The sequence below is a fragment of the Streptococcus sp. SG1 genome (genome assembly GCF_030439935.1).
In the GTDB taxonomy this organism is placed as follows: domain Bacteria; phylum Bacillota; class Bacilli; order Lactobacillales; family Streptococcaceae; genus Streptococcus; species Streptococcus gordonii.
Genome location: NZ_JAQFJC010000006.1, coordinates 1 through 57,671 on the forward strand (window position 1 = coordinate 1; position 57,671 = coordinate 57,671).

The 57,671-nt window shown below is 39.7% G+C and carries 56 protein-coding genes, 1 tRNA gene and 2 pseudogenes (1 of these 59 running past the window's edge); 44 read left to right on the plus strand and 15 right to left on the minus strand.

Annotated elements, in window-relative coordinates; genetic code table 11:
• A partial coding sequence (locus tag PCY06_RS06005; RefSeq protein ID WP_301389591.1) for an SHIRT domain-containing protein occupies positions 1 to 1,808 on the plus strand: 1,808 nt, incomplete at its 5' end.
• A gap of 210 nt (positions 1,809 to 2,018) precedes the next feature.
• Here the strand turns inward: PCY06_RS06005 and ald are convergent.
• Positions 2,019 to 3,131, minus strand: a complete 1,113-nt coding sequence (gene ald, locus PCY06_RS06010; protein ID WP_061601712.1) for an alanine dehydrogenase — start codon at positions 3,129 to 3,131, stop codon at positions 2,019 to 2,021.
• A gap of 192 nt (positions 3,132 to 3,323) precedes the next feature.
• Between ald and PCY06_RS06015 the strand changes: the two genes are divergently transcribed.
• The 22 genes from PCY06_RS06015 to PCY06_RS06120 all read left to right on the plus strand — a co-directional run bounded on the left by PCY06_RS06015 (position 3,324) and on the right by PCY06_RS06120 (position 26,866).
• Complete coding sequence (locus tag PCY06_RS06015; protein WP_082307100.1) at positions 3,324 to 3,893, plus strand: GNAT family N-acetyltransferase; 570 nt, start codon at positions 3,324 to 3,326, stop codon at positions 3,891 to 3,893.
• Between the two features lie 50 nt (positions 3,894 to 3,943).
• A tRNA-Thr gene (locus tag PCY06_RS06020) sits at positions 3,944 to 4,016 on the plus strand.
• Positions 4,017 to 4,240: 224 nt separating this feature from the next.
• Complete coding sequence (gene ybeY / locus PCY06_RS06025) at positions 4,241 to 4,738, plus strand: rRNA maturation RNase YbeY (RefSeq protein WP_061601714.1); 498 nt, start codon at positions 4,241 to 4,243, stop codon at positions 4,736 to 4,738.
• On the plus strand, positions 4,719 to 5,117 hold the full coding sequence (dagK, locus tag PCY06_RS06030; RefSeq protein ID WP_008809070.1) for a diacylglycerol kinase: 399 nt from the start codon (positions 4,719 to 4,721) through the stop codon (positions 5,115 to 5,117). The genes ybeY and dagK overlap by 20 nt, the downstream gene beginning before the upstream one ends.
• Before the next feature lie 66 nt (positions 5,118 to 5,183).
• On the plus strand, positions 5,184 to 6,083 hold the full coding sequence (era, locus tag PCY06_RS06035; protein WP_008809069.1) for a GTPase Era: 900 nt from the start codon (positions 5,184 to 5,186) through the stop codon (positions 6,081 to 6,083).
• A 152-nt stretch (positions 6,084 to 6,235) separates the two neighbouring features.
• A complete protein-coding gene (locus PCY06_RS06040; RefSeq protein WP_082307099.1) occupies positions 6,236 to 8,344 on the plus strand; it encodes a class I SAM-dependent DNA methyltransferase in 2,109 nt (702 codons plus the stop codon).
• The gene (locus PCY06_RS06045; RefSeq protein ID WP_185774531.1) at positions 8,337 to 9,644 is read left to right on the plus strand and encodes a restriction endonuclease subunit S; all 1,308 of its coding nucleotides are present in this window, start codon (positions 8,337 to 8,339) and stop codon (positions 9,642 to 9,644) included. Before PCY06_RS06040 ends, PCY06_RS06045 begins: the two co-directional genes overlap by 8 nt.
• Complete coding sequence (locus PCY06_RS06050; RefSeq protein ID WP_082307097.1) at positions 9,645 to 10,490, plus strand: DUF6731 family protein; 846 nt, start codon at positions 9,645 to 9,647, stop codon at positions 10,488 to 10,490.
• 643 nt (positions 10,491 to 11,133) lie between these two features.
• The gene (locus PCY06_RS06055; protein WP_082307095.1) at positions 11,134 to 12,039 is read left to right on the plus strand and encodes a DNA-binding protein; all 906 of its coding nucleotides are present in this window, start codon (positions 11,134 to 11,136) and stop codon (positions 12,037 to 12,039) included.
• Positions 12,040 to 12,048: 9 nt separating this feature from the next.
• Complete coding sequence (locus PCY06_RS06060) at positions 12,049 to 15,006, plus strand: type I restriction endonuclease subunit R (RefSeq protein WP_082307094.1); 2,958 nt, start codon at positions 12,049 to 12,051, stop codon at positions 15,004 to 15,006.
• Positions 15,007 to 15,008: 2 nt separating this feature from the next.
• Positions 15,009 to 15,158 carry a helix-turn-helix transcriptional regulator gene (locus PCY06_RS06065; RefSeq protein WP_082307093.1) on the plus strand — a complete coding sequence of 50 codons (150 nt, stop codon included), beginning with the start codon at positions 15,009 to 15,011 and terminating at the stop codon, positions 15,156 to 15,158.
• 24 nt (positions 15,159 to 15,182) lie between these two features.
• Positions 15,183 to 16,007 (plus strand): DNA-formamidopyrimidine glycosylase, encoded by an 825-nt coding sequence (gene mutM, locus PCY06_RS06070; protein WP_082307092.1) that lies wholly within the window; start codon positions 15,183 to 15,185, stop codon positions 16,005 to 16,007.
• 5 nt (positions 16,008 to 16,012) lie between these two features.
• Positions 16,013 to 16,609, plus strand: a complete 597-nt coding sequence (gene coaE / locus PCY06_RS06075) for a dephospho-CoA kinase (protein WP_082307091.1) — start codon at positions 16,013 to 16,015, stop codon at positions 16,607 to 16,609.
• A 4-nt stretch (positions 16,610 to 16,613) separates the two neighbouring features.
• Positions 16,614 to 17,825, plus strand: coding sequence for a multidrug efflux MFS transporter (locus tag PCY06_RS06080; RefSeq protein WP_301389694.1), 1,212 nt, complete (start codon positions 16,614 to 16,616; stop codon positions 17,823 to 17,825).
• Entirely contained in the window at positions 17,815 to 17,964 is a 150-nt protein-coding gene (gene rpmG, locus PCY06_RS06085) for a 50S ribosomal protein L33 (protein ID WP_008809064.1), read from the plus strand. The genes PCY06_RS06080 and rpmG overlap by 11 nt, the downstream gene beginning before the upstream one ends.
• 42 nt (positions 17,965 to 18,006) lie before the next feature.
• Positions 18,007 to 18,240, plus strand: a complete 234-nt coding sequence (secG, locus tag PCY06_RS06090) for a preprotein translocase subunit SecG (RefSeq protein WP_008809063.1) — start codon at positions 18,007 to 18,009, stop codon at positions 18,238 to 18,240.
• Between the two features lie 85 nt (positions 18,241 to 18,325).
• Positions 18,326 to 20,674, plus strand: coding sequence for a ribonuclease R (gene rnr, locus PCY06_RS06095; RefSeq protein WP_082307089.1), 2,349 nt, complete (start codon positions 18,326 to 18,328; stop codon positions 20,672 to 20,674).
• Positions 20,637 to 21,104, plus strand: coding sequence for an SsrA-binding protein SmpB (gene smpB / locus PCY06_RS06100; RefSeq protein WP_046165864.1), 468 nt, complete (start codon positions 20,637 to 20,639; stop codon positions 21,102 to 21,104). The genes rnr and smpB overlap by 38 nt, the downstream gene beginning before the upstream one ends.
• 251 nt (positions 21,105 to 21,355) lie before the next feature.
• Positions 21,356 to 23,086 carry a C69 family dipeptidase gene (locus PCY06_RS06105; protein WP_301389596.1) on the plus strand — a complete coding sequence of 577 codons (1,731 nt, stop codon included), beginning with the start codon at positions 21,356 to 21,358 and terminating at the stop codon, positions 23,084 to 23,086.
• Positions 23,087 to 23,264: 178 nt separating this feature from the next.
• Positions 23,265 to 24,125, plus strand: coding sequence for an SAM-dependent methyltransferase TehB (gene tehB / locus PCY06_RS06110; RefSeq protein WP_125402407.1), 861 nt, complete (start codon positions 23,265 to 23,267; stop codon positions 24,123 to 24,125).
• 271 nt (positions 24,126 to 24,396) lie between these two features.
• Positions 24,397 to 26,061, plus strand: coding sequence for a C69 family dipeptidase (locus tag PCY06_RS06115; RefSeq protein WP_301389598.1), 1,665 nt, complete (start codon positions 24,397 to 24,399; stop codon positions 26,059 to 26,061).
• Positions 26,054 to 26,866: a PrsW family glutamic-type intramembrane protease gene (locus PCY06_RS06120; RefSeq protein ID WP_301389599.1), complete on the plus strand. Its 813-nt coding sequence runs from the start codon at positions 26,054 to 26,056 to the stop codon at positions 26,864 to 26,866. The genes PCY06_RS06115 and PCY06_RS06120 overlap by 8 nt, the downstream gene beginning before the upstream one ends.
• Positions 26,867 to 27,040: 174 nt before the next feature.
• Here PCY06_RS06120 and PCY06_RS06125 read toward each other — a convergent pair whose 3' ends face one another.
• Positions 27,041 to 27,595 carry a TetR/AcrR family transcriptional regulator gene (locus tag PCY06_RS06125; RefSeq protein WP_301389601.1) on the minus strand — a complete coding sequence of 185 codons (555 nt, stop codon included), beginning with the start codon at positions 27,593 to 27,595 and terminating at the stop codon, positions 27,041 to 27,043.
• Positions 27,596 to 27,736: 141 nt separating this feature from the next.
• Between PCY06_RS06125 and PCY06_RS06130 the strand changes: the two genes are divergently transcribed.
• The 3 genes and pseudogenes from PCY06_RS06130 to PCY06_RS06140 form a co-directional block, all read left to right on the plus strand.
• Complete coding sequence (locus PCY06_RS06130; RefSeq protein WP_301389602.1) at positions 27,737 to 28,438, plus strand: ABC transporter ATP-binding protein; 702 nt, start codon at positions 27,737 to 27,739, stop codon at positions 28,436 to 28,438.
• A 1-nt stretch (position 28,439) separates the two neighbouring features.
• On the plus strand, positions 28,440 to 31,163 hold the full coding sequence (locus tag PCY06_RS06135; RefSeq protein WP_061601724.1) for an ABC transporter permease: 2,724 nt from the start codon (positions 28,440 to 28,442) through the stop codon (positions 31,161 to 31,163).
• Positions 31,164 to 31,334: 171 nt separating this feature from the next.
• Positions 31,335 to 31,482 (plus strand): annotated as a pseudogene (locus PCY06_RS06140) (IS3 family transposase); the annotation flags it as partial.
• A gap of 258 nt (positions 31,483 to 31,740) precedes the next feature.
• Here the strand turns inward: PCY06_RS06140 and PCY06_RS06145 are convergent.
• The 3 genes from PCY06_RS06145 to PCY06_RS06155 all read right to left on the minus strand — a co-directional run bounded on the left by PCY06_RS06145 (position 31,741) and on the right by PCY06_RS06155 (position 33,792).
• Positions 31,741 to 31,908 carry a DUF2992 family protein gene (locus PCY06_RS06145; protein WP_008809054.1) on the minus strand — a complete coding sequence of 56 codons (168 nt, stop codon included), beginning with the start codon at positions 31,906 to 31,908 and terminating at the stop codon, positions 31,741 to 31,743.
• Positions 31,909 to 32,048: 140 nt separating this feature from the next.
• Positions 32,049 to 33,281 (minus strand): acyl-CoA thioester hydrolase/BAAT C-terminal domain-containing protein, encoded by a 1,233-nt coding sequence (locus PCY06_RS06150; protein WP_061601725.1) that lies wholly within the window; start codon positions 33,279 to 33,281, stop codon positions 32,049 to 32,051.
• Positions 33,282 to 33,336: 55 nt separating this feature from the next.
• Entirely contained in the window at positions 33,337 to 33,792 is a 456-nt protein-coding gene (locus PCY06_RS06155) for a MarR family winged helix-turn-helix transcriptional regulator (RefSeq protein WP_008809052.1), read from the minus strand.
• Between the two features lie 207 nt (positions 33,793 to 33,999).
• Between PCY06_RS06155 and PCY06_RS06160 the strand changes: the two genes are divergently transcribed.
• From PCY06_RS06160 to PCY06_RS06205, 10 genes and pseudogenes are all read left to right on the plus strand, one after another.
• Positions 34,000 to 34,848: a metallophosphoesterase gene (locus PCY06_RS06160; RefSeq protein ID WP_301389605.1), complete on the plus strand. Its 849-nt coding sequence runs from the start codon at positions 34,000 to 34,002 to the stop codon at positions 34,846 to 34,848.
• Positions 34,849 to 34,907: 59 nt separating this feature from the next.
• Complete coding sequence (locus PCY06_RS06165; RefSeq protein WP_045634669.1) at positions 34,908 to 35,357, plus strand: Rrf2 family transcriptional regulator; 450 nt, start codon at positions 34,908 to 34,910, stop codon at positions 35,355 to 35,357.
• A 233-nt stretch (positions 35,358 to 35,590) separates the two neighbouring features.
• Positions 35,591 to 36,469, plus strand: a complete 879-nt coding sequence (locus tag PCY06_RS06170) for a VOC family protein (RefSeq protein WP_301389606.1) — start codon at positions 35,591 to 35,593, stop codon at positions 36,467 to 36,469.
• Between the two features lie 111 nt (positions 36,470 to 36,580).
• Positions 36,581 to 36,853, plus strand: a complete 273-nt coding sequence (locus PCY06_RS06175) for a PspC domain-containing protein (protein WP_008809048.1) — start codon at positions 36,581 to 36,583, stop codon at positions 36,851 to 36,853.
• A 27-nt stretch (positions 36,854 to 36,880) separates the two neighbouring features.
• Positions 36,881 to 37,384 carry an NUDIX domain-containing protein gene (locus tag PCY06_RS06180; RefSeq protein ID WP_301389609.1) on the plus strand — a complete coding sequence of 168 codons (504 nt, stop codon included), beginning with the start codon at positions 36,881 to 36,883 and terminating at the stop codon, positions 37,382 to 37,384.
• Between the two features lie 113 nt (positions 37,385 to 37,497).
• The gene (hprK, locus tag PCY06_RS06185; protein ID WP_301389611.1) at positions 37,498 to 38,433 is read left to right on the plus strand and encodes an HPr(Ser) kinase/phosphatase; all 936 of its coding nucleotides are present in this window, start codon (positions 37,498 to 37,500) and stop codon (positions 38,431 to 38,433) included.
• Positions 38,426 to 39,235 carry a prolipoprotein diacylglyceryl transferase gene (lgt, locus tag PCY06_RS06190; RefSeq protein ID WP_046165854.1) on the plus strand — a complete coding sequence of 270 codons (810 nt, stop codon included), beginning with the start codon at positions 38,426 to 38,428 and terminating at the stop codon, positions 39,233 to 39,235. Before hprK ends, lgt begins: the two co-directional genes overlap by 8 nt.
• Positions 39,228 to 39,660 (plus strand): annotated as a pseudogene (locus PCY06_RS06195) (DUF948 domain-containing protein). The gene lgt and the pseudogene PCY06_RS06195 overlap by 8 nt, the downstream one beginning before the upstream one ends.
• Entirely contained in the window at positions 39,633 to 40,076 is a 444-nt protein-coding gene (locus PCY06_RS06200) for a YtxH domain-containing protein (protein ID WP_301389613.1), read from the plus strand. Before PCY06_RS06195 ends, PCY06_RS06200 begins: the two are co-directional and overlap by 28 nt.
• A gap of 89 nt (positions 40,077 to 40,165) precedes the next feature.
• A complete protein-coding gene (locus PCY06_RS06205; RefSeq protein ID WP_301389615.1) occupies positions 40,166 to 40,966 on the plus strand; it encodes a C39 family peptidase in 801 nt (266 codons plus the stop codon).
• Positions 40,967 to 41,008: 42 nt separating this feature from the next.
• On the opposite strand, the gene PCY06_RS06210 is transcribed toward PCY06_RS06205, so the two are convergent.
• Positions 41,009 to 41,296 carry a DUF3270 family protein gene (locus PCY06_RS06210; RefSeq protein ID WP_301389617.1) on the minus strand — a complete coding sequence of 96 codons (288 nt, stop codon included), beginning with the start codon at positions 41,294 to 41,296 and terminating at the stop codon, positions 41,009 to 41,011.
• A gap of 195 nt (positions 41,297 to 41,491) precedes the next feature.
• Here PCY06_RS06210 and PCY06_RS06215 point away from each other — a divergent pair, with 195 nt between their 5' ends.
• Positions 41,492 to 42,421: a peptidase U32 family protein gene (locus PCY06_RS06215; RefSeq protein ID WP_301389619.1), complete on the plus strand. Its 930-nt coding sequence runs from the start codon at positions 41,492 to 41,494 to the stop codon at positions 42,419 to 42,421.
• A gap of 197 nt (positions 42,422 to 42,618) precedes the next feature.
• A complete protein-coding gene (locus PCY06_RS06220; protein ID WP_045773811.1) occupies positions 42,619 to 43,905 on the plus strand; it encodes a U32 family peptidase in 1,287 nt (428 codons plus the stop codon).
• A gap of 35 nt (positions 43,906 to 43,940) precedes the next feature.
• On the opposite strand, the gene PCY06_RS06225 is transcribed toward PCY06_RS06220, so the two are convergent.
• Positions 43,941 to 44,279, minus strand: coding sequence for a hypothetical protein (locus tag PCY06_RS06225; RefSeq protein WP_172858973.1), 339 nt, complete (start codon positions 44,277 to 44,279; stop codon positions 43,941 to 43,943).
• 139 nt (positions 44,280 to 44,418) lie between these two features.
• Here PCY06_RS06225 and PCY06_RS06230 point away from each other — a divergent pair, with 139 nt between their 5' ends.
• Positions 44,419 to 44,631, plus strand: a complete 213-nt coding sequence (locus PCY06_RS06230; RefSeq protein ID WP_008809037.1) for a YdbC family protein — start codon at positions 44,419 to 44,421, stop codon at positions 44,629 to 44,631.
• 12 nt (positions 44,632 to 44,643) lie between these two features.
• On the opposite strand, the gene PCY06_RS06235 is transcribed toward PCY06_RS06230, so the two are convergent.
• A complete protein-coding gene (locus PCY06_RS06235) occupies positions 44,644 to 45,198 on the minus strand; it encodes a biotin transporter BioY (protein ID WP_082307086.1) in 555 nt (184 codons plus the stop codon).
• A gap of 433 nt (positions 45,199 to 45,631) precedes the next feature.
• Here PCY06_RS06235 and PCY06_RS06240 point away from each other — a divergent pair, with 433 nt between their 5' ends.
• Together PCY06_RS06240 and PCY06_RS06245 are read left to right on the plus strand one after the other, a co-directional pair.
• Positions 45,632 to 46,774: a 5-methyltetrahydropteroyltriglutamate--homocysteine S-methyltransferase gene (locus PCY06_RS06240; protein ID WP_046165849.1), complete on the plus strand. Its 1,143-nt coding sequence runs from the start codon at positions 45,632 to 45,634 to the stop codon at positions 46,772 to 46,774.
• A gap of 17 nt (positions 46,775 to 46,791) precedes the next feature.
• Positions 46,792 to 47,523, plus strand: coding sequence for a cyclase family protein (locus PCY06_RS06245; RefSeq protein WP_045773807.1), 732 nt, complete (start codon positions 46,792 to 46,794; stop codon positions 47,521 to 47,523).
• Positions 47,524 to 47,846: 323 nt separating this feature from the next.
• Here PCY06_RS06245 and gorA read toward each other — a convergent pair whose 3' ends face one another.
• A complete protein-coding gene (gene gorA / locus PCY06_RS06250) occupies positions 47,847 to 49,196 on the minus strand; it encodes a glutathione-disulfide reductase (RefSeq protein WP_045773806.1) in 1,350 nt (449 codons plus the stop codon).
• 202 nt (positions 49,197 to 49,398) lie between these two features.
• Here gorA and PCY06_RS06255 point away from each other — a divergent pair, with 202 nt between their 5' ends.
• Genes PCY06_RS06255 through PCY06_RS06265 form a run of 3 tightly spaced genes read left to right on the plus strand, consistent with a single transcriptional unit; the run spans position 49,399 to position 52,537 of the window.
• Positions 49,399 to 50,583, plus strand: coding sequence for an efflux RND transporter periplasmic adaptor subunit (locus PCY06_RS06255; RefSeq protein WP_045773805.1), 1,185 nt, complete (start codon positions 49,399 to 49,401; stop codon positions 50,581 to 50,583).
• Positions 50,567 to 51,262: an ABC transporter ATP-binding protein gene (locus PCY06_RS06260; RefSeq protein WP_061595847.1), complete on the plus strand. Its 696-nt coding sequence runs from the start codon at positions 50,567 to 50,569 to the stop codon at positions 51,260 to 51,262. The genes PCY06_RS06255 and PCY06_RS06260 overlap by 17 nt, the downstream gene beginning before the upstream one ends.
• Positions 51,263 to 52,537, plus strand: coding sequence for an ABC transporter permease (locus PCY06_RS06265; RefSeq protein ID WP_045773803.1), 1,275 nt, complete (start codon positions 51,263 to 51,265; stop codon positions 52,535 to 52,537).
• 88 nt (positions 52,538 to 52,625) lie between these two features.
• On the opposite strand, the gene lysS is transcribed toward PCY06_RS06265, so the two are convergent.
• The 6 genes from lysS to PCY06_RS06295 form a co-directional block, all read right to left on the minus strand.
• On the minus strand, positions 52,626 to 54,116 hold the full coding sequence (gene lysS / locus PCY06_RS06270) for a lysine--tRNA ligase (RefSeq protein WP_060554010.1): 1,491 nt from the start codon (positions 54,114 to 54,116) through the stop codon (positions 52,626 to 52,628).
• Between the two features lie 91 nt (positions 54,117 to 54,207).
• Entirely contained in the window at positions 54,208 to 54,849 is a 642-nt protein-coding gene (locus PCY06_RS06275; protein WP_045634650.1) for a histidine phosphatase family protein, read from the minus strand.
• 29 nt (positions 54,850 to 54,878) lie between these two features.
• Positions 54,879 to 55,355, minus strand: a complete 477-nt coding sequence (locus PCY06_RS06280) for an aminoacyl-tRNA deacylase (RefSeq protein WP_045773800.1) — start codon at positions 55,353 to 55,355, stop codon at positions 54,879 to 54,881.
• The gene (locus PCY06_RS06285; RefSeq protein ID WP_082307771.1) at positions 55,355 to 56,197 is read right to left on the minus strand and encodes a DUF368 domain-containing protein; all 843 of its coding nucleotides are present in this window, start codon (positions 56,195 to 56,197) and stop codon (positions 55,355 to 55,357) included. Before PCY06_RS06285 ends, PCY06_RS06280 begins: the two co-directional genes overlap by 1 nt.
• A 139-nt stretch (positions 56,198 to 56,336) precedes the next feature.
• The gene (locus PCY06_RS06290; protein ID WP_060970297.1) at positions 56,337 to 57,146 is read right to left on the minus strand and encodes a glycoside hydrolase family 25 protein; all 810 of its coding nucleotides are present in this window, start codon (positions 57,144 to 57,146) and stop codon (positions 56,337 to 56,339) included.
• Positions 57,147 to 57,250: 104 nt separating this feature from the next.
• Positions 57,251 to 57,671: the 3' portion of a glutathione peroxidase gene (locus PCY06_RS06295; protein WP_060970298.1), read on the minus strand. 56 nt of this gene lie beyond the right edge of the window; only the last 421 of its 477 coding nucleotides appear in the window; its start codon lies off the right edge, out of view; the stop codon is at positions 57,251 to 57,253.

Below are 57,671 nucleotides of genomic sequence, written 5' to 3' on the forward strand. Positions count from 1 at the left end.
ATAAAGCTACTCATGAGTTTGTCAGTGGAACTCCAGGTAAAGAACTTCCACAAGAAGTGAAAGACTTGCTTCCAGCAGACCAAACAGATCTGAAAGATGGTAGTCAAGCGACTCCAACGCAACCAAGTAAAACAGAAGTGAAGACATCAGAAGGTACTTGGAGCTTCAAGTCCTATGACAAGACTTCAGAGACTGTCAATGGTTCAGATGTTAAGTTTGTTGGAACATGGGAATTTACAGCGAGCCCAGCTCCAACAGTGACTCATAAAGCAGTTCATGAGTTTGTGAGTGGAACCCCAGGTAAAGAACTTCCACAAGAAGTAAAATCCCTGCTTCCGGCAGATCAAACAGACCTGAAAGACGGTAGTCAAGCGACTCCGAGTCAACCAAGTAAAACGGAAGTTAAGACAGCAGAAGGTACGTGGAACTTTAAGTCATACGACAAGACTTCTGAAACCATTAATGGAGCGGACGCACACTTCGTAGGCACTTGGGAATTCACCCCAGCGCCAACTTATAAGGCGACTCACGAGTTTGTGAGTGGAACCCCAGGTAAAGAACTTCCACAAGAAGTGAAAGCCCAGCTTCCAGCAGACCAAACAGACTTGAAAGACGGTAGTCAAGCGACTCCGAGTCAACCAAGTCAAACAGAGGTTAAGACAGCAGAAGGTACATGGAGCTTCAAGTCCTATGACAAGACTTCAGAGACTATCAACGGTTCAGATGTTAAGTTTGTAGGGACATGGGAATTTACAGCAAACCCAGCTCCAACAGTGACTCATAAAGCAGTTCACGAGTTTGTCAGTGGAACTCCAGGTAAAGAACTTCCACAAGAAGTAAAATCCCTGCTTCCAGCAGATCAAACAGATCTGAAAGATGGCACTCAAGTCACTCCAACTCAACCAAGTCAAACAGAGGTTAAGACAGCAGAAGGTACATGGAGCTTCAAGTCCTATGACAAGACTTCAGAGACTGTCAATGGTTCAGATGTTAAGTTTGTTGGAACATGGGAATTTACAGCGAGCCCAGCTCCAACAGTGACTCATAAAGCAGTTCATGAGTTTGTTAGTGGAACCCCAGGTAAAGAACTTCCACAAGAAGTAAAATCCCTGCTTCCGGCAGATCAAACAGATCTGAAAGATGGCACTCAAGTCACTCCAACTCAACCAAGTCAAACAGAGGTTAAGACAGCAGAAGGTACATGGAGCTTCAAGTCCTATGACAAGACATCAGAGACTGTCAACGGTTCAGATGTTAAGTTTGTTGGAACATGGGAATTTACAGCAAGCCCAGCTCCAACAGTGACTCATAAAGCGGTTCACGAGTTTGTTAGTGGAACTCCAGGAAAAGAACTTCCACAAGAAGTAAAATCCCTGCTTCCGGCAGATCAAACAGATCTGAAAGATGGCACTCAAGTCACTCCAACTCAACCAAGTCAAACAGAGGTTAAGACAGCAGAAGGCACTTGGAGCTTTAAATCATACGATAAGACATCTGAAACTATCAATGGAGCAGATGCACACTTCGTCGGCACATGGGAATTCACCCCAGCTTTAGCACCACATAAAGGTTCCGGAAATAATACTAAATCAGAAGAAGCTACGACTAAAAATAAGAATGTTTTACCAGGCGCTGGTGAATCTTCTATTAAAAACAAGAATGTTTTACCAAGTATTGGTGAATCATCTACTAAAAATAAGAATCTTTTGCCAAATACAGGTGAAACTTCTACCGTTCTTCTTTCAATGATTGGTTTTGCTTTCGCAGGCCTAGTTGGTTACGTAGTTCGTAAGAAAGGTAAAGCTTAGAATTTTCAGCTGAATAAGGAATCTAAATATTGATTCTTTATCATATCGAGAGAGAACGAACTTGTTCTCTCTCTTTTTTATGTGACTTTTAGTCTATTTCTTTTTGTAAGGAAAATAACAAAAGAACCACTCGCTAAACAAGTGGTTCTGATTTGGTATTTTGAATAATTCTGCTACTACTTAAGTGGGGATATGAATTAAGTAAATTAACTAAACGAGTTCATCAATCGAAGTGTAGTCCTTATTTAAGCCTTCTGCAACAGGCTGACTAGTAATGTGACCTTGGTAGGTTGTAACACCTTGGCGTAATCCCTCATCATCTGCAATAGCTTTTCTGAATCCTTTTTCTGCTAAGGCTTCGATGTAAGGAAGGGTAACATTGGTCAATGCAATAGTAGATGTGCGGGCTACAGCACCAGGGATATTTGCAACTGCATAGTGGAGGACTCCGTGTTTTTCATAGACAGGCTCGGTGTGAGTCGTTACACGGTCTGCTGTTTCAATGACACCGCCTTGGTCAACAGCTACGTCTACAATGACAGATCCTGGACGCATCTGCTTAACCATATCATCTGTCACCAATTTTGGAGCTTTAGCACCCGGAATGAGGACAGCGCCGATCACGACATCTGCCTCTCGAACACTAGCTTCGATATTGAAAGGATTAGACATGAGTGTCTGGATTTGATGGCCAAAGACGTCTTCTAGGACAGACAGACGCTTAGCGCTGATATCCAGAATAGTTACCTGAGCACCCAGTCCAAGAGCGATACGTGCGGCATGCGTTCCTACGACACCACCACCGATGATGGTTACTTTCCCCTTAGGAACACCTGGTACACCACCTAATAAGACACCAGATCCTCCTTCTTGTTTAGTTAAGAAGTGGGCTCCGATTTGGACAGCCATTCGTCCAGCGACCTCACTCATTGGTACCAAGAGTGGCAATTGTCCATCTTGATCGCGTACGGTTTCATAGGCTAGACCAGTCGTCTTGGCACTCGTCATAGCATCAGCTAGCTCAGGAGCGGCAGCCATGTGCAGGTAGGTAAAGAGCAAGAGGTCATCACGAAGATAGCCATATTCAGCTTCTAAAGGCTCTTTAACTTTTACTACAAGTTCAGTCGCCCAAGCTTCTGCAGCAGTAGGGACGATTTTTGCACCTTGTTTTTCGTAGTCTGCATCCGCAAAGCCAGAACCAAGTCCTGCATTCGTCTCAATCAGAACTTCATGGCCTTTACCAACTAAACTGTGAACACCAGCAGGTGTCAAAGCTACACGATTTTCATTATTTTTGATTTCTTTTGGAATACCGATTAACATTGTATTTCTCCTTATCTAAATACATGTGAACAAAGACTTTGATTTAAGAATATACCTTAAATCATCTTATTCTCATTATTCTAATTTAATGTAATCATTTTATATAAAAGAGGCACAAATTGCAAGGAGAAAATGACGTCTTGCTTTGATTGATCACTTATGATATGCTTAAAAACAAAAAGGAGGATGATAATGGAAAATATTTATGTTAAACTATCTAGACACACTAGGCTGGAGACAGATAGATTAGTTTTGCGTCCGGTAACTTTAGATGATGCATCAGCAATGTTTGAATATGCATCAGATGAGGAGAATACCCGTTATACTTTTGAGACAAACAAAAGCCTAGAAGAGACTCGTAATAATATTGCTCTATTTTACCTGGCTAACCCTTTGGGACGTTGGGGAATAGAAGTAAAATCTAGTGGTCAGTTTATTGGAACCATCGATCTCCACAAAATAAACCTAGATTTAAAGACAGCTGCTATTGGCTATGTTCTTAATAAAAGACACTGGAACCAAGGCTACACGACAGAGGCTAATTGTGCAGTGATAAAATTAGCTTTTGAAGAAATTGGAATGAATAAACTTGTAGCTTTACATGATAAGGCTAATCTAGCTTCAGGCCGTGTGATGCAAAAATCTGGAATGATTTTTTCTCATGAGGAACCTTATGCAAGCTTGGACAAACATGAAAAAGGCCGTCTAGTGACGCGAGTCTACTATGGCCTGACCAAAGAGCAATATTTTGCGGATAAATGAGTCGGCAAGTATTGACAAGCACCTATCTGCATGGTATAGTAGATAGGTACGCTGATTTAGCTCAGTTGGCAGAGCGCATCCATGGTAAGGATGAGGTCGCCGGTTCGATCCCGGCAATTAGCATCTTGTAGAACAAGGTTGGGTCTTCCCAGCCTTTTCTTTTTGTCAACGAAAGCAGCTAGTAAAAGGAAAAGTTTTTGGTAGGGGAAAAATAAAAATAGCTTCTTTTGTTTTTGCAATGAGAGTTTGACGAATCTGCTCTGCTATTTTGAAAAAAGAAAATTCCTAGCTATTATCTAGCCTCGATTATGATATAATAAAGGTGATACAAGTAAAGTAGGTGCGATATGTATATAGAAATAGTTGATGAAACGGGTCAGGTTTCAGAAGAAATCATCAAACAGACCCAAGACATTTTGGAATTTGCTGCTCAAAAGACGGGCAAGGAAAAGAAAGAAATGGCTGTGACTTTTGTAACTAATGAGCGTAGTCATGAACTCAACTTGGAATATCGAGATACGGACCGACCAACGGATGTGATTAGCTTGGAGTACAAGCCTGAGCTGGACATTGCTGTTGACGAGGAGGATTTGCTGGATCATCCTGAGCTAGCTGAGATGCTGGAAGATTTTGACGCCTATATCGGCGAGCTATTCATTTCGGTTGACAAGGCGCGTGAGCAGGCGGAAGAATATGGCCACAGCTTTGAGAGGGAAATGGGATTTTTAGCAGTGCATGGTTTTCTGCATATCAACGGCTATGATCACTACACGCCGGAAGAAGAAGCAGAAATGTTTGGTTTACAGGAAGAGATTTTGACGGCCTATGGACTCACAAGGGAATAATAAACGCAAATGGAAAAATCGAGATGTCGTCTCGAGTCTGGAATTTGCCTTAACAGGGATTTTTACTGCCATTAAAGAAGAACGAAATATGCAGAAGCATGCTTTTTCTGCTGTTCTTGTAGTGATTGCAGGCTTGATTTTTCGAGTTTCTGCCATAGAATGGCTATTTTTGCTATTGAGTATTTTTTTGGTTGTCTCATTTGAGATTGTCAATTCAGCCATTGAAAATGTAGTAGACTTGGCCAGTGACTATCACTTTTCTATGTTGGCTAAGAATGCTAAAGACATGGCGGCTGGAGCTGTTTTAGTGATTTCTGGTTTTGCAGTTATCACAGGTTTGATCATTTTTGTTCCTAAAATTTGGGACTGGATTTTTTAAAGATTTGAAAATCGGGGGAGACTGCCGATTTTCTGCTGTTTTAATGAAAATAATAGAGGTGAAATAATGACATTTAAATCAGGTTTTGTAGCTATTTTGGGACGCCCTAATGTTGGGAAATCAACCTTTTTGAATCATGTAATGGGGCAAAAAATTGCCATCATGAGTGATAAGGCTCAAACCACTCGAAATAAAATTATGGGAATTTACACGACGGATAAGGAGCAAATTGTCTTTATCGATACGCCGGGAATTCATAAACCTAAGACGGCTCTAGGGGACTTCATGGTAGAAGCAGCTTATAGCACCTTGCGTGAGGTGGATACTGTCCTCTTCATGGTGCCGGCTGATGAGCCACGTGGCAAGGGCGATGACATGATTATCGAACGTCTGAAAGCGGCTAAGGTGCCAGTTATTTTGGTGGTTAATAAGATTGATAAAGTCCATCCAGATCAGCTTTTAGCGCAAATTGATGATTTCCGTCAGCAGATGGACTTCAAAGAAATCGTACCGATTTCCGCCCTGCAGGGCAATAATGTATCTCATCTAGTTGACATTCTAAGTGAAAATTTGGAGGAAGGCTTCCAGTATTTTCCAGCAGACCAGATTACCGATCATCCAGAGCGCTTTCTGGTGTCAGAGATGATTCGAGAGAAGGTTTTGATGTTGACACGGGAGGAAATCCCGCACTCAGTCGCAGTAGTTATTGACAGCATGAAGCGAGATGATGAGACGGACAAGGTCCATATCCGAGCGACTATCATGGTGGAGCGTGACAGCCAAAAAGGCATTATCATCGGTAAAGGCGGATCCATGCTGAAGAAAATCGGATCCATGGCTCGGCGCGATATTGAGCTCATGCTGGGGGACAAGGTCTTCCTAGAAACCTGGGTCAAGGTCAAGAAAAACTGGAGGGATAAGAAGCTGGACTTGGCGGACTTTGGGTACAATAAGAAGGAGTATTAAGGTTTTCTAAGCAAGCTTGGAAAAATTATGTTTGAAATAGCAGTGAAAGAGAGCATAACATTTTGTTATCTCTTTTTACTACAAACGAGAGATGGTCTACATTTTTTCCACCAGAAAGATACTAAAATAAGAATTGGAAATAGAGTATATATATGTCAAAATTAAAATCGCAACTTCCTCTTTTTCAGAAAAATGATGTTAATATTTCTAGCGATGTCAACACAGTTTGGTCTATTGCGAATACACTTCGAGGAGCCTATCGCGCTGATAAATATCGTGATGTGATTATTCCCATGTTTGTATTAGCTAGATTGGAAGCAGCTCTACTGCCAAAAAAGGATCAAGTGATTGCAGCCTACAAGAAAGACAAAAAAACACCGGAACAGATTCTTGAAGATATATCAGGCTATAAATACTATAATACAAGCCCTTTTACTCTTGAAAATTTGCAAAATGATCCTGATGCAATCGAAGAAAACTTTCTCGCTTATTTAGATGGTTATTCCAAACGAGTAAAGGACATTATTGAAAACCTTAAGTTTAAGGAGCAGGTCCATACCTTGGCACAGACAGGACGCCTATTCACTGTCATTAAGAAATTCTCCAAAATTGATCTTTCCCCTAGTACAGTGGATTCTATGCGAATGGGCTATATGTTTGAAGATATCATTCGCCGTTTCTCTGAAAATGAGGAAGCAGGATCTCACTATACACCTCGGGAGGTCATTGCTTTGATGGTCAACTTACTGCTCGTTGAAGCAGATGAGGAGCTATTTGTAGATAAGAGAATAGTCAAAATTCTAGACATGGCTGCTGGTACGGGAGGCATGCTGGCTACAGCCAAAAGTTATATTCGCCGTTTGAATTCTGAAGTGAATGTTCTTCTCTTTGGTCAGGAATATCTCTCAGAAACTTATGGTATCGGAAGGGCAGATATGCTGATTCGGCAGGAAAACTCTGACTACTTTGTGAAGACAGATACTCTTAAAGATGGTGATCCCTTTGCGGACAAAAAGATGAATTTTGTCATTGCCAATCCTCCCTTTGGCCAGTCTTGGGGAGGAAAGGACGCTGATGATGGTGTAGAACAGGCTGTCAAAAAAGATCAAGAACTCTTTGAGGCAACCGATGGCAGACAAGGTCGGTTTGTCAATACTCCTGCAACAGGTGATGCTCAGCTGCTTTTCCACTTGCATGGCTTGGCTAAACTAGAAAAGAATGGACGTGCAGCTATTATTTCTAACGGGTCTCCGCTTTTTTCAGGTGGAACAACATCTGGAGAAAGTCAGATTAGGCGTTATATCTTAGAGAATGACTTGCTAGAAGCTATCATCGCACTCCCTGGTCAGTTTTTCTACAATACAGGAATTGGCATCTATATTTGGATCTATAATAAAAATAAAGCTCCTAAGCGTCGGAATAAGGTACAGTTTATCGATGCGACCGAAGAATTTGTACCATTGAGAAAGTCTCTGGGACAAAAGCGTCGTGAACTTTCTGAGGACAATATCCGGCAGATTATCCAGTGGTACCATAACTTTGAAGAAAACGACCATGTGAAAATATTTGATAACAAAGAATTTCTTTATAAAGAGTATATCGTTATGCAGCCTCTGCAACGTCGAGGCAGAATTACTGAAGATACCATCGCAAAGGTTAAAAGTGTCCCTTTTGTAGCAAAGCTTTATGATGAATACCAATATCAGGAACTGCTTGAAATGGAGCCTCGCACAGCCAAAGATGAGAAGAAATTACAAGACTTAGCAGCTGGGAAAGCCAAGCAGGAGCAGTTGTTAAATGCTCTCCGGCTTGGGATCACTGATAACAGCTACCCTAATTTTGAGGAATTTAGTCAGCTAATCAGAGAGCTATTATCTGAGGTGAAGGTGACACCAGCTAATGTCAATGCTATTGCGCTTGCTATGAGCGAGATGGATAAGACAGCAGAAATTATCACAACGACCAAGAAGGACAAGTTTGGCGAGATAGCAGATGGTATTGTCTATGATAAGACCACCAAGGATAGTGAAATCGTCAAACTGACAGAGGATGTTGAAGACTACTTTGCTCGTGAGGTCTATCCCCATGTACCAGACGCCCACTATTGGTTTGATGAGGAAAAGGGCTATGGAGCTGAGATTCCTTTTACTAGGTATTTCTACCAGTACCAAGCCCCAGAAAGTGCAGATAAGCTCTTAGCAGAGTTCTATGAGCTTGAAGAAGAACTACAAAACCTCTTGGAGGAGCTCAAACATGATTAGGATGAAAGAGAGTGGCATTGACTGGATTGGGCAGATACCAGAAGAGTGGAAAATTTCGAAAATTAAATTTACGACTCAGCTTAATGGTAGAATCGGTTGGCAAGGATTAACATCAGCTGAATATAAAGAAGAAGGCCCATATTTGATTACAGGGACTGATTTTCAAAATGGAACAATTAATTTTGAAACAGCTGTACACATTGATGAAAGACGTTGGTCAGAAGCTTCACAGATTCAGGTTAAAAATGGTGATTTGCTGATTACAAAAGATGGGACGGTAGGTAAAGTAGCTATTATCTCAGGGCTTGATGGTAAAGCTTCGTTAAATAGTGGTGTATTACGGATTCAAACAATAGAAGAGATTGATAGAAGATTTTTATATTATGTTTTACTATCAGATGAATTTTGGATGTGGTTTAACTATACAAATTCAGGGGCTAGCACTATTTTACATTTATATCAAAATGTATTTGACGAATTCACTTTTACCTTTCCCCAAAAAAATGAACAACAAAAGATTGCTGATTATCTAGACAAGAAAATAGCTCAGTTAGATAGGGTAAAAAGATTACTTGAAAAGCAAATTCAAAAACTCAAAGACTACCGAGCTAGCTTGATTTATGAGATCGTCACAAAAGGACTGGATCAAACAGTCCCTATGAAAGATTCAGGAATCGACTGGATTGGACAAGTGCCTGAAGGGTGGGGAGTAAAGCCACTTAAGTATTTAACTGAATTTAAAAATGGTTATGCATTTGATAGCAAAAATTTAACTATGGAGCAAACTGGTGTCAAGGTTATAAGAATTGGAGATTTTAAATCATCTGGTATAGATTTTAATGCAGCATTAAATGTTTTTACTAGTTTTAATAGTAAGTTAGACTTTTACAGAGTTAAAAAAAGTCAAATTTTAATAGCCATGAGTGGTGCAACTGTAGGTAAAATATCATTTGTTAATCAGGAACCTAATGTATATAGTGTTATAAATCAACGCGTAGGGATTATAGAATCTAAGATAAACAAATGGATATATTACTGTTTATCTACTGATTCCTTTATGAGCTACATTCAATTGAATTCAAATGGTTCAGCCCAACCTAATATATCTTCTAGTGAAATATCCGATTTTAAAGTTGTAATTCCTGATGATGTAGCAATTCAAAGATGTGTAAAATATCTAGATAACCAATTTGATAATATCAATAAACTAATTCAAATAAAAAACAAGCAAATTAAAAATATTAACAAACAACGACAAACTCTTATTTATGACTATGTGACAGGGAAAAGGAGAGTGTAGATGGTTATAGAACGCGAATTCAAGTGTCTGTTTTATAAAGTTGTTTCTAAAGAAAATGCCGTTTCAAAGATTAATGCTTTTTTTGCTGAGATTAATCCAACGAAACCACTTAGTACAGAATCTATTGGAAATCTATCTTATTATTTACGTAGCGATATTCGAAAAACGGATACTTATTTATTATTTACTATTGCAAAAGTTGATTTGAATCAAGATATTCAGATAGATGATATTCAGACTCAAAATAGAGATATAGTAGAAAAAGAAGATACCGAAGGAATAGCTAATGACGCTCAATTTTTATATGATTTCAACAATAGCATTTTAGTTCAGAAACGCGGTAAATCTCAAACTACAATAGAAGAATTAAGAAAATTCATAGCCTTAAAGGTTGGTATTGATTATAGAGAATTCGAATTTAATATTATAAAGGATAAAAATGCTATTGAAAATCTAAATAACATGCGACATATCCATGACGTTGTTTTTTCAATTGCTATTCCAGAAAATTTATCGTTATTCTCAGAGCAAGTAAAAGATATTAATAGTGGTGTTGAATTTGCTAAAGAGATGTCGGCACAAAGTATGGAAATGAGAATAAAGGGAGCTAGTTTAAATAAAAATAGAATTAAACGCGCTGTAGACGAATTGTGTTCGTATAAAAATAACCAGAATATGAAGATCCGAACTATGTCTGTTTATGGTGATTCAGAGATAATTGATTTAGTAACTCATAAGTTAAACTATTATGAAAAATATTATCTAGATGAAGTTGATAACAATGTCTTTTATGATAAACTTGAAAGAGCTTATAAAGTAAGGGAAGAGTATTTGAATGATTACTAAAATTAGAAAACATGAGAAAAAAATATTTTTTTTCCTTTCTTTGTTAGTAGCTTTGTATTTTTTGATATGTCCAATCAAATTGTCCGTTTTTCAGAATTATGCAGATTTTCTATCATCTATTCAAAATGTCCTTATTTTTATATCAGGTGTACTTATAGCTTCATTTAGTATTACTTCATTTTTATCGGACAATCCATTTATCAAAAAACTAAAAACTCTGAATTTAGACTTGCTAATAATGAAACAACTTTTTGATCTGTCGATTTTATCAGTACTATTATTAATTTTTCCTTCTATTTTTATATCTCTTGAACAAAATAACTCAGTAAATATTGTACATGTGGGTATGAGCATCTTTATCGGAAGTTTATTGTATTTCGTTTTATCGCTATGTAGTTTAGTATTAACTTTTAGAAAGATTCTATGTTTAAGTTTAGATAGTGAAAAGGAAAAAAGAAAGACTAATTAGATATTTGTAAGTAATGGGGACATAATTGGGAATAGTGAGTTTTATAAGACTAATGTGTATGGCCTACCTATTATTTCTGTTTATTATCCTTCCGTTAATCTGAAAACATCGTTCCGTTATTCCTCGTATTGTTCCGAACTATGGTATAATAGAGGGAGAAAGTGAGGAGTGCTCATGTATATGACAGTGAGGCAGGCAGCTAATCTCTGGGGTATTTCTGATCGTCGCGTTCGGTCTCTGTGCAGTCAGGGAAAGATTTCGGGTGCTGTCCAAGAAGGGCGTTTGTGGAGGATTCCCTCAGATGCCAGAAAGCCAGCAGATGGCCGTTATAAAAAAGTCGAGAGTCTCTTGCCCTTGATTGATGAAAAGATGATGCAGCTGTCAAAACTTCGCCCTTTGACGGATGGAGAGCTGGAGCGGCTGAATGAAGAGTTCACAGTCGAATATACTTATAACTCAAATGCCATTGAGGGCAATACTCTGACCTTGCGTGAGACAGATTTGGTCCTGCGTGGATTGACTATTGACCAAAAGCCTTTAAAAGATCATATGGAGGCAATCGGTCATCAGGAGGCTTTTCAGTATGTTCAAAGGCTTGTTGAGGAGAACCAGCCTTTGTCGGAACAGATGATAAAGGATATTCATTATCTAGTATTAGCGGATAAAAAAAATGACCGAGGTATTTATCGCAGAGTCCCAGTGCGCATCATGGGAGCAGCTAATGAACCGGCTCAGCCTTACATGATTGCTCCATTGATGGAGAAGCTCCTAGTGGATTATGCTGCAAGTCAGGAAAATATGGTGACCAAACTAGCTCAATTTCATATTGCCTTTGAGAGTATCCATCCCTTTATTGACGGCAATGGCCGAACAGGTAGGCTCTTGGTGAATTTAGAGCTGATGAAGGCGGGCTATCCTCCGATTGATATAAAATTTATGGATAGATTGGCTTATTACCAAGCATTTGACGACTTTCATTCAAAAGGAAGTTTATCGACAATGGAGGGTTTATTTGCCAAATATATCAATGAAAGATTGGATATGTATTTGGAGATTCTATCTCTTGCTGATAAAGGATAAGGAGAGTAGATGGCAAATTTAGATATTACTGAGCGTTATGATTTTCAGCAATGGATTTTAAAAGATCTCATTCAGTATAATGGCTATATTCAGCGTGCTCAGTCTGCTTATAGTCAAAGGTTGGCTATGGATATAGATATTTTATGGGAATTTCTGATGTCAACTCAAGAAGAAACTGTCGAAAAACTCTTGAAGCGTTTTGATAGAGAGACTATTCTCAATTTGATTAATCAAGAAATTATCAAAGGTGGTCTTCTATTTGCCTTAAAAGATGGAGTGTATATTGAGAATAAAAAACTTCGCCTTATGTACCGCAGACCAGCAACAGACTTTAATGAAAAGGCTAGTCATCAGTATAATTTAAATCGCTTGACAGTAATGGAAGAAGTGGTCTATAAGGACCAAGAACGTATTGACTTAGTCATCTTTCTTAATGGCTTAGCCTTGTTTGCTATTGAGTTGAAACTAAATTCAAGTGGCCAGTCTGTCCAGGATGCCATTAAGCAGTTAAAAGGACGTGATGTTAAAAATCGTCTTTTCCGATTTAATGCAGGAGTATTAGTTAGTTTTGCGGTTGACTGGATGGAAGTCTATATGACAACTCAGCTTAAGGGATCAGATACCTACTTCTTGCCTTTTAATAAAGGAAAGGGTGAAGGGATTGACCAAGGAGCAGGGAATCCCCAGAATAATCAGGGGCCAGAAACAGAATATCTATGGCGAGATTTGCTGAAGAAAGAAAGTATCCTACAGTTGATTGAACGTTTTATCTTTTTAACGCCTGATAAAAAGGATATCATTTTTCCGCGTTATCAGCAGAGACGAGCAGTTAATCGTATTTTAGAAGATATGCGAGTCAACCATACCGATAGAAACTATCTGATTCAGCATTCTGCGGGGTCGGGTAAAACAAATACGATTGCTTGGTTGGCACACAGCTTAGTTAGTCTTCATGATGAAGAAAATCAAAATATCGTTGATACCGTTTTGGTTGTTACTGACCGTATCGTTGTTGACCGTCAACTTCAAGATGCTATTCGTTCTATTGAGCATCAGCCTGGTGTGATTAAGGTTATGGATGATAAGGCTACTTCTAGCGACTTAGCAGATGCACTTGCTGGGAATACAAAAATTGTTGCGACCACTATCCATAAGTTTGCACAAATAAATAAATCAAACTGGATGTCTGTGAGTGTAACAGCAGAAAAGAAATTTGCCATTTTGATTGATGAGGCGCATAGTTCTACGACTGGCTCCTATATGAGTGCAGTCAGTCAGGTATTGACTGAAACGGATATAGAGAACGGGACAATGGATGAGCCACAAGAAGTGTCAGTCGGCGATGCGATTGAACAGGAAATTGCCCGTACAGGGAAACAAGACAATATTTCTATTATTGCATTTACAGCGACACCTAAAGCTACTACATTGCAGTTATTTGGCTCTACTAGACCAGATGGTTCAAAGGTTCCTTTTGACTTGTACAGTATGAAGCAGGCTATTGAGGAAGGTTTTATTTTAGATGTTCTCAATAACTACACCACTTATAAAACATACTACAAGCTAAATAAGGCGGTCGAAGAGGATCCTGAACTCAAAACGACAGTGGCAAAGCGGAAAATTGCTAAATTTGTGGAGCTATCTGATGAAAATATTCATCAAAAGGTCGAAATTATCATGGACCATTTTATTACTCATGACATCATGGCTGATTTAGGTGGACATGGAAAGGCAATGATTGTAACTTCAGGACGTGAGGCAGCTGTCAAATACCAACAAGCTTTTAAGAAATATTTAAAAGAGCATCATATTACTAGTATCGGAGCGGCCGTCGCTTTTTCAGGAAGGTTGAGCCTTGATGGAGCTGAATTTAGCGAATCTTCTATGAATGGCTTTAGTGAAGATAAGCTCAAAAGTAAGTTTGATACTGATGATTATCAAGTGCTAATCGTTGCAAATAAATATCAAACGGGCTTTGACCAGCCTAAATTATTGGCTATGTATGTAGATAAAAAGTTGCGTGATGTAGCAGCAGTACAGACTTTATCTCGTTTGAATCGTATTGTAAAAGGCTATCACAAAAAGACTTTTATTCTTGATTTTAAAAATACCTATGAGGATATCAATAGAGCTTTTGCTCCCTACTACCGAGAAACAATTTTGACTGAAACGATTACTCCGAGCGATGTATTTGATTTAGATGCTAAAATTGAAAGTTATGGAATAGTAGATAATGATGATGTCCATGCCTACAATCAATTCTTATATCAAGAGAAACGTTCCAGCCGCGATAAACAAAAGATGCTCGCTCTACTGTCAAACGGGTATGCACGAGTGCAGCGTTTTGATGAAAAAGAACAAGTAAATATCCGTAAAGTTATTCGTGGATTTTTACGGATGTATACCTTCTTGATTCAGGCTACAGCTTATCAAAATGAATTGCTTCATGAACGATACAATTATCTGCAAGGTCTTGTGAAAATGATTGATGTCCGATTGGGAGGGAATGATTTCACTATTGCTGATAAGATTGTTGTAGATTATATGAAACACAAACAAACCGGTTTTTACACTGTGGCAGAGTTAGAGGGAAATTATTCGGTGACACTAAATAAGCCGAATTTATCAAATGTTTCTGTAGAACAAGAGAAAAAATTGTCTGAAATCATTGAAGAAATTAATGAGCAGCTTGATTTAGATATTGATGATCAAATTGCTGTTAGCGGGGCAGTCTCAATTAGGGAATTGATGAAGAAGAATCCTAAATTGAAGCAATCAGCTTTAGTAAACTCTCGCGAAGATTTCGAATTTTCATTTGAGGATGAAATTGATAAAGCTTTAACTGATGGTTACACCCAAAATCAAGATTTCTTTGGAGTGCTATTGAGTAATGAAGATTTCAAAAAGCGTATTGCAAAGATTTTTATTGATGATGTTTACCAAAGTTTTAAAAAGAGTGGTGATTAAAAATTCTATTAGGAATAACAAAAATTACACAAGCAAATTTGTCTATTCTAAAAACAGGTAAGGCTAAAGGTATTCGCTTTGCAACCTTGCTGGCCATCTGTGAAACGCTGGATTATCAGCCTAATGATATTTTAGAGTATATTTCTGACTAATAATAGGAGATAGAAAGGAGCTTTATGCCTGAATTACCTGAAGTGGAAACGGTTCGGCGGGGGTTGGAGCGTTTGGTTGTTGGCAAGACAATTGAGCAGGTGCAGGTCCGTTATGCCAAGATGATTGGCACGGGAGTGGACAGCTTTATCCACGACTTGCCAGGCCAGACCATTGAAAAGATTGGCCGTCGGGGCAAGTATTTGCTTTTTTATCTGACGGGTGGAGTGCTGATTTCCCATCTACGAATGGAAGGCAAGTATCTTTTTTATCCTGATGCGGTGCCTGAGCGCAAGCATGCCCATGTCTTTTTCGAGATGACAGATGGTGGGACGCTTGTTTATGAGGATGTCCGCAAGTTTGGGACCATGGAGCTGTTGAGAAAGGATCAGCTGGAGGCTTATTTTGCTGCCAGAAAGCTTGGTCCTGAGCCGACAGAGGCGGACTTTCTTTTGCCGCCTTTTGCAGCAGCTTTGAGTCGTTCTAAGAAGCCCATCAAACCCTATTTGCTGGAGCAAACCTTGGTCGTCGGTCTGGGCAATATCTATGTAGATGAGGCTCTTTGGCGGGCGCGGATTCATCCGGCAAGACCAGCAGCTAGTCTAAAGCCTGCTGAAGTCAAGCGGCTGCGTGAGCAGATTATAGAAGTTTTGCAGCTTGGAATTGAAAAGAGGGGATCGACCATTCGGACCTATCGCAATGCTTTGGGTGAAGATGGCACCATGCAGGATTTTTTGCAGGTCTATGGGAAGACTGGACAACCCTGTGCTAGATGTGGCAGCCCGATTGAAAAAATTAAGCTGAGTGGACGCGGTACTCATCTCTGTCCTCACTGTCAGAAAGCGAGGTAGCTACCATGGCAAGAATTATTGGTATCACTGGCGGCATTGCCTCTGGTAAGTCAACAGTGACAGAGTTTTTGAGGCGGCAGGGCTACCAAGTCATTGATGCGGATCAGGTGGTTCATGAGTTACAGGAGCCTGGGGGACGGCTTTATCAAGCTCTTTTATCCGCTTTTGGTCCAGCTATCTTACAAGAAGATGGGCGCTTGAATCGACCCAAGCTGGGAGCTATGATTTTTGGGAATCCCGAACTTTTGGCCCAGTCCAGTCAAATACAAAATCAGATTATCCGTGAGGAACTGGCTCACAGGCGTGACCTACTAGCAGAGACGGAAGATATCTTTTTCATGGATCTTCCCCTCTTGTTTGAGCAGGGTTATGAGTCCTGGTTTGACCAAATCTGGCTGGTGGATGTGACGGAGGAAACTCAGCTCAGTCGCCTTATGACTCGAAATGCTCTTAGTCAGAAAGAGGCTGAAAAACGCATAGCTGCTCAGCTATCTCTTCAAGAAAAACGAAATAGAGCAGACGTACTTATTGATAATAATGGCCCGCTAGAGCTTACTCAAGAGCAACTTCGCGATACTTTGCAAAAACTAGAAAGAAGATGATTTTATTACAAATCAAGTAAATTGGAAACACAATCTTTGGATTGCCTGGTTGGGAAATTTTTTTGTTGGAGCTAGTCTATCTTTGGTCGTTCCTTTTATGTCCCTTTTTGTGGAAGAATTAGGAGTGCGTGGCCATATGGTTGATCTATATGCAGGAATTGCTGTATCGAGCTCAGCCATGACAGCAGCTTTTCTCTCGCCGGTTTGGGGAAGTTTAGCAGACAAATATGGTCGTAAACCCATGATGATTCGGGCTGCACTGGCTATGACCTTTACTATGGGGGGAATGGCATTTGTACCAAGTGTTTTTTGGCTGATTGTCTTACGGCTTTTAAACGGTGTTTTTTCTGGCTATGTTCCAAATAGTACAGCCTTAATCGCTAGTCAGGCTCCCAAAAAGTATTCTGGCTATGCTTTAGGAACTTTATCGACTGGTGTGGTCGCAGGAACCTTGATGGGGCCACTATTAGGAGGTTTTGTAGCACAAAGCATCGGAATTCGAAATGCCTTTTTGCTTGTTGGCTTATTTCTTTTCATTGTCACTCTTTTGACAATCTTCTATGTAAAAGAAGACTTTGAACCGGTGGCTAAAGATAGACAGCTGGCAACCAAGGATCTTCTAGCTGAGCTACCCCATAAATCTATTTTGTTTGCCTTGTTCTTAACTAGCATGGTGATTCAAATGTCTGCTCAATCTATTTCTCCTATTTTGACTCTTTATATTCGATCCATGGGGCAAACAGAGAATCTGATATTTGTCTCTGGACTTATTGTGTCGGCTATGGGAGTTTCTAGTATTTTGTTTTCTAGTCATCTTGGAAAATTAGGGGATAAGATTGGGAACCACCGTCTCCTACTTTTGGCACTTTTGTACAGTTTTGTTATTTATCTATTCTGTGCATGGGCTAAAACGCCATGGGAATTGGGCTTTTTGCGTTTCTTATTTGGTATGGGAACAGGTGCATTGTTACCTGGAGTCAGCTCTCTGCTTAATAAGCTTACACCTACAGAAGGGATTTCTAGAATATTTAGCTATAATCAAACCTTCTTTTATATTGGTGGAGTCGTAGGACCAATAATGGGTTCCGCCATTGCGGTCAGCCTCAGCTACCACTGGGTTTTCTATGTGACGGCAGGTTTGGTCTTGCTAAACTTTTTCGTTTTGTTTATTTGTTTTAGAAAATATTTAGGAGTGAGAGAAATCAGTGCGGGTTAAAGTAAATCTCAAATGTTCTTCCTGTGGCAGTCAAAATTATCTGACCAGTAAGAATAGTAAAAACCATCCAGAAAAGATTGAAGTGTTAAAATATTGTCCTAAAGAAAGAAAAGTAACTTTACATCTTGAATCTAAATGATTTTTATGATAAAATAGATAAGATTTTAAGGAGTTTGTATTTATGTATAATCTATTATTAATGATTCTATTAATTTTGTCAGTCATTATTGTCATTGCAATCTTTATGCAGCCAACAAAAAACCAATCTAGCAATGTTTTTGACGCCAGCGCTGGTGATTTATTTGAACGACCAAAAGCGCGAGGTTTTGAGGCTGTTATGCAGAATTTGACCGGTGTTCTCGTCTTTTTCTGGTTAGCGGTTGCCTTAGCGTTGACAATCTTATCTAGTAGATAAAATGGGCTCTGACTTTGTCTTAGCCTTTTTTTAAAGTTAAAAATAGGCTATAAAAAAGTTTAATGGAGCAAAGAAGAGAAAAAGTATGAAATCAGAAATAATTCAATATTTAGAAACGAGACAGCAGGCTAGCGTGGATGAGCTAGCAGCTGCTCTTGGGAAAGAGTCTTCCAAGGACTTTAGTGGCTTGGTCAAGACCATCTCCCAGATGGAAAGAAAGCATCATATTCGCTTTGATGACAAGGGGCGGATTGAGCTGTATGAGAAGAAAAAACAGGAGCGTCTGACGCTCAAGGGTGTTTTTCATGCCCACAAGAATGGTTTTGGTTTTGTCACCTTAAATGAAGAAGAGGATGACCTCTTTGTTGGCCGTAATGATGTCAATCATGCCATTGATGGCGATACAGTGGAAGTAGTCATTACTAAGGTGGCAGACCGTATCAAGGGAACATCTGCTGAAGCTAAGATTATCGATATTTTGGAGCACAGCCTGACTTCAGCAGTTGGCCAGCTGGTTCTGGATGAGGAGAAACCCAAGTATGCGGGCTATATCCGCTCGAAAAATCAGAAAATTAGCCAGCCCATTTATGTCAAAAAACCGGCCATGGTTTTGGATGGCACAGAAGTGCTCAAGGTTGCTATTGAAAAATATCCAACCAAGAAACACGATTTCTTCGTGGCTAGTCTGGTTGATGTGGTCGGTCATGTCAACGACCCAGGTATTGATGTACTGGAAGTGCTGGAGTCGATGGACATTGTCTCCGAATTTCCAGAAAAGGTCTTGGAAGAAGCCGAGCGAGTTCCAGATGCACCGACAGAGAGTGATTTGGAAGGACGTTTGGACCTGCGAGATGAGATTACCTTCACCATCGATGGGGCGGATGCCAAGGACTTGGACGATGCGGTTCATATCAAGCGCCTGAAAAATGGTAACTTTGAGCTGGGTGTCCATATCGCAGATGTGTCCTACTATGTCAAAGAAGGCTCTGAGCTGGACAAAGAAGCCCTCAATCGAGCAACCTCTGTCTATGTGACTGACCGCGTAGTACCTATGCTGCCGGAGCGCCTGTCAAACGGTATCTGCTCTCTCAATCCCAATGTGGACCGACTGACTCAGTCAGCTATCATGGAGATTGATGCCAAGGGGCGCGTGGTCAAGCATACCATCACCCAAACTGTCATCAAGACGACCTTTCGCATGACCTACAGCGATGTCAACGACATCATTGCTGGAAATCAGGAAAAAGCTGAGCAGTTCAAGGCTATTGTGCCTAGTATTGACAGCATGGTCCAGCTACATGAGATTCTGGAAAGCATGCGCTTTAAACGTGGTGCGCTTAACTTTGATACCAATGAAGCCAAAATCATGGTCAACAAGGAAGGACGCCCAGTGGATATTGTCCTACGTCAGCGGGGAATCGCTGAGCGCATGATTGAGTCCTTTATGCTGGTGGCGAATGAGACGGTAGCTGAGCATTTTGCTAAGCTAAATCTGCCCTTCATCTATCGGATCCACGAGGAGCCTAAGGCGGAGAAGGTGCAGAAGTTTATCGACTACGCCTCTAGTTTTGGGATTCGGATATACGGGACGGCTAGCTCTATGAGTCAGCAGGCACTGCAGGATATTATGGAGGCTGTCAAAGACCAGCCTTATGAGGATGTCCTGTCTATGATGCTTTTGCGCTCCATGCAGCAGGCTCGCTACTCTGAGCACAATCACGGCCACTATGGTCTGGCAGCGGAGTTTTATACGCATTTCACCAGTCCGATTCGCCGCTATCCGGACCTTCTGGTTCATCGGATGGTGCGGGATTATGGACAGTCTAAAGAAATAGCAGAGCATTTTGAGCAAGTGATTCCAGAGATTGCCAGTCAGTCTTCCAGCCGAGAGCGTCGGGCTATCGAGGCAGAGCGTGAAGTCGAAGCTATGAAGAAGGCTGAGTACATGGAAGAATTCGTTGGAGAAGAGTTTGACGGCGTAGTTTCAAGCGTGGTTAAGTTTGGACTTTTCGTCGAGCTACCCAATACAGTCGAAGGCTTGATTCATGTTACCAACCTGCCAGAGTTTTACAGCTACAATGAGCGGACTATGACCCTGCAAGGAGAAAAGTCCGGCGTAGTCTTCAAGGTCGGTCAGCAAATTCGCATTAAGCTGGTCCGAGCGGATAAGGCTACAGGTGAGATAGACTTTGAATACCTGCCTAGTGAATTTGATCTGGTAGAAAAGACAAGTAAGAGTGGTAGGGGCAAGTCAGGCAGAAAGAGACGCCGTGAGGATGACAAGCGCAGCCATTCTTCCAAAGAAAAAGGCAATAGAGATAAGAAAGATAAGAAGTCCAAGAAGGGCAAGAGCCAGAAGGCATTTTACAAGGAAATAGTCAAGAAAGGAGCCAAGCATGGTAAAGGGAGAAGGAAAGGTCGTCGCGCAAAATAAAAAGGCCAGACACGACTACACCATTGTAGACACCATCGAGGCTGGCATGGTACTGACCGGGACGGAAATCAAGAGTGTCCGTGCCGCCCGCATCAATCTTAAAGACGGCTTTGCCCAGATTAAGAACGGCGAGGCCTGGCTCAGCAATGTCCATATCGCACCTTATGAAGAGGGCAATATCTGGAACCAAGAGCCTGAGCGCCGCAGAAAACTGCTGCTGCATAAGAAGCAGATCCAAAAGCTGGAGCAGGAGACCAAGGGAACCGGAATGACGCTGGTGCCGCTCAAGGTCTATCTCAAGGACGGCTATGCTAAGCTCCTTCTGGGCCTAGCTAAAGGGAAGCACGACTATGACAAGCGCGAGTCAATCAAACGTCGCGAGCAAAACCGCGATATAGCAAGACAGATGAAGAACTTTAATACAAGATGAAAGACTGGGCGACCGGTCTTTTTTATCTCTTCTCTTTCCGTCCATTGCCATAAATAGGCTAAAAGTACACAAAAGAACCATTAAATCAAAATAATATAGAATAAACAAACACTTTTGTAATAAATATTGTAAACGCTTGCAAAAATACCTTTATATAGTATACTGAGGATGGAATGTTTTGGTATTATGGTTTATACTACTTAGACTGGGACTTGATTCCAGCCCTGCAGATAGTCAAAAGGAGATAGACTATGAAGAAAATACTGCTCAGACTAATGTTCCTTGCAATGTTAGTTGCTCTTTTGCCTGTTCAAGTTGCACAGGCTTGTTCTGCGTTTATTGTCGGTAAAGACCTGACAGCAGATGGCTCTACTCTATTTGGTCGGACAGAGGACTATCCCTACGCCCCTGACGGTGGTCGGCACAATCAAAACTATGTAGTTGTGCCAGCTAAGACCTATAAAGATGGCGATAAGATAGAAGATGAGTCAAATGGCTTTACCTATCCGCATTTGGCGAATGAAATGAAATACACAGCTGTCTACGACTCTGATCGTGACAACGGAAGTAACGGGAACTTCGCTGCGCATGGCTTTAATGAACTTGGTGTAGCTATGACAGCGACCGTTTCAGCAACACCAAACGATAAAGTGTTAAAAGAAGATCCACTTGTAAAAGATGGTCTTCAAGAAGCATCATTAGTTGACCTTGCTTTGCCTCGTGCGAAAACAGCACGTGAAGTTATTGAGACAGTCGCGAAAGTTCTGGATGAAAAAGGGTCAGCAGAAGGAAATATCATCGTTGCAGCAGATAAAAATGAGCTATGGTACATGGAAATCCTGTCTGGTCACCAATATGTAGCCATCAAATTCCCAACGAATAAGTATGCTGTCTTTGCGAACACTTACTATCTTGGTCACGTTGACTTGAACGATAAGGAAAATGTCATTGCTTCTAAAAATGTGGAAGAAGTAGCTAAAAAAGCAGACAACTATAAGACCGACAAAGATGGCAACTTTATGATTGCTAAATCATACGGACCTGATAAATATATGGAACGTAACCGTTCTCGGACTTATGCAGGTATCAAGTGGATGGACCCACAAGCAAAAGTAAATTATGACGATGAAGCTTTTGATCTCTTGCGCGAACCAACTGATCCAAATAAGAAATACACGGTTCATGATGTGATCGCGGAACAAAGAAATCGTTTTGAACACTTGCCAGAATATAAGGCTGATGATTTGGTTGAAGTTGGTAAGAAAATAGATACCAATGTTTATAAGTATGCTTTAGGTAACGAAAATGTAATCGACGCCCACGTTTATCAAATCAAACCAAACCTACCAAATGCCTTTGGCGGTGTTATGTGGCTAGGTCTTGCACAAAGTCGCAACACACCATATGTACCATTCTATGGTAATGTAGAAGATACTTACGAAGCTTTCAAGAACCGTTCTACTAAATATGACGGAAAATCTTGGTATTGGACTGTTTGGCATATTGACCAAATGGTTATGAAATATCCAGAAATCTTTGGTAACAGCATTCAAGAAAAATGGAAAGAAAAAGAAGCTGAATGGGATAAAGAACAAACCGAACGCGACGCCAAATATGCAAACTACACAGATGAACAAGCCAAAGCCGCTGGACCTGAAGTGACTAAGGAAGCCTTGGAACGCTCAGAAAAAATCTTTAAGGAAATCAAAGCAGTCGAAGCTGAGATGGAAGAAAAGATCAAGAAGGAAAAAGGTCAAGATGCAGACCTTGTCTATACAGGCTATAACAAGGCAAATCTCTTGGCAGATGCCAAAAAAGGTAAGGAAAAAGACAAAGCTAAGGAAAGTGATACCAAGAAAGAAAACTCTGAAACTAAGAAGAGCGATTCTAACCAGTACGGTTTGTGGATAGTCATAGCCTTAGTCGTTGTTGTAGGTGGCTTTATTGCCTTCAAACAATTTAGCAATAAGAAAGAAGACTAAGTTTTTCTTATCTATTCTGACTAAAGAACCGAGTTCCGATACTCGGTTCTTTTTCCATTTCTAGCTTTAACTGCTCAAAGGTTTGGTATTTTCTTAATTTTGATGTGCAGGTAAGCTTGTCAAGAGGACGATTTTTCGGTATGATTAAAAAGAAATCAGATTGCTTGGAAGGAATTATATGATGCAAGATTTAGTTATGTATAAACGTATGCCCATTTGGACTGCAGAAACTATGCCAGAAGCTGTGCAGCGCAAGCATAATACCAAGGTAGGTACTTGGGGGAAAATCACAGTCCTTACTGGAGAATTAAAATTTATTGAAATGATTGAGAATGGGGAAGAGTTGGCTGAGCACATTTTTAAAGCTGGAGAAGACAATCCCTATGCCCAGCCCCAGGCTTGGCATCGTGTTGAAGCCTTGACTGACGATCTCGAATGGTACTTAGAGTTCTATTGTTTACCTAAGGATTACTATGCAAAGAAATATGGTCTGACGCCTGTGCATTCAGAGGTACTGGAAGCTGCAGAAACTGTAAAACCTGGAAAAGCTTTGGATTTGGGCTGTGGCCAAGGAAGAAATGCTCTCTTTTTGGACCAGTTGGGATTTGATGTAACTGCGGTAGATGTTAATCCTTTATCATTGGACAATCTTGCATCTATTATCGAAGCAGAAGATCTGAATATGTTAGCTGGAACTTATGACATTAATTCTGCAAATCTGACTCAAAAGTATGATTTTATTGTATCCACTGTAGTCTTTATGTTCTTGAATCGTGAACGTGTTCCTGAGATTATCCGCAATATGCAAGAGCAAACAAACCCAGGTGGCTATAATCTTATCGTCTGTGCCATGGATACAGAAAGTCATCCATGTCATATGCCTTTCTCTTTTACCTTCAAGGAAGGAGAGCTACGTGAATACTACAAGGATTGGGAATTCATCAAATATAATGAAGATCTAGGCAGACTTCATAAGGTTGATGAAAATGGCAATCGAATCCAGCTTCAATTTGCGACGATGCTGGCTAAAAAGAAATAAATAATAATGGAAGTATTAGTTTTGCTAGTATTTCCAATTTTTTTAAGTTTTGCAAAAAAATTTTTATACAGCTTGATGGAAATGTTTGTAAATTTATACAAGAACCTCAAGTGAAAAATTAAATTTACAAAGTAATCAGAATTTTTCTTAGGTGAATTTATTCATTTTTTCTGTAGAAGTCTATTTTGAAAACGCTTGCAAGAGTAGAAAGAGAATAGTATACTAAACATGTGGTATTCGGTTTACCAATTAATATATAAAGGAGAAACTGATGAAAAAGAATCTTTTCAGATGGCTTGTTACAGCCATGATGCTTCTTATACTCTTTCCTTTCCAAGTCGTCCAAGCTTGTACGGGCTTTATCATTGGGAAGAATTTGACGACCGATGGTTCGACTCTATATGGCAGAACAGAGGACTTAGAGCCCAATCACAATAAAAACTTTGTTGTGAGGGAGAGAAAGAATAATAAAGCTGGTGATAAATTCGTAGATGAAACCAACGGCTTTAGCTTTGATTTACCGTCTGTTAGTTACAAGTATACGGCAGTTCCAGATGTGACTCCAGAACAAGGTGTCTTTGATGAGGCTGGCTTCAACGAGGAAGGAGTTTCTATCTCTGCGACCGTCTCAGCAAGTGCCAACGATGATATTCAGAAAAAAGATCCTTACGTTAAGGATGGTATTGCCGAGTCAGCTATAACTTCTGTAGTTCTACCTCATGTCAAAACGGCTAGAGAAGGAGTAGAGCTCCTAGCAAAAATTGTTAGAGAAAAGGGGGCAGCTGAAGGAAATATTATAACGATTGCAGACAAGACTGGTGTTTGGTATATGGAGATCCTTTCTGGGCACCAATACGCAGCAATCAAGTTTCCGGATGACAAATACGCTGTCTTTCCTAACACCTTCTTCCTTGGCAATATAAATGTAAATGATACAGAAAATACTATTGCTTCAGCAGATCTTGAGAAAACAGCTCGTGATGCTGGAACTTACAAAGAAGTTAATGGGGCATTTCATATAGCTCAATCGTATAATCCGCCTTTGGCTGAAGCGAATCGTTCTAGGGTTTGGTCTGGTATCAAGGCTTTGAATCCAAATGCAGATGTAAAATATGACGATGAATATTTTGAACTCATGCACTCAACCAATGACAAGCTTAGTCTACGAGATGCTATGAATTTGCAACGGAACCGCCTAGAGGGAACAGATTTTAAACCGCTTGATCAGATGGAGCTAGATGGTAAAGGAATTCCAGATAAGAAAAAGGCTGATCCTGTTTATAAGTATCCGATCTCCAATCCTAATGTCATGGAAGCACATATCTTCCAGCTAAAAGATAATTTACCTGCTAAAACAGGAGGAGGCATTTTCTGGCTTTCTATGGGAAGTCCGCGAAATGCACCATACCTACCTTACTATGCAAATATCAACAATACTTATCAGGCTTATCAAGAAATGAGCACAGCCTATAATGAAAATTCTTGGTATTGGACAGTTAGCCGTATCAATGATCTAGTAGCTAAATATCCTGATTTATTTGAAGATGGCTCTATCCGTAGTGAGATTGAACGTCTAGAAACCCAATGGATGGAAGAGCAGGCTGCTTATGATAAAGAACAAATTAGCCTTGCTAATCAACCAGAAGAAGCCAGTCTAAAAGCAACAAAACTTACTATGGAACGGGCGGAATCAGTCTTTAAGCACCTCAAGGAAATTCAGAAAAAAGCTGAAGACAAGGTAGTAAGTGAATATGGTATTAAAGCCCTAAAAGAAATTGAGGAATCAGAAGATTCTAATACCGAAGAAACCATTCGTCTGGAAGATTTTGATTACGATATTGCTTTGGCTGGAGGAATCTTTGTTCTGACTGTTGTTGGAATAGTGATCTATCTCGTAAAACGCAAAAATAAAAAAGGAGCAGACAGTCATGAATAAAACAAGAAGAATTGCTCTCTATATTTATTTGGTATTAGCAGGTATTGGCTTGCAGTTTGAATTGGGAGACATGGCAGATAAGGACATCACCTTAGAGGCTGGACGTGACCTCATCCTTAATCTAGCTGTTTTAGCGGCCTTCTTCCTACCTATCTATTTCTTAATTAAAAAGCTTGCCAAAAAGTTATCTGTAGAGACCATTGTTCTCGGAACTGCCCTTTTTGGAGGTGCATTTATTGCAGGCTGGCTTAGCTTTGCAGGTAATAGCCTGATTGACATTATTAATTCAAATTTCATTAAAGATCCTGCAGTTTTTAATGACTGGACCAATGCATTGACGGCTCCTTTTGCTGAGGAATTTTTCAAGGCCTTGACTGCCTTTGCAGCCCTTTATATTTTGGGTAAAAAAGATCTCCAATCTGTCTTAATTGCTGGAATGAGCTCTGGTTTTGGTTTCCAAGTCATAGAAGATATTGGTTATGTATCCAGACAGACTTTTGGTGGAGAAAATAGCGGTGCTTTAGAAGCGATTGGTAGAATTGCTGGTGGCTTTGCTTCTCATACGCTCTATACGGCAGTCGTGACTGTTGGGGTCTACCTTCTCTTTTCTAAAGTTTATAAGAAATATCGCCGCTTCGGTCTCTGGTGCGTCGTTTCAACAGTTGTTAACCATTTTATTTGGAACTCTCCATTTTACGAAACAGAACATCGGATCAATCTAGTTGTTGGAGCTTTATTTGCTTTTCTTGCAGCTACCTTTGTAGAGGTTTACCGGCTGGTCATAAAAGAGCATAACTTAAGTTGAATAAACTAAAAACAAGCCTTTAAGTGGCTTGTTTTTAGTTTATTTGAAAAGCAAACTCTGTTTGCGACATATCAGTTAGGTTCAGCATATAATTCTCTCTTCCCAGACTACCAGTATTCCGTGTAAGTAGAAGCTTATGTGACAAAGAGAGCGATAAAGCAGTACCACACCTTGTTATCTCCAATAGTCATAGTTATAAGTAGTCAAAATCATATCAGTGATTTCTTCGGGCTCTTCCTGAGCTCCGCCAGCTATCCAGAGAGAAACAACCCCTTCAACGCTGGATAAGAAAATTTCCAGTGCATATTTCTGGGGGATCTGAAAGTTTCCCTCTAAAAAAAGCTTGGTAGAAACTTCTTGCTTGTCGCTCAGAATGATACTGGTCAGAAACTCCCGGATGGCCTCACGAAAGTTTATATAGTGGCTCCTAGTCAGGGCATTGATAAGCCGTTCATTGGCACGAAGTATATGAAAATTTGCTGTCATTAACTTTTTGGGAGATTCTCTTTCCTCCTCAAAAAAACTATAAAGCTGGGAAATAATGTCACTTTTTAGACTATCAATCATCTGGTACTTGTCCTCATAGTGGAGATAAAAGGTACCTCGGTTAATACCAGCCCGCTTGCAGATCTTGCTGATGGAGATATTCTCAAATTTTTCTTCTGAAAGTAACTGAATCAAGGCTTCTTTGATGTCTTCCTTGGTGCTGGTTTTTCGTTTCTGGACCATTTTTCTTCCTTTTCGCTTAAATCAACACTTTGTTGATTTTTGGTTATTGCTTTTTATCTAAGCTCATTATATAATATCTGTGATTTAGAATCAACACCTTGTTGATTTAAGGAAAAGAGCTTTGAAAAGGAGAGAAATGATATGGCTTACATTGAAATGAAACATAGTTTTAAACGTTATCAGGTAGGTGATACAGAGATTGTTGCCAATAACGATATTTCTTTTGAGATTGAAAAGGGGGAACTGGTCATTATCCTGGGTGCTTCTGGTGCCGGTAAGTCTACGGTGCTCAATATCCTCGGAGGTATGGATACCAATGATGAGGGAGACATCCTGATAGACGGCCAGAATATTGCTGACTACAATTCCCACCAACTGACGGACTATCGTCGCAATGATGTGGGCTTCGTCTTTCAGTTTTACAATTTGGTGCCCAACCTGACGGCTAAGGAAAATGTCGAATTGGCTTCGGAGATTGTCAAGGATGCTCAAGATCCAGTGGCCGTTCTAACTGCGGTTGGTATGGAAAATCGCCTCAATAATTTTCCGGCGCAGCTATCAGGTGGGGAGCAGCAGCGGGTGTCCATCGCTCGGGCTGTGGCCAAGAAACCCAAGATTTTGCTCTGTGATGAGCCGACAGGAGCTTTGGACTACAATACCGGCAAGCAAGTGCTGCAAATCCTGCAGGATATGTCCCGCAATCAAGAAGCTACAGTGATTATTGTGACCCACAATGCAGCCTTAGCTCCCATTGCTGATCGGGTCATCCGCATGCACGACGCGAGAGTCAAGAGTGTTACAGTCAATGAAGCGCCTCAGGATATAAGTACATTGGAGTATTGATATGAAGAGAAAGATTTATTGGAAAGATATTCTGCGCTCCTTCACTAGCTCTAAAGGACGTTTCCTATCTATTTTAATCCTCATGATGCTGGGTTCTCTAGCTCTCGTGGGGCTCAAGGTCGCTCCTCCCAATATGCGCAGAACAGCAACAGATTACTTGAAAGAACAGCGAACCATGGACTTGGCTGTTATGGCGGACTATGGTTTGGATAAGGCGGATCAGAAAGAGCTGGAAGCTATCAAGGGAGCTAATGTCGAGTTTGGCTATCTGACAGATGTCACCGTAGACGAGGAGGCACTCCGAGTATTTTCGAATACTAAAGATATTTCAAACTTTCAAGTGACTTCTGGCCGTCTTCCTAAGAAGGAGCAAGAAATTGCCCTGGCTAGCTTTTGGTCAAAAAAATATAAACTTGGTCAGGAGATTCATCTGACCGAAAAAGCCGGCAGCCGGTCAGTTCTAAAAAACAAGACCTATAAGGTCGTGGGATTTGTCAACTCGGCTGATCTATGGTCTGATAGAAATCTGGGCAATGCGACCAGTGGCAGCGGGGCTTTATCAGCCTATGCTGTAGTCAGCCCCAAGGCCTTTAAAACAGATGTTTACACTCTTGCCCGTCTGCGCTATCATGATTTAGAAAAGCTGGATCCTTTCTCTGCAAGCTATCAGGAGCGTTTGGAGCAGCACCAGACTGCTTTGGACAAGAGTCTGGAAGATAACGGAGCGGCTCGCTTTAAGCGATTAGAGGTAGATGCCAAAAGCACCATTCAGAAGGGCCAAGATAAGATTGCTCAGGCTGAGAGCGAACTGGCCCAAGGTAAAAAACAATTAGAGCAAGCTCAGAGTCAGCTAGATCAGCAAAAAAGCCAGCTAGCAGCAGCCCAAGCCGCTTCTATCCTCCCTCCTGCACAGCTCAGCCAGAGCCAGCAGCAGATTCGGGAAGCTGAGTCCCAGCTCAATCAGAAAAAAGCAGACCTAGCTCAGGCGGAAAAAGACTTATCAGCTAGCAAGGACAAGCTAGCTGACGCTAAGGCAGACTTGAATCGTTTGAAAGAGCCAACCTATCATAGCTATGACCGCAAGTCCCTGCCAGGTGGTAATGGCTATCATATGTATAAAAACTCCATGAATAGTATTGCGTCGATTGGCAATATCTTCCCGGTGGTGCTCTATCTGGTGGCAGCTATGGTGACCTTTACCACTATGACGCGCTTTGTCGACGAGGAGCGAACGAATGCAGGTGTTTTTAAGGCTCTCGGCTATCATAGCCGCGATATCATTCGCAAGTTTGCTCTTTACGGTTTGGTAGCAGGCAGTCTAGGTACCCTCATAGGGATTCTGCTGGGACATTATTTCTTATCGGGAGTGATTTCTTCTATTATTACTAGAGGAATGGTGCTTTCTGCTCCTCACGCATATTTTTATATTTCCTATAGTTTACTGGCCCTTGGGCTTTCCCTTCTTTCCAGCGTTCTCCCTGCCTATTTGGTGGCAAGACGGGAGCTGACAGAAGAAGCAGCTCACTTGCTTTTGCCCAAGCCACCGGTCAAAGGCTCCAAGATCTTTTTGGAAAGACTGTCCTTTATCTGGCGGTGCCTTAGCTTTACTCAGAAAGTCACAGCTCGCAATATCTTTCGCTATAAGCAGCGGATGTTCATGACCATCTTTGGTGTGGCGGGTTCTGTTTCCCTGCTCTTTGCCGGTCTAGGACTCCAATCTTCTATTGGTGGTATTCCAAAACGTCAGTTTGAGGAGATTCTGCGATACGACTTGATTGTCGCTGTCAATCCTGGGGAGAATCAAGCAGAGCAAGACAAGTTGAAAAAGATGTTGGCAGATGGCTCGATTACTGATTATCAGGAGATTCACAGTGAAATCTTGACGGAGAAATACAAAGGAAAAAAAGAAACAGAGTCAATCACTTTAATGGTTACGGACAAGGAAGATTTTGAACCTTTTATTTCTATGGAAAGTCCTGACAACCAGAAAAAGCTGACTCTCAAGGATGGTGTAGTTGTTTCGGATAAACTGGCCCGTATAGCTGGGGTTAGCGCCGGTGGCCGTATAGAGCTGGGTGGCAAGTCTGTCAAGCTCGCAGCAGTCAATGAGAATCATTTTGGCCATTTTGCCTTTATGAAGGCGACTGACTACCAGAAGATTTACGGCAAAAAGCCCGAGAAAAACGCTTATCTAGTGCGACTCAAGAACCCTTCTAGTAAGAATATTGTGGACAAGGCCAATGAATTTATGAGCCTCAAGTCTGTCAAGAGTGTCTCACAAAACGCTAGCATGGTGAAGCAGTTCAACGTTCTAGCTGATTCTCTTAATAATACGATGCTTATTTTGGTGGTGATCTCTGTTCTTCTAGCAGTTGTCATTCTCTACAATTTGACCAATATCAATGTGGCTGAGCGGATTCGCGAGCTGTCCACTATCAAGGTTCTGGGCTTCCATAATAAGGAAGTGACCCTCTATATCTATCGAGAGACCATTATTCTGTCAGTGATTGGGATGGCAGTTGGGCTTCTAGGCGGTTTCTTCCTGCATCGTTTTTTGATTGAGAAGGTTGCGCCTAGCATTATCAGCTTAAACCCTCAAGTCAGTTCCTCAGTCTATCTGTTTCCTCTAACAGCAGTGACTCTTATCCTGACCTTGCTTGGCTTCTTTGTCAACTACCGCCTCAGAAGGGTGGATATGCTGGAAGCACTCAAATCTGTTGATTGATAAAAAAGACTTCAAAACTTTCACTCACTTGTGAACTGCACCCCAAAAGTTAGACAGAAAAATCTAACTTTTGAGGTGTTTTTAAATAAATTAACTTATGAGGAAAACGTTCAAATCTATGAACTTCGAAAACAAGGGCAGAGCTTCAAACTGCTTTAGAAAGTCTGAGATTTTTATGGATACGAGAAGAATTTTAGAGTCTTAGAGAACCTTTGAAAAAGCTACTGTAAACTATCAAATTACTACTATAATAAACGAAATTAAGGTCAAACTAAAAGGACTCAGTCCTGTTCAATACAGAACTAAATCCTTTGGATAAATTAATTGTCTAACTTTTTGGGGTAGTACAAACTTAATGTTCTTTGCGCTGTTTACATTCAAATTTCTCTTGTTTTAGTGTTTGCTTTTATAGATAAGACTGATGTTTTGAGTGTTTTTCGTTCCTCATTCTGCAACTGCAAGAGTTCTTGCGACATAGAAGACAATTTCTGGTCCATTTGCTTTCTAACTGCTCATTGTAAGCGATTCGGATTCTTAATTTTTTAATGTCGCTTTCTTAATAACTCTGATGTGAAAACTAATTGGGGAAATAAAACCTTAAAAAATCTAATGTTTCTTCATCCCTTGGTTCTCGACCTAAGGTCACATGGCAAACTTGGTAATTTTTCTGATATTCTAGTTTGAAAAGATCACGCAAAAATCCATCTTCAAAATAAGCTGCCAAATCGATTGAAATAGTTTTCATAATAGAACCTCTTTTTTAAAAATCCCTAAGAACGGACAACCAAGGAGGAAGGTTTCTGATATGACAGCCTACGTCTGGACTACTAACCGGAACTGTATTGTTATCTTAGTTGGGACTATTATAGCATGGTTTAGCTCTGTCTACATATTTTTTAGATGTGTATTAAAAAAATTTATCGTAGCTAACCAAGAGTCTACACTTTCTTTCATCAATAAACGCCAATCTTTTCGATAACGATGGTTCGGTTGATAAGCAACCGTCAACATATGCCCTGTTTCATGGTATTTTCTAAACAAGATTGATTGTCCATTATAATGCGAGACAATATCATCTATTGCTGATGATGCCTCCCATATTTCATCAACATCGCTTCCTAGTAATAATAAAGGAGATGAAATTTTACTTATATCAATCCGAGCTCTATGATCCTTAGGAATATGTTGTCCAAAAAGCCTGTTTATCAGAAAATTTCCTAGTTGAAATCTTTGATATGGAAGTTCTTTTTGTAAATATGTCCAAGAAGATGAATGAGAGTTGAGTTTTCCCTTTATTCCCTCAAATATTACATTTGAAGGTGAATTGAGTACTAAACATTGAACATCATCCAAAATACTTTGTGCAGCCAGAACGAGTTCTGCTCCTTTAGAGCGACCATATATTCCTATTTTTGTATTATCAACTTGAGGATGATGACATAGAAAATCTTTCGCCTCCTCCAAACATTCTATCGGAATTCTTTCTAAATTTTGGGGTAATCCCTCTAAACCAAAATAAGCTATCGCAAGACAAATATAACCCCTAGAAGATAAAAGTTGGGCAATGTTCTGAGCTTTTTCAATTCTTCCCTCACTACCACTAACAATAATTACGGCCGGCGCCTTTCTTAACTTTTCATCATAAAATAATCGACCTTGAAAATGCTTATCATAAATATCTTGATACCTTATTCCCAGATTCATATAACGCCTTACAAAACTTTTCTCCGCGACCACATCTTTCCCCAGCTTGATTTTAATTTCAATACCAAAACAATCTCGCAATGGAATTCTATCAAGAGAACTGGGTAATCTCCTTTTCCTATTCTTCAACGGTTTCGCATTAAAGAACAAGCCCATCTCTGAAACTCCTTTATAAGATCCCGAAATAGATGCTGTTTGAGAGGTGTCAATCATACCGCCCTGATCAGATAAAAAAATTGCAGTTGATTTCCACATGACATCATGATCTAAAAGTAAGGGAGCATTTATACAGTAATAATCAGACAGGTACATTTCTACACAATACCTTGTCCTTGGTTCTAAACCATTGATAGTAATATAAAAAGATTCATCTGCTAAGTCAGTTTGTGAAATCAGTTCAATGTTTACACTCATATCTTCTCCTTTTGTTAATATACTTAACAACAAAATTTAAAATTTACCGTGACTTTCACCACGGTAATCCTCCCCATATATTTTCAATATCATCCATCAATTTCACAACTGTTTGAAGCTCCTCCTCGCTATAGTTGTTTAAAACTGAAAAGACTGATTCTTCAATATATGCTTGTTGCTCCTTATGGATTTTAAAAACTTCGATGCCTTTTTCAGATAATCTCAAATATTTATTTTTCCCATTATTCGGAGCAAAATCAAAAACAACTAAATTTTTTTGAATTAATCTCCTAACACTTTGAGTTATTGCACTTCTCGAAACTTTTAACAATTCAGATAATTTCACTAGATTTAAAGGCTGATTTTTCCCAATCACAACAATCAAATGTACCTCATTCAACGTAATGGATTTGTCAATACTAATTTTATGTTGATTTTTTTTTAACTGTTCAAACGTTAAAATAAATCTATTGAAACGATTATTAAATGTAATAAATTCTTTTTTATCCATAAACTTCCTTCATTTTGTTAATTATATTAACAAAATGAAGGTTTTTTGTCAAATAAAAAATCTTCCAGATTTGAATATCATACCAAAAGTTTGACAGAAGAAAACTAACTTTTTGGGGGCAGTACAAAAACTTTCACTCACTTGATGGGTGGAAGTTTTTTTGAACTTTGATATAATATTCCTTGTAAAGAAAGAGAAAGACATACGATGACACGAAAAATTGCCTTATTATCCGATGTGCATGGAAATAGCACAGCCTTGGAAGCAGTACTGGCGGATGCGGAAAGCCAGCAGGTGACAGACTATTGGTTTTTGGGGGATTTGCTCCTGCCAGGAACCGGTCGCAGAAATATCTTAGATAGGATGGAGCAACTGCCCATCAGCCTCCAGGTCAGGGGAAATTGGGAAGACAGTCTCTGGCATGCCCTGCACCAAAAGCTGGATTTAGATCGTCCCAGCCATCTCTATCTGACCCGGCTCTGCCATTTTGTCCTTGAGGAAATCAAGCCTGAAGAGATCAACCGTATGCAAGAACTTCCTCTGCAAATCTTGACAGAAGTAGAGGGATTGAAGATTGCGGTCAGCCACCATCTGCCAGATAAGAATTGGGGGCGGGAGTTGATTCATATCGGCGAGCAGAGCGATTTCGACCGCCTTTTTGAGGGAAATGACTGTGCTGTTGCTGTTTATGGTCACATTCACCAGCAGTTTCTGCGTTACGGGACTAAAGGACAATTGATTATCAATCCAGGCTCTATTGGTCAGCCGTTCTTTCTTGATTCAGCCTTGCGTCAGGATCTGCGAGCCCAGTATGCCATTTTAGAGATAGATGAGACGGGTCTGTCTGATGTCGACTTTCGACGCGTAGCCTACGATGTGGAGCAGGAGCTGCGATTGGCGCGGAAGCTCCACTTGCCTTACTATGAGATTTATCAGGAAAGTTTGGTCAATGGTATCCACCATACCCACAATCACGATCTGCTGCGGGAAATCAGTGAGCGGGAAGGCTATGCAGATGAGATTGTAGCTTTCTTAAAGTCTAGTCGTAACTCTTGAAGTTACACCATTTTTGAGCTATAATAAAAATAAAGGAAAATGATAAGGGAGAAGAAGAGATGCAGATTTCTAGCCGTTTTACCATTGCCACTCACATGTTGATTGTTTTGGCTTTGGAGGGAAAAAAACGAAAACTGACAAGTGATATTCTTGCTGGCAGTGTCGGTGTCAATCCAGTTATTATTCGCAAGACCTTGTCCCAGCTCAAGAATGCCGGGATGATTACCGTTGCTCGTGGGACTGGAGGAGCAGAGATTGCCAAAGATTTGAAAGACATTAGCCTGTTGGACGTCTATAGTGCGGTTGAATGTCTGGGCAAGAGCGGTCAGCTCTTTAGTTTTCATGATAAGCCCAATCCAGACTGTCCTATCGGTAAGAACATTCACAATGTCTTAGACGATCGCTTGGCAGCTATTCAGGCAGCTATGGAAGCTGAATTGGCTCAGACCAGTCTTGACGAAGTTGTCGCAGCAACCGAAAAAGAAATTAAAGAACAATCTGCTTCCTAGTGAGCAGATTGTTTTTTTGGGGTGACTAATATCCTGAGATGTAATTATTGATATTACATTAAAACCTGCTATACTAATAGATGTAATATAAATAATTACAATATAAAAATAAGACTTCGAAGCAAATGGAGGTTATGGAAATCCATATCAAGGAACCTATCTCTGTTTTGGAGAAATAAAAAAAATAGAGCAGGCGGACTGCTGAAATTTTAAATTTAAGAGAGGAGAAAAACATGACTTTTGAATATCAGAGCAAGATTTATCTAGGAGAGGTGGCACTTTATGTAGCAGACCTAGCAAAACAAAAGGATTTTTATCAGCGTATTTTAGGCTTGGACCTTTTGGAAGAGCAGGACGGACAGGTGGCTTTGGGCAGGGACGGACAAGTTCTGGTGAGGCTCTTAGCGACCAGTGACCGGCAGCCCGTTAAGTCGGTTTACGGTCTTTATCATCTGGCACTCTTACTTCCAAGTCGTCAAGCTTTGGCGGATATCCTTAAGCATTTATCCGAAAATAGAGTTCCTATGGTCGGAGGAGCGGATCACGGTTATAGTGAAGCCATTTATCTGGAGGACCCAGAAGGCAACGGCATTGAACTTTATCGGGACAAGCCTCAGGCTGATTGGGATATTCGGGAAGATGGCCGCATTATCGGAGTGACGGAAGCGCTCGCGGCTCAAGAAATCTATGAACTCGGTCAGGAAGTCCAGCCGTTTAGTATTGCTGAAGGCACTCGTATGGGCCATGTCCACCTGTCTGTGAAAAATAGCAGAGCAGCCAGTCATTTTTACCAAAAGCTTCTAGGCTTAGAGGATAAATTTTCTGTACCTTCTGCTAGCTGGCTGGCATCAGGTAACTACCATCATCATTTAGCCGTTAATGAATGGGGAGGTTCTCACTTGAATCATCGCCAACCGAAGCAACTGGGACTAGCCTATTTTGAAGCGCAAGTAGAAGGGAAAGAAGACCTAGTAGCTATTTATGAAAATGCTCAGGACTTGCAGGCACCAGTCCGATGGATTAGCTCACAAGAGCTAGAAGTCACAGACCCAGATGGAATTGCTGTGAGAATGATTGCACCCGCTAAAGTAAATATTGAAAATAAAGACTAAGAATATTCTTAGTCTTTTCGCTTAAATAATAATTAGAATCAGCCTTGAGCCTGATGGATTTTCCAAAAGAAATGATAAAATGAGACTATCTACAGAAAGAGGAAAAAGAACATGAAAACGGTCCTTTATAAAACAAGAAGAAATCGATTGCTAGCAGGTGTTTTAGCTGGTTTAGCAGATAAGTTTAAATTTGATCTTAGTTTGATTCGTTTTTTATACATCCTTTTTACCATTTCGTCTTTTGGATTTGGAGTTGTTATTTACATTTCTTTAGCAGTACTTCTTCCAACCAAGGAAGACATAGAGGCCGAAATGTACGGGACTGGACCAAGAAAGCGTAAGGATGCAGAACCAATTGATGACGATAAAGGACTTTTTTGGTAATGGCTTGCTGTTTAAAAAAGGGGAACTATGGAAATTTGGGATGCTTATAATGAAGATCGAGAAAAAATTGGGCGTTATTTGGTAAGAGGAGAAAGGATACCGGCTGGCCTATATCATCTCTGTGTGAATGTCTTGGTACAACATGAGGATGGAGATGTTCTTTTTATGAAAAGAAGTAGTCAAAAGGAACTCTATCCCAACTACTTTGAATTTGGGGCTGGTGGCAGTGTCCTAGCTGGTGAGGATAGCCTTAGCGCAGCGCTTCGCGAGTTGAAAGAAGAAACAGGTTTAGTCCCCAGCCAGATAAGACTCATTGAGCAGACAATATCCTCTGAAGATCAGTGTCTATTTGACTACTATGAAGCAATTATAGTAGGCGATAAGGAAAGAATTACTTATCAAGATGGAGAGACTGATGGACATGTCTGGATAGGAATAAATGAATTGTCTGCATTCATGAAAGATAATCTTCTCTTTCGACATCAAAAAATATTATTAAAAAAACTAATAGAAAAACAAGGTGACAGATAAAGTGTAGAAACCTCCCCTGTCATCTTTTCTTTTCCCAAAAAGGACGCTGAAACTCTCTATAAAAGTAATTTTTTGCTATAATAGAAAAAGAAAGATTCCAAAGGGGGAAACTTATGTCTGTTAAGGTCAAGGACCTCTTGCAAAAAGTAAGATTACAATTGATTTACGGTAGCGAAGAACTACTGGAAAAAGAAATTACGACATCCGATATTTCACGGCCTGGGCTTGAGATGACAGGATATTTTGACTACTATACACCAGAGCGTATTCAGCTGATTGGGATGAAAGAATGGTCTTATTTGATGAAGATGACGAGTCATAACCGCCATCAAGTCCTTCTGAAAATGTTTCAACCAACGACACCTGTTGTTATCATTGCCAGAGATTTGGAAATTCCAGATGAAATGATGCAGGCTGCCCAAGAAAAGCAGATTGTTATTTTGCGTAGCCATACAGCAACCAGTCGTTTATCCGGGGAAATATCCAGCTATCTAGATTCTCGTTTGGCTGAAAGGACAAGCATTCACGGTGTCTTAATGGATATCTATGGCATGGGAGTTCTCATTCAGGGTGACAGTGGTATCGGTAAAAGTGAGACGGGACTTGAGTTAGTCAAAAGAGGTCACCGTTTGGTTGCAGACGACCGTGTTGATATCTTTGCTAAGGATGAGATGACTCTCTGGGGTGAACCGGCTGAAATTTTGCGTCATTTGCTTGAAATTCGAGGTGTTGGAATTATCGATGTGATGAGTCTCTATGGTGCTAGTGCAGTTAAAGATTCATCACAGGTTCAAATTGCAGTATATTTGGAAAATTACGACGTCAATAAGACCTTTGACCGCCTAGGTAATGGTTCAGATGAATTAGAAATTGCTGGTGTTCGAATTCCAAGGGTCCGCATTCCAGTTAAAACTGGTCGTAACATCTCCGTTGTTATTGAAGCTGCGGCCATGAATTATAGAGCAAAAGAAATGGGCTTTGATGCTACAAAACTTTTTGAAGAACGCTTGACAAATCTGATCAGCCAGAATGAGGTGAAGAATGATTAATCCAATTGCCTTTCAAATCGGACCATTTGCTATTCGCTGGTATGCAATCTGCATACTTTCAGGCTTAATATTAGCTGTTTACTTGGCTAGAAAAGAAGCCCCTCGTAAAAAGATTAAACCTGATGACATTATTGATTTCATCTTGATTGCTTTTCCGCTTGCTATCGTGGGTGCACGACTATACTATGTGGCCTTTGAATGGTCTTATTATTCAAAACAGCCATTTATTGAGATTTTCATTACTTGGCATGGTGGTTTAGCTATCTATGGAGGACTGATTACTGGTGCTCTAGTTCTTTATTTCTTTTCTAGGAGCAAATTTATTAATACTTTAGATTTCCTAGATATCGCGGCTCCAGGTGTTATGATTGCTCAGAGTATTGGACGCTGGGGAAATTTTATCAACCAGGAAGCTTACGGTGCTGCGGTCAAGAGTTTAGACTATTTGCCAGGGTTTATTAGAGATCAAATGTATATCGATGGAGCTTATCGGCAACCTACTTTCCTTTATGAATCTACTTGGAACTTGCTAGGCTTCATCCTTATTCTCTTTTTACGCAGAAAACCCAATTTTCTCAAACAAGGAGACATTACAGCCTTCTACCTTATCTGGTACGGTTGTGGTCGGATGATTATTGAAGGAATGCGGACAGACAGTCTCTACTTTATGGGACTCCGGGTTTCTCAGTGGTTGTCTGCTCTCTTAATTATTCTTGGTGTCGCCTTGGTTGTTTATCAACATAGAAAAAAAGATACACCGTATTATTACACATCTTTAGAAATGGAGAAGAAAAATGCTTGAAATTTCATATAGTTTAGTCGCAGTCGCTTTGATTGCTTTGATTGTTTACTCCATCTTCTTGGTTAGAAAAATTAGCAATGTTGTGGATGAGACAGAGAAGACGATTAAAGTTCTTACAGCGGATGTTAATGTCACATTATATCAAACCAATGAATTACTAGCTAAAGTCAATGTTTTGACTGATGATATTAACGGTAAAATGGAGACCATAGAACCCCTCTTTACAGCTGTTGCAGATTTATCGTTGTCTGTTTCAGATTTAAATGATTCAGCTCGTAATCTTAGTAAAAAAGCAGCAACTGCTGGTAAAAATTCAGTCAAAGCGGGTGCGGGTTTAACAGCTTGGCGTCTATTATCAAAATTTTTCAATAGATAATCATAAGAAAGAAGGTCCATTATGGGTAAATTTTCATCGATTGTATTAGGAGCAGCGGCTGGGGCTGCAGCAGCTATCTTCTTAAGCAGTGAAAAAGGTAAAGAAGTAAGAGCTAGAGTCAGCAATTTTATCAAAGAAGTGCAAGAGAACCCAGATGAGTTTAAAGAGCAGGTGTGTCATTCTGCAACTGACTTGAAAAATCAAACAGTAGATACTGTTACACAAGTAAGAGACAAGGTCAATAATGGTGAGATTACAAAAGAGTCTATTTTGACATCTGTAAAGGAAACTACAAAAGAGATGTTAGACTACTCACAAGATAAATTCCAAGCTCTCAAAGAAAAGATTCAAGAAGAGCATCTGACTAAAAATGATTTGGTATCTTCTATCAAAGAAAAAGCACATGCTTTGACGGATGAAAAAGATCATTCTGAAGAAATCGTTATAGACCTAAAAGAAGACTAAAAGAGCTGGTTAAACCAGCTTTTTTATTTTGTAGAATAACTTGACTACAGGTACGGAAAAGACTATGATAAAGTTGGGGAGGTGGTCTGATGAAATGCATCAAACTTTTAAGCCTTATGTTTGCGATATTGTTTTTTACTGCCTGTGATAACCAAAGAAAAGTAGCAAAACCATTAGATTCTTCTAACTCTGTTTCTAGTAAGAAGTTTTCAAGCAATTCATCTACTTTTTACAGATCAAAAGAAACTTCTTCGGACAATGGTTCGTCTTCGAGTAGTGCTTCAGAATCGCAGGAGATGCCACAAGTTCAAAAAACAGAAGAAGGATCACTTCAGTTGAGACATAGGCTGGAAGTACCTATGCAGGTGCAAAGAGCATGGAATACTTGTGCTCCAACGACTGTCAGCATGATGTTAGCCTATCGGGGAATCGATATATCGCAAGAACAATTGGCTGAGGAAATGGGCACAGATGCTCATTTTGGGACCCATAATGCCAATGCTATTCAGGTACTTAATCAGCATTTATTTGGTTATCCAGAACCAACTGATGGACAGGCGGGCTATCGCTTGGAAACTGTGAGATCTAGCTCATATAATTCAATTGATATGCGCCTCTTTAAAGAGCGACTCAAGAAGAATATTGATGCTGGCTATCCTCTATATTATACGTTTGATAATTCAAAGATGTATCCTGGACGTAGTGGGGAGCACAATGTTATCGGAATTGGATATGAATTAAACTCAGATGCTTCTGATATTATTGGAGTTTATTATATTGATCCATCTTATACTGTTCAAGATCCAGTTTATGGAGGGTTAAAGAAAGTGACCCCTCAAGAACTTTTGGCAGCCATGTTGACTTGTCAGGAGCCGAATTATGCTTGGTAAGAAAAAGACCTGCTTCAAGTCTGAAGCAGGTTTCTTGTTTGATTAAAATTTCTTTTTAGAAATAAAACGATAGGTTTGCACAGTTGCAAAGCTTAAAGTCATAGCCAATGCAAGAGCAAAGAAAGTATTCAGTTTGAAAGACAGAAACAGAAAACTAAAAATTGCTGTTAAAATACAAAAAGCAGCAATATTAAAAAAGAAAAGCAACTCTTTTATTTTAGGTTCAATATCTGATTCTGGAATATAATCTTGGTATAAAGGTAATTGTTCTTCAGGAAGTTCCTGATAGACATAATCCTCTTGATAATTTTTATAATCTCTAAGTGCCATTTTTCTCTCTCCTACTAGTACTATATCATTGTATCATGATTTATTGGGGTAATTATTACATTTTTGTTACAGAAAGAATAAAAATAGTTTTCAATATAAAAATAAAGTATCGAAAATTTAAGAAAAAATAGAAGTAAAAGAAAGAATTTGAAAAGAAAACTGGTTCATTTCTAAAAGTGTGTTATAATTAACTTTATGGAAAAGATAATTATTACAGCGACAGCTGAAAGTATTGAGCAAGTGAAGGAACTGCTGGAAGCAGGAGTTGATCGGATTTATGTTGGCGAGAAAAACTATGGCCTTCGTCTTCCCCACACTTTTTCTTATGACGAATTACGAGAGATTGCTAATTTAGTTCATGAGGCGGGAAAAGAAATAGTCGTAGCAGTCAATGCTCTCATGCACCAGGAAATGATGGACAAGATCAAGCCATTTCTTGATTTTCTAGCAGAAATCCAGACGGATTATATTACTGTTGGGGATGCGGGTGTGTTTTACGTTGTTAACCGCGATCAGTATCCCTTTAAGACAATTTATGATGCTTCGACCATGGTTACCAGCAGTCGACAGATTAATTTTTGGGGACAAAAAGCTGGCGCATCAGAAGCAGTTTTAGCTAGAGAAGTTCCCTCAGCTGAACTTTTTGCCATGCAGGATATTTTAGAGATTCCTGCAGAGGTCTTGGTCTATGGGGCTAGTGTCATTCATCACTCCAAGCGCCCTCTGCTTCAAAATTATTACAATTTCACCCATATTGATGATGAGAAGACGAGGGAGCGTGATTTGTTCTTGGCTGAGCCAGGTGACCCAAGCAGTCATTATTCCATTTTTGAAGACAATCACGGAACTCATATATTTGCAAATAACGACTTAGATTTGATGACAAAATTGACAGAGTTAGTGGATCATGGATTTACTCATTGGAAATTAGAAGGAATCTATACTCCAGGTCATAATTTTGTAGAAATCGCTAAGTTGTTCATTCAAGCTCGAGATTTAATTTTGGCTGGTAAATTCACCCATGATCAGGCCTTTCTTTTGGATGAAGCTGTTCACCGTTTTCATCCTAAAAACCGTTTCTTGGATACTGGTTTTTATGAATACGATTCAGATATGGTCAAATAATTATAGCTATCTAAGAAAGCAAGAAATTTTCTTGCTTTTTTCTGTTGCTAAGATGTAAAATCATAATTTTTTGAATTCAGGAAAGATTAGAATTGTGAAAACATTTGCCACATCTTGATTTTCCAAGTTTTTTGCTATAAAATAGAAAGGATTAAAAATTAGGGATTATCGATCTTATCTTGCAAATAGGAGAAATGATGACAAAAACATTGAAACGACCAGAGGTCTTGGCACCTGCTGGTACTTTAGAGAAGTTAAAAGTAGCTGTTCGCTATGGCGCGGACGCGGTATTTATTGGTGGTCAGGCCTACGGACTTCGTAGCCGAGCTGGAAACTTTACTTACGAACAAATGGAAGAGGGGGTTCAGTTTGCGGCAAAGTACGGCGCAAAGGTTTATGTTGCTGCTAATATGGTGATGCACGAAGGTAATGAAATCGGTGCTGGAGAATTCTTCCGTAAGCTTCGTGATATTGGGATTGCTGCAGTAATTGTTTCAGACCCAGCTCTGATTGCTATTGCAGCATCAGAAGCACCAGGATTAGAAATCCATTTGTCTACCCAAGCTAGTGCAACTAATTATGAAACCCTTGAATTTTGGAAAGAGTTAGGCTTGACGCGTGTTGTTTTAGCGCGTGAAGTTTCCATGGAAGAATTAGCAGAAATCCGTAAAAGAACGGATGTTGAGATTGAAGCCTTCGTTCACGGAGCAATGTGTATTTCCTACTCAGGACGCTGTACACTTTCTAACCACATGAGTATGCGTGATGCTAACCGTGGTGGTTGCTCGCAGTCTTGTCGTTGGAAATACGACCTTTATGATATGCCTTTTGGCCAAGAAAGAAAGAGCTTGAAGGGTGAAATCCCAGAAGAATTTTCTATGTCTGCGGTAGATATGTCCATGATTGATCACATACCTGATATGATTGAAAATGGTGTGGACAGTCTGAAAATCGAAGGTCGAATGAAGTCTATACACTATGTATCCACAGTATCGAACTGTTACAAGGCAGCTGTCGATGCCTATTTGGAAAGTCCTGAGAAATTTGAAGCGATTAAACAGGACTTGATTGATGAAATGTGGAAAGTTGCTCAACGCGAATTGGCAACGGGATTTTACTACGGTACTCCAACAGAGAACGAACAGCTCTTTGGGGCACGCCGAAAAATTCCGGAATACAAGTTTGTGGCTGAAGTTGTAGACTATGATGCTGAAAAACAGATCGCGACTATTCGTCAGAGGAATGTTATTCATGAAGGAGATCAGGTTGAATTCTACGGTCCTGGCTTCCGTCATTTTGAGACAGTCATTACAGATTTGCATGATGCGCAGGGCAATAAAATTGATCGAGCGCCAAATCCTATGGAACTCTTAACAATTTCTATGCCGACACCTGTTTGCCCAGGTGATATGGTGCGTAGCAGAAAAGAAGGCCTTATCAATCTATATAAGGAAGATGGTACTAGCGTGACTGTCCGCGCCTAGATATAAAATAAATCCCAGTTTGTAAAAACTGGGATTTATTTTTTCTTTGGATTAGCTTTCTGTGCTACTCGAACGGTCTGAGGAACCAGACGAACACGTTGAATATCTGGAATCCGAATAATAGTTGACATGCTCTTATTAAAATTTTTAACAATCAACTGCTGGCGTTCTTGGTCATACTTAACAATATCGCCAGTAAAGCTTTTATTTTGAAAAATAACATGAATTCCGGATTTTTTCTTTAAGGCTAGCTCAATCGAGGATAAGATAGCAGTATTATTCTCACTGATCTGTTCGGTTTTTTTATCGTTTATAAACTCATTAGCTTTCTCAGTCAGCATTCTTAGAAATTTTTTCATGGCTAAAATCTCCATAACTTGATACAATATCATTATATAACATTTTCTCGTAAAATTCTAAATTTTTACGAATGAATTAAATGAAAGATGGACAATTGTTAAACAGCTGAGGCTGTTTTAGCATATCTGCTTTTGAATTCACCAAGGAGGTACTATGTCAGAATTTACATTTGAGATTGAAGAAAAACTTCTAGTCTTATCAGAAAACGATAAAGGCTGGACCAAGGAACTTAACCGAGTTAGCTTCAATGGAGCGCCAGCTAAATATGATATTCGAACTTGGAGTCCGGATCACAGTAAAATGGGCAAGGGAATCACTCTTTCTAATGAGGAATTTCAGGTTCTTCTTGATGCATTTAAAAACTGATAGAAAAGTCTATCAGTTTTTTTGTTTATCAGCAAAGTAAGGATGAAATCCGAGACTTTTTAATACTGGCAAGCTGATAATAGCTATCAGGAGCATTTTTAAAAGATCCGGTAGAATGAATGGGGTAACGCCAACAGCGATAGCTTTTGAAAAATTAAGATTCCCTAAGATGTTCAAACCTATAATTCCACCGATAAATAGGATGGTATCTCCCAAGATATTTGCCAGTAAAATGGTCAAGAATGAACTGTTTTTATGAGTTAGGATAGAAGTGATGAAGGCAAAGAGAGGAGCAGACAAAAGGTAACCAGCAGTTGGATTTAGGAATGATTGGAATCCGCCATGACCGCCTGCAAAAACTGGGAGACCGATAGCACCAAGTAGTAAATAAAGTAGCGTAGCTGAAACCGCTTCTCTGGGTTTAAAAATAGTTGCAATCAAACCGATGGCAAAGGTTTGGAGAGTAATAGGAACAGCTCCAATAGCAAAGCTAAATTGTGATAAAACCGCTAAAATAGCAGCCCCAATGGCTGAGAGCACAAGTAAGAAAACTTTATTTCGATTCATAACAGTAAACCTCTTTTATAATTTATGGTAACTATTTTAAGATCTCTAGTGCTAAAAGTCAAGTGTTTTTTATCGAATTAGACTATTTCGTATTATTTTTTCTTTTTACTCCTGAAATACAAGAAAATAAATGCTATTAAACCAAAGATGTTAAAGAAGATAATACCAAATGTTGTAAGAATTTTATTTGTTTTACTCATCAAACTCTCCTCATATATACGTGTTTCTCTAGCATAGCAAATTAATATACAAAAGAAAAGTAGGAATTGGAAGAACAGATATAGTTATAAACTATATAATAATCAATAAAATAAGATTAGCTTAAAACCCTTTAAAAACTTGAGATAAGGTGGTCCTGTTGATATAATGAACCATAACCAAATTTCCATTTGATTTTTATAACATTTCTTTACACTAGAAAAGGAGAGTTGAGATGACAGTTAATCATGGACCATTTCGAGTTGATCACGTTGGCTCTTTCCTTCGCCCTAAGGAATTGGTAGAAGCTCGTGAAGCCTTTGCGGGGGGGACTATTAGCAAAGAAGAGTTAACTGCAGTGGAAGACCAAGCTATTCGAGCTTTAGTTTCTAAAGAAATTAAAGCTGGATTGAAGAATGTAACAGACGGAGAATTTCGTCGGGCTTATTGGCATTTGGATTTCTTCTGGGGCTTTCAAGGAATTGAGCATGTTCAAGCTGCAGAAGGCTATCATTTTCATGGGGAAACAACTAAGGCAGATTCGGCCCTCATCGCTGGTAAGATTACTGGATTCCACCATCCCTTTGTGGAACATTTTAAGTTTCTAAGAGATTTAGTGGCTGATCAAGATGGAGTTGAAGCAAAGTATACCATTCCAGCCCCTGCCCAATTTTATTTTGAATTAATCCGGGATGCCGAGCATGTGGAGAAGCTCAATCAAGTTTATCCTGACTTCAATCAATTGAGAGAAGATATAAAAAAAGCATATTTACAAGTTGTTGAAGATTTATATGACGCTGGCCTCAGAACGCTACAAGTGGATGATTGTACTTGGGGTGTCTTGGTAGATGATAATTTCTTGACAGCCTGGGGTGCTCTTCAAGGTAAGACCAAAGACCAAGTTCGTGCTGAATTAGCGGAGCTCTTCTTAAGTTTCAACAATGATCTTTATCAAAATGTCCCTGCTGGTTTGACTGTTAATACCCATGTCTGCCGTGGTAACTACCATTCTACCTGGGCTTCTTCAGGTGGATACGGTCCAATTGCTGAAGAATTATTTGAAAAAGAAAAGGTGAATGCTTATTTCCTTGAATTTGATACTGAGCGAGCCGGTGGTTTCGAACCCTTGGCTAAAGTAACACCAGGGAAAAAAGTAGTCTTGGGCCTCTTGACGTCAAAAAGTGGTGACTTAGAGAAAAAAGAAGAAGTTATTGCTCGGATTAAGGAAGCTAGTCAGTATGTACCGCTAGAAAATCTTTACCTTTCAACCCAGTGTGGCTTTGCTTCTACGGAAGAAGGAAACATCCTAACAGAAGAGAGTCAGTGGGAAAAAATTGCTTTGATTTCAGATATTGTAAAAGAAGTCTGGGGAGAATAGAATCGGAGGAAAAATATATGGCAGATTTGCTTGAAATATACCAAGAATTAAAAAATAAAAAATGGGTTAATCTTTCTCATCAAATCAAGGAAGATAGTCCGCACTTTCCGGCTTTACCAGCCTTGGAGAAGAAAGATATTTTTACTCTAAAAGATGGTTTCCATGTACAGCAGTTTTCTGTAGTCGGTCAGTACGGTACTCATATTGATGCTCCTATTCATTTTGTAGAAGGTGGCCGTTGGTTGGAAGAAATAGACTTAAAAGATCTCCTTCTTCCTTTGTTTGTCATTGATAAATCAAGAGAAGTAGAGGAGAATCCTGACTTCATTTTGACCAAACAAGATATTTTGGATTTTGAAGCGGAGCATGGGAAGATTCCAGAAGGAAGTTTCGTGGCTTTTCGGTCAGACTGGTCCAAGCGTTGGCCTAGTCAAGACGCCATGAGAAATTTAGATGATCAAGGAATCCAGCATACACCTGGCTGGGGAAGAGATGCTTTGGAATTTCTGATTCATGAGCGCGGTGTTACTGCAGTAGGTCATGAAACTTTTGATACTGATGCAGGCCTTCCTACAGCTGAACATGGTTTGGTTAATGAATATTATCTCTTGGCTGAGGACATTTACCAAGTTGAGGTATTGTCTAACTTGGACCAATTACCTGCTAAGGGAGCTCTAATTTCTATTAGTTTCCCTAACTGGCATCAAGCTAGTGGTTCGCCAGTACGAGCTTTAGCCATTTTACCATAAGAAAAAAGAGCCTGAAGTTTTACTTCAGGCTCCCTTTTTTACAAAACTTTAGAAATTTTTGAGATTTTCTTGATGAAATGTTGATAAAGAGACTGTAAAATAAAGATTGTAGGATTAACAAGTTAATACGTGTCAAAACTCTCTTTTAGAAACTAAAAATGATGCATGGGAAGGTAAAAATTTTTGAAGAATCCTTATAGAATCTTACAAAAATGTAAGATTCAAAAGAAAAATGAAAGATTAGATTATGGAATACTTATAAGCTTTATAATAAAATAAGGACATAAGCCAAAAAAGGCTTGTAAAACAAACCTTTTCTCTTCTTATCTCATAGTAACGAACTCTTCTGATCCCGTTGGGTGAATGGCCACTGTAGCATCAAAATCAGCCTTGGTTGCGCCCATTTTGATTGCAACGGCGAAGCCTTGAATCATCTCGTCTACCCCATATCCGATACCATGCAGACCAACGACCTTTTCATTCTCACCAGCTGTGATGAGCTTGAACTTGGCCTGTTGGCGATGCTGAGTTACTGCCGAATACATGGAAGCAAAGCTAGATGTATAGAGGTGAATATTATCAGCTCCATAAGTTTTTTTGGCCTCTTCCTCGGTTAGCCCAACAGTTCCAATAGCAGGGTGGGAGAAGACGACGGTAGGAATAGTTGAATAGTCCATCTTTGCGTCTGTTTTGCCGTTGAAAAGTCGCTCGGCTAATGTACGACCAGCCTTGATGGCAACAGGAGTTAGTTCTTTCTCGCCTGTTACGTCACCTAGGGCATAGATACCTGAAACTACAGTGTTTTGGTATTCATCTACAGCGATGAAACCTCGTTCGTTGAGAGTGACACCAGCAGCTTCTAGATTGAGGCCTTGAACATTAGGTTTTCGGCCGATGGCCCAGATGACATGCTGAGCTATATGGCTACTACCATCTTCAAAATGAAGTTGCAGTTGATTGTCATCTAGTTTCTCAAGTTTTGTAGGTACTTTGTGGGTGTGTAGGGCAAGACCTGTCTTATCCATTTCTTCAAGTAAACCATCTACGATATAAGAATCAAAGTTCCGTAAGGGACGATCACGTCGGACAAAAAGGTCTGTTTTGACTCCAAGAGTATGGAGGACTCCTGCCAATTCAACTGCGATATAGCCAGCTCCAACGATGGCTACAGATTCGGGTAATTCTTCCCAAGCGAAGACATCATCAGATGTTTCACCTAATTCAGAGCCTGGAATAGAAGGGATAGCAGCATGAGCACCCGTTGCAATGACAATGTGTTTAGCTCGGATTAGCTCACCATTAACCTCGACAGTGTTAGCATCAACAAAGCGACCGCGTCCTTCAATCAATTCAACTCCATTGCGCTTAAAACTTCCGTCGTAAGAAGATCGAGCACGATCAATATAGGCTTCGCGGTTTTTACGCAAAGTGGCAAAGTCAAAGCTTTGTTTGTCCGAAGTAAAACCATAGTCAGGACCGTAGTATTGGATGGCCTCAGCAATTTGAGCACCATACCACATGATCTTTTTAGGAACACAGCCAACATTGACACAGGTGCCACCTAACTTCTTTTCCTCAATGACAGCGACCTTGACACCATGTTCGCCAGCTCGATTCATGGTAGCGATACCTCCGCTACCACCTCCGATAGCAATCATATCAAATTCTTTCATAATGTTTATTCTCCTTCTTTCAATATGAGGTAATTGTACCCTTTTTAAGAAATGAATGCAAAAATCTGCTACGAGAAAAACTGACATTTGAGAAAGATATAATGTCATTTGAAAATTGCTAAGTTCAAAACAATAGTTCCAGGTTATAATGTATGTTATAATGAAAAAAATTAATTTGATTTCATTTTTAAAGGAGATTCCAATGAAAAAATTGAAAAAGTGGCAGTTGACTGCTCTGATTGCTGTTCCTCTTGTCATTGTAGTAGTTGTTCTTGCTATGCTGTTTTTGAATCAGAAAAGTGGCAGCCAAGAAGCTTTAGATTCGAAACCTCTGGTTCAAAAGGCAAAAGAAGGGTCAGTAGCATCTTCTGTACTTTTGTCAGGACAAGTATCTGCTAATAATGAGCAGTATATTTATTATGATTCAACAAAGGGGGATCTAGAAGGCGTCCTCGTTAATGTGGGTGATCAAGTTACAGTCGGACAAGCTTTGGTCCAATATCGAAACACTGAGGCACAATCTAACTATGATTCTGCAGTTCGAGCTCTCAATAAAATTGACCGTCAAATTTACGAACTTCAAAATAATGGGACAGCTCCTACCCCAAGCCCAACAGCAGAAGGAGAAGAATCTGGCGAAAGCACTGCACCAGCGGTTAATACACAACAATCCTTGGATTCTCAATTAAAAGATTTGCAAGACAATCGAGCTGATGCTGCGGATAAAGTCAATAGTTCAAAGCTTTTGCTTGATGCTACAACTGTATTAAGTACTGTTGAAGGAACAGTAGTTGAAGTTAATCGTGATGTTTCAAAATCAACAACAGGATCTAATCAAACATTGGTCCATATTGTTAATAATGGTAATCTCCAAGTCAAGGGTGAATTGTCAGAGTACAATTTAGCTAATCTGTCAGTGGGCCAAGAAGTCAGCATTACTTCAAAAGTTTATCCAGATAAGACTTGGACTGGTAAAATCAGCTATATCTCTAACTATCCAAAAGATGCTCAGCAAGCAAGCTCAAGTGCGTCAGCTGCTGGAGGATCAGGTGGAGGATCAGGCGCTAAATATCCCTTTACCATTGATTTCACTAGCGAAATAGGTGATTTAAAGCAAGGATTCTCTGTAAATATCGAAGTGAAGAATAACAGCAAGGCCATTCTTATTCCGGTAAGCAGTGTTGTTACTGATGAAGATGGAAAAAATTACATTTGGAAACTAGATGATAAGGGTATAGCTAAAAAAGTTGAAGTCACACTTGGAAATGCTGATGCTGAAAATCAAGAAGTAACATCTGGCTTATCAAAAGATGATAAAGTGATTATAAATCCAACTGCTGATTTAAAAGATGGGCAGGAGGTAAAATCTTATGAAGAAATTAATTGATTTAAGTGGCATCAATAAGAGCTATCGCAACGGAGATCAAGAACTGCAGGTTTTAAAAAACATCAATCTTCAAGTTGAAGAAGGCGAGTTTTTAGCCATTATGGGACCATCTGGATCTGGTAAATCAACCTTGATGAATATTATTGGTATGTTGGATCGTCCTTCTAGTGGAACCTATCATTTAGATGGGAAAGAAGTGGCTCGTTTGGGTGAAAAGAAATCAGCTAAAGTCCGTAATCAGGAAATTGGCTTTGTCTTTCAGCAGTTTTTCCTCTTGTCCAAGTTAAATGCTCTTCAAAATGTTGAATTACCTTTGATTTATGCAGGAGTTTCTCAGTCTAAACGTAAGGCTTTAGCAGAACAATACTTGGAAAAAGTTGAGTTAGAAACGCGGATGCATCACTTACCATCAGAATTATCAGGGGGGCAAAAGCAGCGTGTTGCGATTGCTCGTGCCCTAGTAAATCGTCCCTCTATTATTTTGGCAGATGAGCCAACAGGGGCCTTGGATACAAAAACAGGTGAACAGATTATGGAATTGCTGACTGAATTAAATAAAGAAGGCAAAACCATCATTATGGTTACCCATGAACCAGAAATTGCAGCCTATGCTAAACGACAAATTGTTATTCGAGATGGCGTAATTTCCTCTGATTCAGCACAGAAAGGAGAAGCATAGATGCAAAACTGGAGATTTGCTATTGGATCTATTATGGGTCACAAAATGCGCTCCTTTCTAACAATGATTGGAATTATCATCGGGGTCGCTTCGGTTGTAGTTATCATGGCCTTAGGAAATGGGATGCAACAGGGAGTTACCAAAAGTTTCACGAAGGATCAACAATATGTTGCTCTGAATTATTCACCAACAAAGAGTAATTATGTTATGGGGATGAATCTTATGGAAGGTCCTGCAGGAAATGAGGGAGGCAGCCAAGAAGTTGATAACGAAGAAAATGAAGCTCCACCAGTTATTCAAGATGCTTGGGCTAAAGAGCTCTTAAAAATTGATGGAGTGAAAGGTTACTATACAACCAATGGAGGTCCATCTGCAACATTCTCTTATCAAAATAAGAAAGCAGATGGAGTATTTATTACTGGTGTTAGCCAATCTTTCTTTCAAATTAGAAAATACGAGATCTTGGCAGGTCGTACCCTCCTTCCTGTGGATTACCAGCGCTTTTCTAATGTGATGATGATTGATGAAACAGTTGCAACCTCACTTTTTGGAAGTAGCGCAGAAGCCTTAAACAAAATCGTATCAGTTGGAGATAGCAACTATCGGGTTATTGGAGTCTTTAAAGATCCCAATGCTGGTCAAAGTATGAGTATGAGTTCAGGAAGTGCTCTAATGGCTAATACCCAAGTAGCATCTGAGTTTCATTCAGAAGAAATATCGACTGTTTACGTCTATGTCCCAGAAGTCAGCCGTGTCAACGAAGTTGGGATAGAAGCAGCTAAAAAATTGACCCAGCTTTCAGGAGCACGCCAGGGTGAATATCAAATCTTGAATATGGAGAGTATGCTGGAACAGTACAAGCAGATTACAGGGACCATGACAGGAGTTATTGGCGCGATAGCAGGAATCTCACTCTTTGTCGGTGGTATCGGGGTTATGAATATCATGCTGGTATCAGTTACCGAGCGGACTCGTGAAATCGGTCTGAGGAAAGCTTTAGGAGCTACGAGAGGAAACATCTTAACCCAATTCTTGATTGAGTCCATGGTTCTTACCCTAATTGGAGGAATGTTGGGCTTAGGACTGGCTTATGGTATTAACGCGTTAATTGCTGCGGTCGTACCAGAAGATGTCTTTGGTGGACCTCCGATTGTGTCTACTACAGCTGCAGTAGGAAGTCTTGTCTTCTCAGCAATGGTTGGTGTTGTTTTTGGAATTCTACCTGCGAATAAAGCTTCCAAGTTGGATCCAATTGAAGCACTGAGGTACGAATAATGAAATAAGAAAAAGAGTTTAGGAACCTAAACTCTTTTTTTGTTTATAAAAAACACTGCTGAAGTGTAGCAGTGTTTGAATGTGAAAATTATTTCATTGTCGGGAAGAGAAGGACATCGCGAATGGTAGTCACGTCAGTCAGCAACATAACTAGACGGTCGATCCCAATACCCAGACCTCCAGTTGGTGGCATACCATATTCTAGAGCTTCTACATAGTCATAGTCAATGCCAGTTGCTTCATCATCACCAAGCTCTTTGGCTTTAGCTTGCGCTTCAAAACGAGAGAGTTGATCGATTGGATCGTTCAATTCGGTGAAGGCGTTGGCATATTCTTTGGTCATGATGAAGAGTTCGAAACGGTCAGTGAAGCGTGGATCTTCTGGATTTTTCTTGGCCAGAGGAGATACTGCAACAGGATGACCATAGACAAAGGTTGGTTGAGTTAAGGTTTCTTCAACAAATTCTTCAAAGAAAGCGTTAATAACATGGCCGACTTCTGTGAAGTGCTTTTCGAGAGGAACATTCTTTTCTTTGGCCAAGGCAGCGGCTTCTTCAAAGCTCATATCTCGCCAGAAATCTACGCCAGTAATTTCCTTGATGGCATCTACCATATGAACGCGTTTAAATGGTTCATTGATCTTGATTTCAGTTCCCTGATAGTTGATAGGTCCATCTCCACATACAGAGATAGCTGCATGTTGAATAATGCCTTCTGTCAAGTCCATAATATCTTGGAAGTCTGCATAAGCTTGGTAAACTTCAATAGATGTAAACTCTGGATTATGAGTAGCGTCCATTCCTTCGTTACGGAAGATACGTCCGATTTCATAGACCCGTTCCATACCACCTACGATGAGGCGCTTAAGGTGCAATTCAGTTGCAATTCGAAGCACCATATCAATATTTTGGGCATTGTGATGAGTAATGAAAGGACGAGCAGCAGCACCGCCTGCTTCATTGTGGAGAACAGGAGTTTCGACTTCAAGGAAGCCTTGCCCATCTAAGTAACGGCGAATTTCAGAAATGATTTTTGAGCGAGTAACAAATCGATTGAAGCTCTCACGGTTAGAAATCAAATCCAAATAGCGTTTACGGTAGATAGTCTCCACATCTGTCAGTCCATGGAATTTTTCAGGAAGGGGACGAAGTGCTTTAGAGAGGTGGGTAATATGGGTAGCTTTGATAGATAATTCTCCCATATCAGTACGCATCACTTCACCTTCAACTCCAAGGAAGTCTCCTAAGTCAGCTTTTTTAAAGATTTCATAGTTTTCTTCACCGACCTCATCTTTGCGGACATAAATTTGAATTTGGCCTTCGCGGTCTTGGATGTGAGCAAATCCAACTTTTCCTTTGCCACGTTTAGTCATGAGACGTCCAGCAATAGTAGCTGTCTCAGATAAGTCATGCAACTCTTCTTTACTTTTTTCAGCGTATTTTTCTTTTAATTGTCCAGAGTTTGCTGTTCTCTCAAAGCGTTTACCAAAAGGGTCAATCCCCTGTTCAGCCAGCGCAGCCATTTTTTCACGGCGAATAATTTGCTGGTCATTTAATTCTTCAAAATGTTCAGTAGTCATGTTTTCCTCCAAAAGTATTCCAATTTATTTTATCACAAAATCTATGGAAATTCACCTATATTTAGCTTTTAAGAAAGAAAAAACTGTGAATTTAAAGATTCACAGTATCAAGATTTTCAAGATGGTCGGTATTGTTCCAATCTAAGAGAGAAAACTTCTCAAAATCAGTTGTTTCTAGGATAGTGACACTTCCATTACTGAGACCACCATTTTTTCGTATGTTGCCAACATCGTAGCCAAGAAGAGTCCGAATTGAAGCAGTAAGATTAGCTCCATGGCCAACAAATAAGAGGTTTTCAGCTTCTAAATATTTTAGAGACTTAATAAAATGGATAACTCGATGGGTCGTTTGGTAAACCGATTCAGCATCAAATAAACTATGGTCAAACTGAGCAAGATTATGCCGAAAGGCATGCATTTGGTGGGGATATACGGCAGCAACAGTTGCCCACTTGGCCCCTTCTAATTTACCTAATTTCCATTCTCTTAATTCCTCTTTAAGAATAATTTCTTGCGGAAACTGGTTTTCTGAATTTATAATTTCAGCTGTTTTTACAGCTCTGCTTAAATCACTAGAGAATATCTTATCAAAACGAGTTTTAGCAAGGTGATTCCCTAGAATATGTAATTCTTCAATAGCAGTAGGTAAGAGAGGTGAATCGCCTCCAGCACCCTGAAAGCGACCTTCCAAATTCCACTCAGTCTTTCCATGACGGATAAAGTATAGTTTCATAGTTTTCTCTTTCAAATGAAGTGCCTGCTCTAATCTTCTTTTATGTCAGCAAATTCTGCTTTGACAAAATCCGCCAAGTCCTGGGCCTTGATTAGAACGCTACGTCCAACTTCTCCAGCGGATACGATAATAGCTTCTCGTTCTAGAGAAACCTGGTCGATGAAGATAGGGTAGGAGTGCTTTTGGCGGATACCAACTGGATTGTTGGCACCATGAACATAGCCAGTTGTTTTTTCGAGTTCCTTTTGAGGAATCATAGCAACCTTTTTATTTCCAGAAATTTTGGCTAATTTTTTCTCAGACAAATGCTCAGTAATGGGGAGAATACCAATAACAGGTCCGGTTTTATCCCCTGATAATGCCAAGGTTTTATAGATCTGAGATCGGTCGTCTATGTCTCCAATTTCATTTTCGAGGGCATTAATTTGCAATCCTTGGTGGGGAATATTAGCCTTGGTCAAGATCTGTTCGACCAGTGTTTTTTTTAATTTTGTTTTTTTTGCCATTATTTATACTTCTCTTCTAACTGACTCATCCAAATTCCTAGCCAAATACCTAAGCCAAAGAAGAAGGCTGTTATGACGTAGGTGATAATAGACGTTCCTGTATAAGTAATGCTTTCACTATTACCAGCATTTGGAATGACAATAAGCAAGGTGCTAGAAAGCACAATACCAATAATGAAATGATAGACTCGCGAATGAAAATTTTTGAGTGCATAGTCCATTGTTTTTGAAAATGCTATGAGAGCTAAAGCACCTCCGATAGCAATTGGTAAAAATGTCCCAAAAAGATCTAAGGACTTGAAACCAGTCAGCATTGGAGTGTATAAACCTAAAATCAAAAGTAGATTAGAAGGACTGAGTCCAGGGACCAAAATCCCTAGAGCAATTAAGGCTCCCGCTAGCATAAAGGTCAAGAAATTTGCTGGAAGAGTTCCAACCATACTATTGAGAAAATAAAGGAAAAAACCAGACAAGACAAAAGTCAGCCAGAAAATAGCTATATCAATTCGATCACGGTCTGACTCGCGAACAGACTCCTTGACTAGACTAGGAATCGTCCCGATAATAGCGCCTGCAAATCCCCAAAGAACGATAATCTTATAGTGGGCTAGTAAATATTCAACTGGAAGAGAAAAGAGAGCAATTCCAAGAATCATACCTATACCAACCGGAAGGAAAAAGAAGACATTCTCCTTAAAGTTATCTTTGATATGAGCTAGAAAAGATATCATACGCTCATATATTCCCAAAATGGCAGCTAAGACTCCGCCAGAAACACCAGGCAAGATAAACCCTAGTGCGATAATCAATCCTTTAATCATTCTTGTAATCCAAGAAAACATCAAAATCTCCTTAACATGTTCAATGTAATTTATTATAACATATTTTACTTTTAGTTAGTGAAAATTTAAGTAAAGTTCTAAAATGGATAGAATTTAATTAAAATGAAAAGAAAAAATCAAGTAAAATACTTGATTTTAATTATTGTTTCCCAAATAATTTGGCATGAGTTTCTTCTCGGTTCTTTAAAGTAGAAATCTGGTTTAAGTCTAAAGGATGAGAGAAACCAGTTAAAGTTCCTTGGGAAGTATATTGGTGCAAATCATAATCAATGTCAGTCTTAGGAGCAGCATTGTAATAACCATTATCGGTTCCATAAGTTGGAATCCAAAGAGCTGTGAATTTCTCAGTATTTATGCTGTGTTCTTCCATGAAGTAAGTGCCTACATAAATCCCAATATTTTTCACGCCTAAAGACTCTAATTTAGCACGGAAGGCTTCGACTCCTCCGTTCATATCAGACATGGTTTTTTCTTCAACATCTAGCCAGTAGTAGGTCGGCTTGTATTTTGATGCGGCCTTGTAAAAACTTTCTGCCTCTTTTTCCATTTCTTTAGTCGAAGAAGCAGATACATAAGCATAGACTGCTACAGGGATGTTGCGTTTTTGAAATTCCTTGATATGGGTTTTGTATGCTTTATCCAGCCCGTTAGCATAAGTAGCAGTATTCTCCTTTTTAGTATAGGAACCGCTCTGGATACGCACAATGACTCCTGAAACATTTTTGGCCAATTGATCATAATCAATCTCGCTCGGAAGCTGCCAACCAGACAAATCGATGATTGGTTTAGTAAGATCTATTTTTTCCGAAGAGCTTGAAGAAGATGATTGGACAGTTTTTGTTTGTTCTCGTTGACCTTTCGCATTGGATAGTTGCCTGCTAACCAATATTGTTAGAATAAAGCAGACAAAGAAAGCGAGTACAACGATTGGTTTTATCTTCTTTCTCATACTTTTTTTATTTTAACCTAAAATAAATAAAAAAGCAAAAAAAATCATTTATAATAGAACTTCTGAACACCTACTGTTCAAGTTTTAGCTTATTAAAAATTTATTCATTTTAAAAGTTCTTGAATATCTTTTTCAATATCTTGAGGAGATGTTTGAGGAGAGTAGCGTTTCATCACATGGCCTTCTTTATCTAAAAGAAATTTGGTGAAGTTCCACTTAATATCTTTAGATAGAAATCCCCCCTTTGCTTCTTTAAGCCATGTATATAGTGGGTCAGCTTTTTTTCCATTTACGTTAATCTTTTGAAAACGGGGAAAGCTGGTCTGATAGTTAAGGTTACAGAAATTGTTGATTTCTTCTGCACTTCCTGGAGCTTGATTTTTAAACTGATTGCAGGGAAAATCTAATATTTCAAATCCTTCATCACGATAGCGAAGATATAAGTCCTGCAGTCCTTTATACTGTGGAGTAAACCCGCAGCCGGTAGCTGTATTTACAATGAGTAAGACTTTCCCTTTGAAAATG

Coding starts and splice junctions, on each gene's coding strand:
- ald (WP_061601712.1), bottom strand. CDS start 3,131: ATGTTAATCGGTATTCCAAAAGAAATCAAAAATAATGAAAATCGTGTA.
- PCY06_RS06015 (WP_082307100.1), top strand. CDS start 3,324: ATGGAAAATATTTATGTTAAACTATCTAGACACACTAGGCTGGAGACA.
- ybeY (WP_061601714.1), top strand. CDS start 4,241: ATGTATATAGAAATAGTTGATGAAACGGGTCAGGTTTCAGAAGAAATC.
- dagK (WP_008809070.1), top strand. CDS start 4,719: ATGGACTCACAAGGGAATAATAAACGCAAATGGAAAAATCGAGATGTC.
- era (WP_008809069.1), top strand. CDS start 5,184: ATGACATTTAAATCAGGTTTTGTAGCTATTTTGGGACGCCCTAATGTT.
- PCY06_RS06040 (WP_082307099.1), top strand. CDS start 6,236: ATGTCAAAATTAAAATCGCAACTTCCTCTTTTTCAGAAAAATGATGTT.
- PCY06_RS06045 (WP_185774531.1), top strand. CDS start 8,337: ATGATTAGGATGAAAGAGAGTGGCATTGACTGGATTGGGCAGATACCA.
- PCY06_RS06050 (WP_082307097.1), top strand. CDS start 9,645: ATGGTTATAGAACGCGAATTCAAGTGTCTGTTTTATAAAGTTGTTTCT.
- PCY06_RS06055 (WP_082307095.1), top strand. CDS start 11,134: ATGTATATGACAGTGAGGCAGGCAGCTAATCTCTGGGGTATTTCTGAT.
- PCY06_RS06060 (WP_082307094.1), top strand. CDS start 12,049: ATGGCAAATTTAGATATTACTGAGCGTTATGATTTTCAGCAATGGATT.
- mutM (WP_082307092.1), top strand. CDS start 15,183: ATGCCTGAATTACCTGAAGTGGAAACGGTTCGGCGGGGGTTGGAGCGT.
- coaE (WP_082307091.1), top strand. CDS start 16,013: ATGGCAAGAATTATTGGTATCACTGGCGGCATTGCCTCTGGTAAGTCA.
- secG (WP_008809063.1), top strand. CDS start 18,007: ATGTATAATCTATTATTAATGATTCTATTAATTTTGTCAGTCATTATT.
- rnr (WP_082307089.1), top strand. CDS start 18,326: ATGAAATCAGAAATAATTCAATATTTAGAAACGAGACAGCAGGCTAGC.
- smpB (WP_046165864.1), top strand. CDS start 20,637: ATGGTAAAGGGAGAAGGAAAGGTCGTCGCGCAAAATAAAAAGGCCAGA.
- PCY06_RS06105 (WP_301389596.1), top strand. CDS start 21,356: ATGAAGAAAATACTGCTCAGACTAATGTTCCTTGCAATGTTAGTTGCT.
- tehB (WP_125402407.1), top strand. CDS start 23,265: ATGATGCAAGATTTAGTTATGTATAAACGTATGCCCATTTGGACTGCA.
- PCY06_RS06115 (WP_301389598.1), top strand. CDS start 24,397: ATGAAAAAGAATCTTTTCAGATGGCTTGTTACAGCCATGATGCTTCTT.
- PCY06_RS06120 (WP_301389599.1), top strand. CDS start 26,054: ATGAATAAAACAAGAAGAATTGCTCTCTATATTTATTTGGTATTAGCA.
- PCY06_RS06125 (WP_301389601.1), bottom strand. CDS start 27,595: ATGGTCCAGAAACGAAAAACCAGCACCAAGGAAGACATCAAAGAAGCC.
- PCY06_RS06130 (WP_301389602.1), top strand. CDS start 27,737: ATGGCTTACATTGAAATGAAACATAGTTTTAAACGTTATCAGGTAGGT.
- PCY06_RS06135 (WP_061601724.1), top strand. CDS start 28,440: ATGAAGAGAAAGATTTATTGGAAAGATATTCTGCGCTCCTTCACTAGC.
- PCY06_RS06145 (WP_008809054.1), bottom strand. CDS start 31,908: ATGAAAACTATTTCAATCGATTTGGCAGCTTATTTTGAAGATGGATTT.
- PCY06_RS06150 (WP_061601725.1), bottom strand. CDS start 33,281: ATGAGTGTAAACATTGAACTGATTTCACAAACTGACTTAGCAGATGAA.
- PCY06_RS06155 (WP_008809052.1), bottom strand. CDS start 33,792: ATGGATAAAAAAGAATTTATTACATTTAATAATCGTTTCAATAGATTT.
- PCY06_RS06160 (WP_301389605.1), top strand. CDS start 34,000: ATGACACGAAAAATTGCCTTATTATCCGATGTGCATGGAAATAGCACA.
- PCY06_RS06165 (WP_045634669.1), top strand. CDS start 34,908: ATGCAGATTTCTAGCCGTTTTACCATTGCCACTCACATGTTGATTGTT.
- PCY06_RS06170 (WP_301389606.1), top strand. CDS start 35,591: ATGACTTTTGAATATCAGAGCAAGATTTATCTAGGAGAGGTGGCACTT.
- PCY06_RS06175 (WP_008809048.1), top strand. CDS start 36,581: ATGAAAACGGTCCTTTATAAAACAAGAAGAAATCGATTGCTAGCAGGT.
- PCY06_RS06180 (WP_301389609.1), top strand. CDS start 36,881: ATGGAAATTTGGGATGCTTATAATGAAGATCGAGAAAAAATTGGGCGT.
- hprK (WP_301389611.1), top strand. CDS start 37,498: ATGTCTGTTAAGGTCAAGGACCTCTTGCAAAAAGTAAGATTACAATTG.
- lgt (WP_046165854.1), top strand. CDS start 38,426: ATGATTAATCCAATTGCCTTTCAAATCGGACCATTTGCTATTCGCTGG.
- PCY06_RS06200 (WP_301389613.1), top strand. CDS start 39,633: ATGGGTAAATTTTCATCGATTGTATTAGGAGCAGCGGCTGGGGCTGCA.
- PCY06_RS06205 (WP_301389615.1), top strand. CDS start 40,166: ATGAAATGCATCAAACTTTTAAGCCTTATGTTTGCGATATTGTTTTTT.
- PCY06_RS06210 (WP_301389617.1), bottom strand. CDS start 41,296: ATGGCACTTAGAGATTATAAAAATTATCAAGAGGATTATGTCTATCAG.
- PCY06_RS06215 (WP_301389619.1), top strand. CDS start 41,492: ATGGAAAAGATAATTATTACAGCGACAGCTGAAAGTATTGAGCAAGTG.
- PCY06_RS06220 (WP_045773811.1), top strand. CDS start 42,619: ATGACAAAAACATTGAAACGACCAGAGGTCTTGGCACCTGCTGGTACT.
- PCY06_RS06225 (WP_172858973.1), bottom strand. CDS start 44,279: ATGGAGATTTTAGCCATGAAAAAATTTCTAAGAATGCTGACTGAGAAA.
- PCY06_RS06230 (WP_008809037.1), top strand. CDS start 44,419: ATGTCAGAATTTACATTTGAGATTGAAGAAAAACTTCTAGTCTTATCA.
- PCY06_RS06235 (WP_082307086.1), bottom strand. CDS start 45,198: ATGAATCGAAATAAAGTTTTCTTACTTGTGCTCTCAGCCATTGGGGCT.
- PCY06_RS06240 (WP_046165849.1), top strand. CDS start 45,632: ATGACAGTTAATCATGGACCATTTCGAGTTGATCACGTTGGCTCTTTC.
- PCY06_RS06245 (WP_045773807.1), top strand. CDS start 46,792: ATGGCAGATTTGCTTGAAATATACCAAGAATTAAAAAATAAAAAATGG.
- gorA (WP_045773806.1), bottom strand. CDS start 49,196: ATGAAAGAATTTGATATGATTGCTATCGGAGGTGGTAGCGGAGGTATC.
- PCY06_RS06255 (WP_045773805.1), top strand. CDS start 49,399: ATGAAAAAATTGAAAAAGTGGCAGTTGACTGCTCTGATTGCTGTTCCT.
- PCY06_RS06260 (WP_061595847.1), top strand. CDS start 50,567: ATGAAGAAATTAATTGATTTAAGTGGCATCAATAAGAGCTATCGCAAC.
- PCY06_RS06265 (WP_045773803.1), top strand. CDS start 51,263: ATGCAAAACTGGAGATTTGCTATTGGATCTATTATGGGTCACAAAATG.
- lysS (WP_060554010.1), bottom strand. CDS start 54,116: ATGACTACTGAACATTTTGAAGAATTAAATGACCAGCAAATTATTCGC.
- PCY06_RS06275 (WP_045634650.1), bottom strand. CDS start 54,849: ATGAAACTATACTTTATCCGTCATGGAAAGACTGAGTGGAATTTGGAA.
- PCY06_RS06280 (WP_045773800.1), bottom strand. CDS start 55,355: ATGGCAAAAAAAACAAAATTAAAAAAAACACTGGTCGAACAGATCTTG.
- PCY06_RS06285 (WP_082307771.1), bottom strand. CDS start 56,197: ATGTTTTCTTGGATTACAAGAATGATTAAAGGATTGATTATCGCACTA.
- PCY06_RS06290 (WP_060970297.1), bottom strand. CDS start 57,146: ATGAGAAAGAAGATAAAACCAATCGTTGTACTCGCTTTCTTTGTCTGC.